This window comes from Mesorhizobium sp. B1-1-7, assembly GCF_006442705.1.
GTDB lineage: Bacteria > Pseudomonadota > Alphaproteobacteria > Rhizobiales > Rhizobiaceae > Mesorhizobium > Mesorhizobium opportunistum.
In genome coordinates this window covers 1-57,671 of the sequence record NZ_VFWQ01000028.1, presented here as the reverse complement: position 1 = coordinate 57,671, position 57,671 = coordinate 1, and the positions used below count along the sequence as shown (strand labels likewise).

Sequence of the window (57,671 nt, the reverse complement as noted above, 5' to 3'; positions counted from 1 at the left end):
CCGGTCGATACGCTGAAGGGCGCGATCCGCCTGAGCTTCGCAGCCTGGCGGCTGTCGCTGCCGCTTTCACAGCAGCCCGATAGCCACGGACATCATGACCGCAAGATCGCGTAAGACATGGGCGAGGGTTGGCATACTCTCGTCGATGGGCATAATGGGGTCGGTGGGCATCTCGTCCGGATCCCCGATCTTCGGGTACGCTCCGGCCGCGGAGAAGGAGCGCGACATGGGCCGCTTCGAAGCACTGCTCGACGCCCCCCGCACGCCGGCGTGGCCCATCGTCTCGATCGCCATGACCGGGCGACCAAACTTGCCCATGCCGGCACGCACTCTCCGCCGCTCCCGCGATCCGGAGCTTCAAGCTACAGCAACTCCAGCGAAAGATCGAGGCCATGCATCTCAAGCCTAGCCAGTCCGCTTTGTCGGCAAAGACCCGCCGGCTCGCGCCGTGGACGGCGGTGCTCGCCGCCACCCTTGTCCTGGCGGCCTGTTCGCAGGAGCAGAGCAAGACCCCCGCCGGCATGGGCGGCGTCGGCAAACCGGAAGTCGGCGTCGTCACGCTGCATCCGCAGTCGGTTGCCATCACCGCCGAATTGCCGGGGCGCACGGCCGCTTCGCTGATCGCCGAGGTGCGCCCGCAAGTGGACGGCATCATCCAGCAGCGTCTGTTCAAGGAAGGCGCCGAAGTGGTGGTCGGGCAGCCGCTCTACCTCATCGACCCGGCCAGCTACAAGGCAGCCTATGACAGCGCGGTGGCGTCGCAGCAGAAGGCGGAAGCGGCAGTGCCGACCGCGCAGGCCAAGTTCGACCGCTATGCCGGCCTTTTGAAGCAGAACGTTGTTTCCAAACAGGATTATGACGATGCTGCCGCCACGCTGGCGCAGGCCCAGGCCGATGTGGCGTCGGCAAAGGCCAGTGCGGAGACCGCGCGCATCAGCCTCGACCGCACCTCGATCACGGCGCCGATCGCCGGCCGGATCGACAAGTCGACGCTGACGCCGGGTGCCTTGGTCACCGCTAACCAGGAAACGGTGCTGACCACGATCCGTTCGCTCGATCCGATCAATGTCGACGTCACGCAGTCGAGCACCAACCTGCTCAATTTGCGCCAGGCGATCTCGGAAGGGCGGCTGAAGTTCAGCGGCCCCAATGTCAGCGTCAAGCTGAAGCTCGAGAACGGCACCATCTATCAGCAGACCGGCAAGCTGGAATTCGCCGGCGCCAATGTCGATCAGACCACCGGCACCTTCGCGCTTCGCGCCGAGTTCCCCAACCCGGACCGCCTGCTTTTGCCGGGCATGTATGTGCGCGCGCTGGTCGAGGAGGGCGTTGCCCAGAACAGTTTCCTGGTGCCGCAGCGCGGCGTCAGCCGCAACACCAAGAGCGAGGCGACGGCAATGGTGATCGACGCGGCGGGCAAGGTCGAGACACGTGTGCTCGCGGTGCGCAACAGCGTCGGCAACAACTGGCTGGTGGATTCCGGCGTCGGCGACGGCGACCGTGTCATCGTCGAGGGCATGCAACTGGTACGCCCCGGCGGCGATGCCACGGGCGTCGAGGTGACGATCGACGAGGCGACCGGCGAGATCAAGGACCGCGGGCAAACATCGGCCGTGCCCGCCGCATCCAAGACCGCCAGTAACCAGTCGACCGGGAACTGAGCGATGTCACTATTCTTCATCAACCGGCCGATCTTCGCATGGGTGATCGCCATCGTGATCATGCTGGGCGGCCTTCTGGCGCTCACCACGCTGCCGATCTCGCAATATCCGCAGATCGCGCCGACCACGGTCAACATCAGCGCCACCTATCCGGGCGCCGATGCGCAGACGGTGGAGAATTCGGTGACTAAGGTCATCGAGCAAGGCATGACCGGCATCGACAATCTCGACTACATGACGGCGACCTCGACCTCGACCGGCTCGGCCTCGATCACGCTGACCTTCACCAGCTCCGCCGATCCCGACACCGCACAGGTGCAGACGCAGAACAAGCTGCAGCTGGTGCAGTCGCAGCTGCCGCAAGTGGTGCAGAGCAACGGCATCACCGTCTCCAAATCCTCGACCGGCTTCCTGATGGTCATCGGCTTCGTCTCCAGCGACGGCAAGATGAACTCGACCGATCTCGCCGACTATGTCGACGCCACCGTCAACGACACGCTGAAGCGCGTCGAAGGCGTCGGCTCGACGCAGCTTTTCGGTTCCGGCTATGCCATGCGCATCTGGCTCGACCCCGACAAGCTCGCCAAATACGCCTTGATGCCGAACGACGTGGCAACCGCCATCGAGGCGCAGAACACGCAGGTGTCGGCCGGCCAGCTCGGCGGCCTGCCGGCGCGCAAGGGCCAGCAGCTCAACGCCACGGTGACGGCCAAAAGCCGGCTGCAGACCGCCGAACAGTTTCGCAACATCATCCTGAAGAGCCAGACCGACGGCTCGCTGGTGCGCCTCAACGACGTCGCCACCGTCGAGCTTGGCGCCGAAAGCTACACGACGCAGGCCAATTACAACGGCAAGCCGGCGGCGGGTGTCGCCGTCAACCTGGCGACGGGCGCCAACGCCATCAGCACGGCGGAAGCGGTGCGCACGACGATCAACCGGCTGAGCTCGACCTTCCCGCAAGGCGTCGAGGTCGTCTACCCCTACGACACCTCGCCCTTCGTGCGGCTGTCGATCGAGGAGGTGGTCAAGACGCTGGCCGAGGCGATCGTGCTGGTGTTCCTGGTGATGTTCATCTTCCTGCAGAATTTGCGCGCCACCATCATCCCGACCATCGCCGTGCCGGTGGTGCTGCTCGGCACGTTCGGGGTGTTGTCCCTATTCGGCTATTCGGTCAACACGCTGACCATGTTCGCGATGGTGCTGGCCATCGGCCTCCTGGTCGACGACGCCATCGTCGTGGTCGAGAATGTCGAGCGCGTCATGGCGGAGGAAGGACTGCCGCCCAAAGAAGCGACGCGAAAATCGATGCACGAGATCACCGGCGCGCTGATCGGCATCGCCACCGTGCTGTCGGCCGTGTTCGTGCCGATGGCCTTCTTCGGCGGCTCGACCGGCATCATCTACCGTCAGTTCTCGGTGACCATCGTCTCGGCCATGGTGCTCTCGGTGCTGGTGGCACTGGTGCTGACGCCGGCGCTTTGCGCCACGATCCTGCGGCCACCCAAGGACCACGCGACGCAGACCGGCCCGTTCGGCTGGTTCAACCGCACCTTCGACCGCGGCACGACGGCCTATCGCGACGGCTCGCACGGCATCATCAACCGGTCTTGGCGCTTTCTTGCCGTCTTCCTCGCCATCGTCGTCGCCATGGGCTGGATGTTCGCCCGGCTGCCGAGCTCGTTCCTGCCGGAAGAGGACCAGGGCATCCTGATCACCAGCGTGCAGCTGCCGGTCGGCGCCACGCAGGACCGCACCGAGCGCGTGCTGAAGCAAGTGACCGACCACTATCTCAATGACGAAAAGGACGCCGTCGAGGGCGTCTTCACCGCCTCCGGCTTCGGCTTCGGCGGCGCCGGGCAGAATGTCGGCATCGGTTTCGTGCGGCTGAAGGATTTCAGCCAGCGCAAAACGGCGGCCTCGGCGGCGCAGGCGATCGCCGGCCGCGCCATGGGCGCCTTCTCCAAGATCAGGGACGCGCAGGTCTTCGCGCTTGCCCCTCCCGCCATCCAGGGTTTTGGCAACACCAACGGCTTCGACTTCTACCTGCAGGACGTCAACGGCGCCGGCCATGACGCGTTGATCCAGACGCGCAACCAGCTCCTGGCCTTGGCCGGGCAAAGCAAGCTGCTCGCCAACACTCGGCCCAATGGCCAGGAGGACCAGCCGCAATTCTCGGTCGACATCGACCAGGAAAAGGCAAGTGCGCTGGGCGTCAGCCTCGCCGACATCAACAACACGCTGTCGAGCGCCTGGGGCAGCGACTACGTCAACGATTTCATCGATCGTGGGCGGGTGAAGCCGGTCTATATGCAGTCGGATGCGAACTTCCGCATGCAGCCGGAAGACCTCGACAAATGGCAGGTCCGCAATGCCAGCGGCGCCATGGTGCCGTTCTCGGCCTTCGCCTCCAGCCACTGGACATTCGGCTCGCCCCGGCTCGAGCGCTACAATGGCTCGGCGGCGGTCGAGATCCAGGGTGCGGCGGCCACGGGCATCAGCTCCGGCGCGGCGATGGACGAGATCGACAGGCTGATGGCGCAACTGCCCGCCGGATATTCCCACGAATGGACCGGGCTGTCGCACCAGGAGCGGCTTTCCGGCAACCAGGCGCTGTCGCTCTACGCGATCTCGGCGCTGGTCGTGTTCCTGTGCCTGGCCGCCCTTTATGAAAGCTGGTCGATCCCGTTCGCGGTCATGCTCTCGGTGCCGATCGGCATCTTCGGCGCGCTGGCGGCGGCCACGCTGTTCGGCCAGACCAACGACGTCTATTTCAAGGTCGGCCTGCTGACCACGATCGGCCTTGCCGCCAAGAACGCCATCCTGATCGTCGAGTTCGCCATCGAGCGACAGACAGCCGGCATGGGGCTGGTCGAGGCGACACTGGAGGCAGCGCGACAACGGTTGCGGCCGATCCTGATGACGTCGCTGGCTTTCATCCTCGGTGTCACCCCGCTCGCCATCGCCAGCGGCGCCGGCTCCGGGGCGCAGAACTCGGTCGGCATCGGCGTCATGGGCGGCATGATCGCGGCGACGGTGATCGGCGTCTTCCTGGTGCCGCTGCTGTTCGTCACGGTGCGGCGGATCTTCAAGGGCAGGGCGGCCAAACCAAGTACTGGACCAAGTACTGGGCCAGATACCGGACAAGGTACGGGCGAGGCGCCGGTGACGGCCAACCAGCAATAGGAAACTTTACATGACAGGTTTGGAACGTGGCCCGGTGGCCGCGGGGCGGCTCTTCGTGCCCATGATAACGGCAGTTTTGCTCGCAGGATGCGTCGTCGGCCCGGACTATCGGACGCCCATCCTGGCGATGCCGGCGAACTGGAGCGGTGAGAGGCCGACGAAATCCGTCCAGCCGGCGCAACTGTCGCGATGGTGGCAGCGGCTGCGCGATCCGCAGCTCGACACGCTTGTCGAGGAAGCGGTTGCCGGCAATCTCGACGTCGCCACCGCGAAGGCCAAGATCCGCGAGGCCCGCGCCAGCTATCGCCAGACCGCCGCCACATTGCTGCCATCCGTGGACGGATCCGGATCGGTCACCCGCAACAAGTCGGCCGATACAACGACGGGCAGCAATGCCACCTACACCGAGTATCAGGCCGGCTTCGAGGCGAGCTGGGAACTTGACCTGTTCGGCGCCAACCGCAGGGGCGTCGAGGCCGCGCGCTATGGTGTGGATGCGTCCGAGCAGGAATTGCGCTCGACGCTTTTGACCCTGGTTGGCGATGTCGCATCCACTTACACCCAGGCGCGCGGTTACCAGGCCCGGATCGCGCTCGCCCGGCGCTCGGCCGTGTCGCAGCGGCAGACCGCCGCACTCACCCGCACCATGGCGCTGGCAGGGTCGGCGACGGCCGCTGACGTCGCCAAGGCGATGGGGCAGGCGGCCAGCACCGAGGCCTCGGTGCCGACGCTGGAAGCAAGCTATGCCGAGGCCGTGCATCGTCTGTCGGTGCTGACCGGCCGGCCGCCGGCGGCACTCAGCGAGCGGCTGAAGCGCAGCAAGCCGATCCCGTCGCCGCGCCTGCCGATGCCGACCGGGATTCCCGCCGACATCCTGCTGTCGCGCCCCGACGTCCTCATGGCTGAGCGGCAATACGCGCAATACACCGCCAAGGTCGGCCAGGCAGAAGCGGCGCGTTATCCGTCGGTCAGCCTGACGGGAAACATCAGCACGGCGGCCCTCAATCTCGGCGATCTCGGCAAGAATTCGTCGATCGGCTGGTCCTTCGGGCCGACGCTCAGCGTGCCGCTGTTCAACGCCGGCCAGCTGCAAGCGGCGGCCGACGTCGCCCGGGCGCAGCGCGACCAGTATTTCATCGCCTACCGGGCTTCTGTGCTGACCGCGCTGGAAGATGTGGAGAATGCGCTGGTGCTGATGGCGCAGGAGCGCATCCGGATCGGCAAGCTTGCCTCGTCGGCGAAATCCTACGGCGAGGCGGCGAGTCTCGAAGGCACGCTCTACAAGGCCGGCGAGACCAGCCTTCTCGATGTGCTCGACGCGCAGCGCTCGCTCTATTCCGCCGAAGACTCGCTGCTGCAAAGCCGCGTCCTCCTGGCGACCAACTACATCGCCCTCAACAAGGCGCTCGGCGGCGGTTGGGACGGCACGGTCGACAGCGGCAGGCCCGAAATAGTCGACGTCAAGACCGGGCCACGGCTGGCGTCGAAGGCGGCGGCGCAGTGACCAAAGGGGGGCCATGCTGAACCGTGATTGTCGTCTGAACTTGGCATCAAGACGGGCGCGCTGATGAAAACGGGCGGCCCGCCAGGCTGGCTGTGCCCTTATCAACGCCTCCGCGCTGCCTCACGACAGGCGGGCCGGTTCACCCTATTGCCATGCTCCGGGAAGGTTTTCGCCGGGCGGCATGGGAGGATGAAGTCAATTGACATCGACGCCGGTTGCCAGTCGCGAAGCGGCGCCTTTGCCTGTCGCGGCGCTGATGGGCGCCATGGTGTCGATCCAGATCGGCGCCACCTTCGCCAAGACCTTGTTCCCGGTGATCGGCGCACAGGGCACGACGACGCTCAGGCTCGTCGTCGGCGCGCTGATGCTGATCGCGGTGCTGCGGCCCTGGCAGATGCGGCCTTCGCGCGCCACCTTGCCGTGGCTCATCGCCTATGGGGTGACGCTCGCAGCACTCAACCTCTTGTTCTACGCGGCACTTGCCAGGATTCCGCTCGGCGTAGCCGTGGCGCTGGAATTCTCCGGCCCGCTGCTGGTGGCGACGCTGACCTCGCGGCGCGCCAGCGATTTTGCCTGGATCGCGCTTGCGGTCGCCGGCATCGTGCTGTTGTCGCCGTTCATCCGTTCGCTGCAGCCGCTTGACCCGGTGGGGGTGGTGCTGGCACTGGCGGCCGGCGGCTTCTGGGCGCTGTACATCGTGCTTGCCCAGAAGGCCGGCGCGGAACTCGGCTCGCGCACGACCGCCTACGGCATGGCGATCGCCGCCGTTCTGGTGTTGCCCTTCGGCGTGGCCGAGGCCGGCGTGGGACTGCTTTCGCCATCGATCCTGGTCAGCGCATTGCTTGTCGGCCTGTTCTCCAGCGCGCTGCCGTTCTGGCTGGAGATGGTGGCGCTGACCCGCATGCCGGCCCGCATCTACGGCACGCTGACCTGCCTGGAGCCGGGGCTGGGCGCGCTCGCCGGCTTCCTGTTCCTGCACGAGAGCCTGACCGCACCGCAACTGGCCGGCATCGCCGCCGTCATCGTCGCTGCCGCCGGCACGGCGCTGACGTCGAAGCCGCCGGTGCCGTCGCCGGAGTAGGGGTAGCGGGCAGGCGAACGCGCGAAAAGTGGTTCAGCGTTCGCCCCCGCCGTCAGCGAGCATTGCCTCGATCCGGCCGAAATACGTTCGCTGTTTTTCTCGTCAGAATTTTACGCTGAGGTTTGCCTTGGCGCCATTGTCGACCGCTCCGCCGCCGAACTGGCCGGTGTAGGACAGGCCGAGCGTGGCGTTGGAGGCAAGCGGCAGATCGACCCCTGCCTCGACTAGCGCGCTGTCCTTGGCGATCGGCACGCCGGCGATGGTGAAGGCGTCGCCGCCGGCGAAGGCAAAACTGGAGGTCGGCGTGACATCGCCGAAGGCATGGCGCCAGCCAAGCGTGCCGCGCGCGGTGGCGCCGATGCCGCCAAGCATGAAGTCGGTCGAGCCTCGCAAGCCGAGCGTGGTGAAGGTGGCGTCGGCGGTGCGGCCCTGGCTGGTGAGTGCGGCTGGGCCGCCCGTCTCGGTGAAACCGTCGGTGTGGACGCTGACATAAGCAAAGTTGGCGAACGGCTCGAACTTGAAGCCGCCGCCAGTCTCGGCCTTGTAGGCGAGTTCGCCGAAGATTTGCGCGGTGCTGGCATCGTAGTCGGCCGACAGCCCATCCGTGAAGCCGTTAAAAACGACGGAGCGATGCGTCGAGAGGCTGCTCCAAGAGTAGGCGGCGCCGGTGCGGAAAGCGATGGCGCCCCAGTTGGTGCCGCCATAGAGACCGAGATGGTAGCTGTCGCTCTTGCCGGAGGATTGGCGCGCGTCGGCATCGAATGAGGAATGGCTGTAGCCGCCGAGAACGCCGACGCGCCAGCCGCCGACCAGCGTGTCGGCGCCGGCCAGCAGGCCGCCGGTCGATCGATCGAAGGCGGCGGCATTGCCGTCGCTGTCGGTCTTGCCCCAGGAGCCGAAGGCCTGGCCCCAGACGGCAAAGCGGTCGGTGTCGGCGGCGACCATTTCCGGCCCGCCTTCGCCATAGGCCATGACCGGGAGGGCAGCCGTGCCGGCATCGCCGAAGGCCGCACGGATTCGGGAAGTCGCGGCGTCGCGCACGAAGCGGCTGTCCTCGACCAGCATGCCCTTGGCCGAAGCGTGGATCTCGCCGGAAAGCTGGTCGAAAGCGTCCTGGGCAGCGGCTTCGCTCGGCAATGCAAAGATGGCATCGAACAGCGTATTGCCGCTGCCAAGACTTTCCGCGCCGCCGCCGGTGGCGATCTGGTTGGGCGTCAGGCCGACGGCGGCGAAGGTCTTTGCCTGCACCACATCGAGATAGACATGCTTCGGGTCGTAATTGGCGACAAGGCCGACGAAGGGGCCGGCTCCGGTCAGCGTATAGGTGCCGGTGACGCCCGTATCGGCTTGCAGCACGGTGTAGTGCGTGCCCAGCACATAAGGCGCTGCGTCCGTCTTGACCACGTCGAGGACAGCGCCGTCGGCGATCGTCGCCGTTCCCGTCGCCATGATGAGATCGGACTGGCCGGTCGAGGTCAGCTCGACCTGGTAGATCGAGCCCGCCGCCTGGTCGACATTTCCCGCGACATGGAGCGTGCCGATCGAATTGCCCGGCGCGATGATGCCGCCCGACTTTGCGACGATGCCGCCGACTGTGCCGTTGCCGCTCAATATGCCGCCGGAGACCGTCACCAGCGAGCTAGCCAGCGAACCGTTCACGGCCAGCCGTCCGCCGACCACGTAGGTGGCGCCGGTGAAGCCGCTCGAATCCGCCGTCAGGTTCGTCGTGCCGGCGATCTGGTTAATCGTGCCGGCGCCGCCGATCGCCAGGGCGAAGGCGTAGTTCGTGTCGGTATGATTGAAGTTGATTGTGCCGTCGCCCGATCCGAATTGCACGCTCGCGGCATTGAGCAAGCCCGGCGCCAGCGCAGCCGCACCGGTCGCGCCGCCGATGTTGAGCGTGCCCGAGGAGGCCGCCTGGCTGGCAATAGTGACGATACCCGCGGCTGAAACGATGCCGCCGTTCGAAATCGTCAATGTGCCCGCACCGTCGAGGCCAACCGTCAGGCCGGCGCTGCTGGTCCAGGTCGCGCCAGCTCCGTTGACCGTCGCCGTGCCGGTCGAGCCTGGATTGTAGCCGACATAGCCCCAGGCATTGGTGACCGTGCCGCCATTCAAGACATTCAGTGTGCCGGTTCCGAGGTTGCCGAGATAGAGGTCGCCGCTATTGGCCCAAATCGAATTCGCACCAGCCACGGTCACCAGACCCATTCCTGTAGCGACGCCGCCAACCGTTGCGGCAGCGCTCTTGACGCTTCCCCCATTTGAGATGGCCAGCGTGCCGGTACCCGCGGTGCCGACGGACAGGGCCGAGCTGTTGATCCAGCTCGAGCCCGCGCCGTCGACGATCACCGTACCGGTGGAGCCGACCGAGTTCCCCAGGTGGCCGACAGTGTTTTTCACCGTGCCGCCCTGGATCGTCAGCGTGCCGACACCGCCGCCGCTGACGCCGACATAGAGAGCCGAACTGCTGTTCCATGTAGAACCCGCCCCGGTGACCAAAGCGGTGCCGACGGAGTAGTTGCCGACATAGCCCAAGACGCTGTCGACAGCGCCCCCGTTCGAAATGGTCAATGTGCCAGTCCCGCTCTGGCCGACAACGAAAAGATTCCCGCTGCTGGTCCATTTAGAGCCCGTGCCGTCGACAATCGCGGTGCCGTTCGAGGCAGCACTGTAGCCAATATAGCTCGAACCGCTGTCGACCGTGCCGCCGCCCGAGATTGACAGCGTGCCGGCGCCGAGACCGCCGACGATCAGCGTGCCGCTGTTTGTCCAGGTCGACTTCTTTCCGTCGACGAACACCATGCCGGTCGAGCCCGCCTTCGCGCCAACAGTCCCCGAGGCGTTGCTTACCGCGCCGCCGTGGGTGATTGCCAGAGCGCCCGCGCCGAGATTGCCAACATAGAGATCGGAGGCATTGCTCCAGGTCGAGCCGGCCCCATCGACGAACACCGTGCCGGTCGAGCCCGCGAAGTCGCCAACATAGCCCAGGGCGTTGCTTACCGCGCCGCCGTTCGTGACCGTCAGCGCACCCTTGCCCTGATCGCCGATGAACAGATTGGAACTGTTTGTCCAGGTCGAGCCATCGACCGTCACCATGCCGCTGGAGCCTGCGGCATAGCCCGCATAACCCACCGAACTGGTGATCGCGCCGCCATTCGTGACCGTCAGCACGCCAAAGCCAGCGTTGCCGACCGCGAGGGCTCCGTTGGCCCAGGTCGAGCCGGCACCATCGACGGTCGCCGTGCCGGTCGAGCCCACCAGGTTGCCCACGATGCCGCTCAGGTTGCTGACCGCGCCGCCGTTCGTGACCATCAGCGCACCCTTGCCCTGGTCGCCGACGAACAGGTTGGAACTGTTTGTCCAGGTGGAGTCCGTACCATCGACCGTCACCGTACCGCTGGAGCCCGGATGCCAACCGATGGTGCCCACGGCATTGCTGACCACGCCGCCCTTGGTGATATCAAGCGTGCCGACACCGAATTCGGCGACATACAGGTCTCCACTGTTGGTCCAGGTCGAGCCGGCCCCATCGACGGTCACGGTGCCGGTGCCATAACCGAAGCCGACATGACCCACGGTGTCGCTCACAGCGCCGCCTTTTGAGATCGTCAAGGTGCCGGTGCTGTTGGTGCCCAAGGCAAGGAAGAGGTCCGAACTGTTGCTCCAGAGCGCATCCGCGCCAACGACGCTCACGCTGCCGTTCGCGTCAGAAGCGTAGCCGAGAAAGCCGGCGGTGTCGGCGAGCGTGCCGCCGCTCGTGATGGTCAGCGAGCCCGAGTAGCTCGCAATGGTGCCGACAAACAGGTAGTGCGCGGCCGCATTTGGCGCATTGATCACGGCCGGGTGGGGGAATGTCGGATCGAGAGAAACGTCGTCCGCCGCTGTCGGCACCGACCCAGGGTTCCAGTTTCCCGCGGTAAACCAGTCCGTCGAAGCAGCGCCGGTCCAGATCTCGGCAGCCGTGGCGGCGATCGGCTGGCCAACACCGATCAGCGCCGTCGATGCCAGCGCCAGACATTTTAACGCCTTCGCCTTGCGGCACCCCAAACCATTCTGCGGCATTCAGTCCCCTCACATTACGGTCGTTTCGCCCTGAGGCCGACATCGCATCGCGGATAGAAATTGTCTTGGGCTGGGCCGCACTGGAATTGGACTGGGGTGAACAGCAGTCCATTTTGTGCGCACTGTGGCAGTTCGGTGCAATCGCGCAGGTGGGCCTGCGGACTACAGCAGGAGCCCATCCCTATCTGGCGCTCGTCGGCGTATGGCCAAACCGGCGGCGAAAGCAGCGATTGAAATAGGACACATCGCTGAACCCGCTTATCATGGCGATGTCGCTGACCCGCATGTCGTCATTGTGTCTTTGCGAGAGCATCTTGTGGGCCCGCTGCAAGCGCAATTCGAGGACGCGCTCGGTGAAGCTGGTGCCGGTCTCCTGAAGGAGATCGTGGACGTAGCGCGCCGACAGGCCAAGTTCTTGTGCGAGGCCTTGGGCGGAGATGCCGGGGTCGGCGAAATTGTCGGCGATCTTGGCCATGATCGCCTGCAGGCGGGCGGCTCGCAGGCCCCGGAGGCCGGCCAGTTCGGCGCGCTGGCCTTTCGCGCCGGTCACCAGGCCGATCAAATCGACGATCGTTTCCGTCGCGTGTGCTATGAGATCTGGCGAGGCGAGGGGGCGGCCAGCTTCAAGCAGCTGGCAATAACGCTTGAGGAGATCGAGCGCTTCGTTTTCGGCGCCTATCTTTAATGCCAGCCTGTCGTCGATCTGCGGGAAGGCCTGTGTGAGGATGGCGCGCGGAACGACCACGTTCGTCCAGACATTCCAGTCGGCACCGCCCATTTTCAGCGCTTCCGCTGCCGTAACCAGGACCGCTTCGCCCCGACCGACGCCGTATTCGCGGCCGGCCTGGGCCCCGGACAACAGGGTGTCGGCCTTGTTGATCAGCAGCAGGTATCCGTCATTGTCGTCGTCGGCGATGTTGCTCGCCTTCCTCGTCGCATGCTTGATTGTTCCGGACATCTGGCCAAGAACCAGTTCTCCCACGGCCGTGGCTTCGATCGAGGCTTGGAAGGGCAGGTTTTCCGATGTGCCATATTCGACCGACCATATCTCCGCAACATGGATGTCCTGCCAGAGGGAAAACCGATCTCGTTCGCTGAGATGCGATGGCAACTGAGCGGATGAAAAGACCGTCTTTTGTGACAATGGTGCAACCCGATATGTATTCGCTAACTCTAATATATTGAGCGCGATGCTTCCCATTCCAAGAATAACCAGCGACAATAGCCGCCAGTATCAACTTGATCGAATTCAAATCCTTAATCGAGATCAACCGCGCGTGGCGTCACCTGAAAGTATGACGCTACAAATTCCTTCGAGGCGAGATCGGAGCAAAATGGGGGGCGTGTGGAGAGGCTGAGCAGCGAAGTTCTCTGTTCGATCATTGGCGATATCTATGATTGCGTCCTGGACCCCGACGGTTGGGCCGGGGTGATGATCCGGATCACCGGGGCTGTCGATGCGGCCTATACCACCATCGCGCTTGCCAGCACCGCCGGCAATCAAGGCCGCTTCGCGGCCCAATCGCCCTGGGATCCCGAGCAGATGCGCGTGCTCCAGGAGGACTATGATTTCGACACGATTCCCGGGCTGAAGGCTGCGGTCGTCGGCGACGTCGACAGTCCTGTCGCGACGCTGTCGCAGATGAGCGAAGCCGAGCTCCAGCAGACTCCGTTTTTTCAGAATTGGGCCAAACCGCAGGGACTGCGCGAAGGCTGCATCACCAAATTCGTCCATACGTCGGACCGGATCGGGCTGATGGGTTGCACCACGCGAGCCAGCAGGGAGGCCATATCAGCCGAGGATCAGCGTTTCCTGGCGTTGCTCTCGCCGCATCTGCGCCGTGCGTCGCTGATCGGAGATCTGCTCGATCAGAGCCGCGTCACCGCCAATCTCTACCGCCAGGCACTCGACCATCTGGCGGTGCCTGTTGTCCTGACTGGAGCCAGTGGAGCGATCCTCCACGCCAATGGCGCCGCCGAACGGATGTTTTCCGCGCAAGGCCCCATTCTTTCGAGGAACGGTGTGCTCCAGGTTCAAAATCCGGCGGTGGCCCGCGCCCTGCTGGAAGCGATCGCCAGCGCGGCGAGCGCGGATTTTCTGCTTGGCTCCCGCGGCATTGGCCTGCCCATTTCGGCCCCGGGCCAGCCGCCCGCCGTGGCCTATGTGCTGCCGTTGAGCGAGGGAACGGCTCGCGCCGCTTTCCAGCCCGCATGTGCCGCCGTCTTCGTGTCGACGACGACGTCCTCTTCCCCGCTCCCCGAGGCCGTTCTCACCACCTTGTTCGACCTTACGCCGGCGGAGGCGCGGGTCCTGTTGCGCATCGGCAGCGGATTGTCCGCCTCGAAGAGCGCGTCGTCTCTCGGCATCGGCGAAAACACGCTGAAAACGCATCTCAACCGTATCTTCGCCAAAACCGGTACGAGACGCCAAGCCGATCTCGTCAAACTCGTCTCGGACATAGGTACGCCGCTGGCGGTTCAGGCCTCAATAGGCTAAAGCCGCTCGCCGCCGAACACAGGCCACCGATCGACTGAGGCCGAATGGCCACACCGACCGAGAAAGCATTGCAGTGCTCTCCAGGACAATTCAGGTGCGGCCCAGCCCAAGACGGGACCGGCGGACAATGCAACACCGGGGACGCGACAACAGCTGGATCTCCGCGACGCATTTCGCGCGGGACCATAACCCTTGGGGCGGCAGACAAACAAATGAAAACCCTTCTTCTCGCGACAGTCTTCATTCTCGGGCCTGTCGGCATGGCCTGCGCGGCCGACATCAATGAGGTTTCGCCTGTTGCCGGCTACGACTGGTCCGGCCTCTATGCCGGCGTCGATGCCGGCTACGCGGCCGGAAAATCCAATCTCTTCATCGCCGGCGGCGGCTTCGGCGGCGGATCCGACCTCAACGTGCCGCTTGATCCGGACGGTTTTGTCGGCGGCATCCATATCGGCGCCAACTACCAGATGGCGAACAACTTCGTGATCGGCGCCGAGGCTGATATCGCCTACAGCAATGCCGATGGACTGACACCTGTCGACACCGGCGGCGGTGGCGTCACCACATTGCTCAAGAGCGAACTCAAATGGCAGGGATCGGCGCGGCTGCGGGCGGGCTATGCGTTCGACCGGACCTTGCCCTACATTACCGCCGGCGTGGCCGCGGCCAAATATGAAGTGACCGCGATCAGCGCCGGCCCCGGCGGTGAAATACCGTTCCACGACGAGAGCCATGTCGGCTGGACGGTTGGCGCCGGAATCGAGCATGCCTTCACCGACAGATGGATCGCGCGGGCCGAATACCGCTACTCCGATTTCGGCAGCCAGGACCTCTCGTTGGCAGCCGGTCTTCCGACGGTGACGAGCGTCGATCTCCAGACGCACGATGTCCGGGTCGGCCTCAGCTACAAGTTCTGATCCACAAGGCCGAACAATACCCCGCGCCGGCTTTTTCGGCGCGGGCAACGCAATATTTCGGGGCAACATACAAACGATGAAAACCATTCTTCTTGCCATGGCGGTCATCACGCCTGTCGGTATGGCGTCGGCAGCGGACACCAACGTGGTTCTGCCGGGTGACACCACCTACAACTGGTCCGGAGCCTATATCGGCGCACAGGCCGGATATGCATGGGCAAATGCAAGGGTGGGCCAGACCTTTGCCCCGGGCAGCTTCGACGACTACGGCTGGGGATACAATCCGTCGGGTGGGTTCGGCGGCCTGTATGCCGGCGTCAATCATCAGTTCGATAGCGGGCTTGTTCTTGGCATCGAGGGTGACTACAGCTTTGCCGGCGTGAAGGACACGACGCATTATCGAGCGCTTGGTGTCGATGACCCGGCCTTTGGCGGTGAACTCAAACTGGATACGGTCGGCTCGCTACGCCTGAGAGCCGGCTATGCGGTGGATCGGTGGCTTCCCTTTGTCACCGGTGGCCTGGCGGTGGCAAGCTACAAGCACACCACCGTGAACCTTCCCGGCAGCACACCTTACGCCGACGTCAAGGGCACAGTCGCAGGCTATACACTTGGCGCCGGCGCCGAATACGCGGTTACCGACAATTGGCTGGTTCGCGGCGAATACCGGTTCGCCGATTTCGGCCGCCACACTTCTGTGCGCCACTCCTTGGTTAATGGTGCTCCTCTAAACCCGGATGCGGTCGACCTGACGACGCATGATCTGCGGATCGGCGTGGCCTATAAATTCTGACCGCCGAAGCCGCCAATCTCCCCCTAGAGCGGGGAAATTGCGCTCAGCCGCGTTCGCCAATCATTGCCACCATTCCCCTCATGGACTTCGCTGAAATGGAACCCATATTGAGTCCATGGAGCGTTGAGCGTGTCCTTCGCGCGGGTGGCCCTTCTTGCCGTGACCCTTGTCGTCGCGGCTGTCGTTTCTCCCTTCCCTTCGGCCGAGGGCGAGAGGCTTGCGTTGAGCGTCGCCATCGACGGCGCCATCGGGCCGGCAAGCACCAGGCAACTCGAGGAAGTGCTTGACGTCGCCGCCCGGCGGGACGCCGCGGTCCTCATCCTGAAGCTCGACACGCCCGGCGGGCTGGTTACTTCGATGCGCGAGATGATCGCCGACATCCTGGCCTCGCCGGTGCCGGTCATCGGCTATGTCGCGCCGGCCGGCGGCCACGCGGCGAGCGCCGGCACCTATATACTCTACGCCACCCATGTCGCGGCGATGGCGCCCGGCACCAATCTCGGGGCTGCATCACCGGTCGAGATGGGCGGGCTGCCGTCGCTTCCCGGCGGCGAGAAGGACAACGGCCCGGCCAAGGACCAGAAGGATGCCAACGGCCGGCCGGCCGGCGATGCGATGATGGCCAAGGTGACCAACGACGCCGTCGCCCTGATCCGCTCGCTCGCCGAATTGCGCGGGCGCAATGGCGATTGGGGCGAGAAGGCGGTGCGCGAGGCGGCGAGCCTTTCGGCCAATGCGGCGCTGAAGGAGCATGTCATCGACTTCGTCGCCCGCGACACCACCGAGCTGTTGCAGCAGGCCGATGGCCGCACGGTCGATGTGGCCGGCAAGAAAGTGGTTCTGGCCACCAAAGGGCTACCGGTAGAGACGCTGGAGCCCGGCTGGTTCATCCGGCTGCTCGCCGTCATCACCGACCCCAACACCGCCATCATCCTGATGCTGGTCGGCGTCTACGGCATCGTCTTCGAGTTCACCAGCCCAGGCGCCGTGGCGCCCGGCGTCGTCGGCACCATCTGCCTCGTGCTCGGGCTTTATGCGCTCGATCTCTTGCCGATCAACTATACCGGCCTTGCCCTGATGCTGCTGGGCATCACTTTCCTGGTCATCGAGGCGTTCAATCCCACCGTCGTGCTTGGGCTCAGCGGCGTGGCCGCCTTCGTGTTCGGTGCCGCCATGCTGATGAGGGTCGAGGGGCCAGGCTTTGCCATGTCATGGGCCGTCATCGGTCCCGCCGCCGCACTGACGCTTGGGCTGGCGCTGCTGACCGGCACCTATGTCTGGGCGGTGCGCCGGAACCCGCCGCGCGACGGTGGCGAGGCCATGCGCGGCGTGCCGGCCGAGATCCTCGACTGGCAGGGCGGCGAGGGCCATGTGCTTGCCTTGGGCGAGCGCTGGCGGGCGAAGGCGGATGAGCCGATCGAGGCGGGCGACAGCGTCGAGGTCACCGACATCAGCGACCTGGTGCTGACCGTGCGGCGGCGCGATGCGGGACAGAATGGAGCAAGACAATGATGATTGGTTATGTGGCCTATCTGGTCGTCGCGCTGATAGTGATCATGTTCCTGTCCGCGGCCATCCGCATCCTCAGGGAATATCAGCGCGGCGTGGTCTTCACGCTCGGCCGCTTCACCGGGGTCAAGGGTCCCGGCCTCATCATTCTCGTCCCCTTCGTCCAGCAGATGGTGAAGGTCGATCTGCGGGTGGTGGTGCAGGACGTGCCGCCGCAGGACGTGATTTCGCGCGACAACGTCTCGGTGAAGGTCAACGCGGTGCTCTATTTCCGCATCGTCGACGCCGAGCGGGCGGTCATCCAGGTCGAGGATTTCATGGCGGCCACGAACCAGCTGGCGCAGACCACGCTGCGCTCGGTGCTCGGCAAGCACGAACTCGACGAAATGCTGGCCGAGCGCGACAAGCTCAACAGCGACATCCAGGAGATCCTCGACCAGCGCACGGATGCCTGGGGCATCAAGGTGTCCAATGTCGAGATCAAGCATGTCGACCTCAACGAGAACATGATCCGCGCCATCGCCAAGCAGGCGGAAGCCGAGCGGCTGCGGCGCGCCAAGGTGATCAACGCCGAGGGCGAGCAGCAGGCGGCGGCGAAGCTGGTCGAAGCGGGGCGGATGCTGGCGGCCGAGCCGCAAGCCATGCAACTGCGCTATTTCGAGGCGCTGCACGACATTGCCGGGGAGCGTTCGTCCACGGTGGTGTTCCCGCTGCCGGTCGATCTGCTCGGGCAGTTTTTGAAGGGGCAGGGGAAGTGAGGGCGTTGCGGCACCCTTCATCCCCGCCACGGCGGCTCCGGCGAAAAGCGCTTGGCGATCCAGTCGGCGAAGGCGCGGGTCTTGGCGGCTTGTCCCTTGGCCGAGGGCATGACGACATAGACCGCCCCTTCGTCGGCCAGCGTCCAGTCCTCCAGCACTGGCACCAGCCGTCCGTCAGCGAGCTCGCGGCCGACCAGCCAATCAGTGCTCATCATCAGGCCGACGCCTTGCACGGCGGCCTCGACCAGCACCTCGGCATCGTCGGTGACCAGCGGCCCGGAAACCTCGACGCGCGCGCGCCGGCCTTCGCGGTCCATCATCTCCCAGGCCGGGAAGGTCTGGAAGCCGGAGAAGCCCAGGCAGGAATGTTCTAGCAACGCCTGCGGTGTCCCCGGCGTGCCGCTTCGGGCGAGATAAGAGGGAGCGGCGCAGAGCAGCCGGCGCCGCGTCGCCACTTTGCGCACCACCAGACGTGAATCCTCCAGCGCGCCGAGCCGCACGGCGACGTCGAAATTCTCGGCGACCAGATCGGCGAAGCGGTTGGAGAATTCGGCCTCGATGCGGACATCGGGAAAATCGGCCAGGAATTGCGGCAGCAGCGGGCCGATCCACATGCGCCCGAAGGTGCCGGGCAGCGCCAGCCTGAGCAGGCCGCGCGGGCCGCCGCCGGCATGGGCGGAAGCCGCTGCCTCGGCCTCGTCGACCGACGCGAGGATGGCGCGCACGCGCACCAGGAATTCGGCGCCCGCTTCGGTCAGCGACACGCTGCGCGTCGTGCGATGGAGCAGCCTTACCCCCAGCCGCTCCTCCAGCGATTGCAGGCGCCGCGACAGGATGGTCGCGTCGCGGCCAACACGTGCCGCCGCCCTGGTGAAGGAGCGCGCCTCGGCGATGGCCGCGAAGGCGGCCATTTCGGCAAGGGCCGCCGGCTCGTGTGATTGATGCATTATTCGCAATACTCAAATGTAAATGGCGAGAATTATCTAGTGATAGCGCAGCAGATAGGTTCACTCAACCCATCAATCGTCACACAGGAGTGAAACCATGAAAGCCATCGAACTCAGCCAGGCCAGGCTGGACGCCTTCCGCGCCACGATCGTCGCCACCCCCGAACCGCAGCGCGGCGAGGTGTTGATCCGCCAGCGTGCGGCGAGCCTCAATTTCGTCGATGTCGCGGTGGCGAGCGGCAATTATCCCGGACCGACCTTTCCGCTCATCCCGGTCGCCGACGGCGCCGGCGAGATCGTCGCGCTGGGCGATGGCGTCACGACGTTCAGCACGGGCGATCGCGTGATCGCGCATGCCAAGCCGAACTGGATCGGCGGTCCGCCGCGGCCTTACGAAATGAGGCAGATGCGCGGCATCTCGCTGCCGGGGTCGCTGTCCGAATATGTCGCGCTGCCGGCCAATGCGCTCGTGCCGGTCCCGGCGCACCTCTCCTTCGAAGCGGCATCGACGCTGCCGATCGCCGGCACCACCGCCTGGAACGCGATCCGCGCCGCCAATGTCGGGCCCGGCTCGGTCGTCGTGCTGCTTGGTACCGGCGGCGTCTCGATCTTCACGTTGCAACTGGCGAAAGCCTTCGGCGCCACCGTCATCATCACCTCCTCGTCGGATGAGAAACTGGAGCGGGCGAAGGCACTCGGCGCCGATCATTTGATCAACTACCGAGCGACGTCAGACTGGGACGACAAGGTGCTGGAGCTGACCGGCGGCCTCGGCGCGGGCCTCGTCGTCGAGACCGGCGGCGCCGCCACCTTTGCCCGTGCGGTCAACGCCACCGCGCCCGGCGGCACGCTGTTCACCATCGGTTTTCTCACGGGCGCCGAGGTCACGGTCAATCTGCTGCCGATCATCATCAAGGCGCTGAAGGTGGTCGGCAACAACACCGGATCGGTGTCCGACCTCCGTGACGCCGCCCGTGCCATCGGTGCAGCCGGGATCGAGCCGGTCGTCGACAAGGTGTTTTCACCTGATGAAGCAACCGAAGCCTACACCCACATGGCCGCCGGCGGCCTGCATTTCGGGAAATTGGTGTTCGGGTTGGAGTGGTAGGCTGACACTGGAGGTTGGCGAGGCGGTCGAACTGGTCGATCTCCCCCGCAAGGGGGGAGATTACCCGCTTCCACCTCAGATCAGCTTCTCCAGCGTGATCGGCAAATCCCTGATCCGTTTCCCCGTCGCATGGAACACCGCATTGGCTATCGCCGGCGCGACGCCGACGATGGCCACTTCGCCGACGCCCTTGCCGCCAAGGGCCGAGGAATGCAGATCGGGGATGCCGACCGAGATCACCTCGATATCGGGAATGTCGGCGTTAGTCGGCACGAGGTAATCGGCGAGGTTGTCGTTGACGATGCGGCCGTGGCGGCGGTCGACGATGCCTTCCTCCAGCAGCGCCTGGCCAATCCCCATGATGATGCCGCCCTTCCACTGGCTTTCGGCCAGTTTCGGATTGTAGAGCCGGCCCGAATCCAGCGCCGACACCACACGCGAGACGCGCACCGTGCCGAAATCCTCGTCAACGCGCACCTCGATGAAATGTGCGCACCAGGAGTAGCGGGAATAGTCGCCTTCGGTGTGCGGCAGCGCCGTGGCGATGGTGGTGTAGTTCTTGTAGCGATCCTCGGCCGTCGAATTGGCCGGCATGGTGTCGCCGGTCGCCTCGATATGGTCGCGACCAACGCTCTTGAGCAATTCGGCGATCGAGACATCGGGGCCATCGCCGCGCGCCGAGCCGATGCGGCCGTTGCTCACCACCAGCGTGTTGGCCTGCAGCGCATGGAAGGGCGATCGCGGGTCGCTGATCGCCAGACCCACCAATTGATCGAGTGCCGAGGTCGCAGCCTTGTAGACCGCACCCGTCATGACGCCGGCCAGCCGCGAGCCGCCGGTGACGCCGGCGCGGGGGAAGCGGGAATCGCCGAGCTTCACCACCACGTCGTCGGCCGGCACGCCAACCGTCTCTGCGGCGGTCTGCGCCAGGATTGTGTAGGTGCCCTGACCCATATCGATCGAGGAGCTTTCGACCTCGACCGAACCGTTGGCCAGAATGCGCACGAGCGCCTCGCCGTAGGCGCGCCGTACCGGATAGGTGCCGGCGGCCACGCCCCAGCCGATCAGCTGGTTGCCGTCGCGCATCGAGCGCGGCTGCGGCGTGCGCCTTGCCCAGCCGAAGCGCTCCGCGCCTGCGGCAAAAGCCTCGCGCAACTGCCTTGTCGACCAGGCTTTTTTGACGTGTGGATCCTGTTCGGCGTAGTTGCGCAGCCGGATCTCCAGCGGGTCGATGCCGACCTCGTAGGCGAGTTCATCGATGGCGCTTTCTATGCCGAAGGCGCCGGGGTTCTCGCCTGGCGCGCGCATGGCGCCCGGCACCACGCTGTTGACCCGCACGACATTCTGCTTCGAAGAGAAATTCGGCGTCGCGTACATGATCGAGGTGACCGAACCCAGCGGCTCGACCCACATGCCGTCGATCGATGTTTCGTTGACGCCGCGATGCACGATGGACTGGATGACGCCGTCATGGCCGGCGCCTATCGTCACCGTCTGTCGCGTCGCGGCGCGGCCGCCATAGCCGGTGAAGGTCTGCGGCCGGGTCATCACCAGCCGCACCGGCCGGCCGAGCATCTTGGCGGCACTCGCGGCAATCGCGCCGTGGCCGAGCGCCAGCGCCTTCGAACCGAAGCCGCCGCCAACATAGGGCGAGACCAGCCGCACATTCTGGAACGGCACGCCGAACCATTCGGCATAGGTGCGGGCCATGCCGTCCAGCCACTGGCTCGGCTCCCAGACGGTCAGCTTGTCACCTTCCCAGCGCGCGATCAGGCCGTGCGGTTCCATCGGCGCCTGATATTCGCGCGGCGTGTTGTAGGCGGCGCAGATCCGCACCGGCGCCGAGGCGAAGGCGGCAGGCGCATCGCCCCATTCCTTGGTCATGGCATCGATCGGAATGCCGTCCCCGGCCTTGCCGTCGCTGAGGTCGACAATGGAAGGCGTCTCGTCATAGCTGACCTTGACCAGGGCCGCTGCCGCAACCGCCTGCTCGAAGGTTTCAGCCACCACGGCGGCGACATGCTGGCCCGAAAAGGTGATGTCGCGCGCCAGCGGGCAATAGGGCTTGTCGGGCGGCGGCGTGCCGAACCAGTCGGACGCGGTCCTGAGGCTGATAATGGTGTCCGGCGTCAGCACCTTGAGCACGCCCGGCGCTGCCTCGGCCTCCGCTGTCTCGATCGAACGCACCTTGCCGGAAGCAATCGTGCTTTCGACCAGCGCGGCATATGCGAGGCCTTCGAGCTGCTGCTCGACGGCGTATTTGGCCGCACCGGTGATCTTGGCCGGGCCGTCGACACGCGACAGCCGGCCGCCAACGGCTTGCGCCAGCGTTCCGTCCGAGGCGTCACCATGTCGGATGTTGTGAACCGTCATGCCGTCTCTCCCAATTTGAAGATGGCCCGGGCGACGACACGCGGCGCGAGCTCGATCTTATAGTGGTTGGCGCCATGGTCGACGGCGCCGTCAACGGCGAGCCGGCTGGCGGCGCGGACGGCGTCCGGCTCCAGCGCCTTGCCTTTCAATACGTCTTCGACGGCCCGCGCCCGCCATGGTTTGGCCGCGACACCGCCGAGCGCGACGCGCAGGTCACGGATGGTACGGCCATCCGCCTCGAACTCGATGCCGACAGCGGCGCTCGCGGCGGCGAATTCATAGGATTGCCGGTCGCGGATCTTCAGGTAGGTCGAGCGGCGGGCGGCGGCGGAACCGGGGATCTCGATGGCGGTGATCATTTCGCCCGGTTCGATCGCGTGCTCCCTGTCCGGCGTGCTGCCAGGCAGCAGGAAAAAGTCGTCGACCGGGATGCGCCGATCGCCGAGATGGACCGTCGCGTCGAACGCGACCAGCGCTGTGGCGAGATCGCCGGGGTACATGGCGATGCAGGCGTCGCTTGTGCCGAGCACGGCATGTCCCCTGGTGACGCCGCCGATCGCCGAACAGCCGCTGCCGGGTTGCCGCTTGTTGCAGGCCGGAAAATTGGCGGGATCGCGGAAATAGGGGCAGCGCGTGCGCTGCATCAGATTGCCGCCAATGGTCGCCATGTTGCGGATCTGCGCCGAGGCTGCCTGCCACAGCGCTTCGGAGATGGCCGGGAAGCGGCTTTTGATCCCGGCATGGTCGGCGACATGGCCCATGCGGGCCAGCGCCCCGATGGTGGCGCCGCGCTCGTCGACTTCGATCCGGTCCAGTCCCTTGAGATGGGTGATGTCGACCAGCATGTCCGGCTCGGCAACGCCGCATTTGGCGAGGTCGATCAGCGTGGTGCCGCCAGCCAGCAGCATAGCGCCGGGCAGGGCGGCCGCCTGGCGTGCGGCGTCAGCCGAAGCGGCGCGGAGATAGGAAAAATTCCTCATGATGCGGCCTCCAGGGCTGCCTGGCGCACGGCGGCGACGATGTGCGGGTAGGCGCCGCAACGGCAGAGATTGCCGGCCATGTATTCGCGGATCTCTTCATCCGAGCCGGCATGGCCTTCGCGGATGCAGGCCACCGCCGACATGATCTGGCCAGGCGTGCAATAACCGCACTGGAAGGCATCCTGTTCGAGGAAGGCAGCTTGCACGGGATGCAGTTCGCCCTCCCGTGCAAGCCCCTCTATGGTGGTGACGGTGCGGCCCTCGGCCTGGGCTGCCAATGTGAGGCAGGCCAGCACGCGCTCTCCGTCGATGTGCACGGTGCAGGCGCCGCACTGGCCGTGGTCGCAGCCTTTCTTGGTGCCGGTCAGGCCAAGGCGGTCGCGCAAGGCGTCGAGCAGCGTCACGCGCGGTTCGAGCTGCAACTCGTGGCGATGGCCGTTGATATCGAGATGGACGGGGACTTTCGTCATGGGCGTCTGGCTCCAGTTGCTTGACGCGGATGGGATTGGGATAGGGCAGGTGAGGGCCGGACGGCTTCCGGCCCTGTCGCTGCGCTGTCGTTTCTGGTGCGCGTCGTTCGGAAGGGGATCGGCTTCCGAACGACGCGCACGCTGGTCACCTCAGAGCAGGTCCTCCAGCCGGATCGGAAAGCGCCGGGCCCGCACGCCGGTTGCATGCCAGACCGCATTGGCGACGGCACCGGCCGTGCCGGTGATGCCGATTTCGCCGACGCCTTTGATGCCGAGCGCATTGACGTGGGGATCGTGTTCGTGGACCAGCAGCGCCTCGACCGACGGTACGTCGGCATTCACCGGCACATGGTATTCGGCGAGGTTGGCATTCTGGATCCGGCCCGAGCGCCTGTCGGTAACGGCTTCCTCATGCAGCGCGAAGGAAACGCCCCAGATCATACCGCCGTAATACTGGCTGCGCACCAGCCGCGGGTTGATGACCCGTCCGGCGGCGAATGCACCGACCAGCCGGGTGACGCGGATCTGGCCGAAATCGGGGTCGATTTTGACCTCGGCGAACACCGCGCCATGTGCGTGCTTGGCATAGGCCTCCTGCGAAGCCGGATCCGGAGCACCCTTGCCATGGCCTTCGACCTCGGAGAGGCCCGCGCGGGTAAGGATCTCGGCATAGGTCTCGCTGCGGCTTTCGTCCTCGCGCCGATAAAGCCGTCCGCCGCGCGCCAGCAAACCTTCATTACCGGCGCCGAACAGCGGCGAGCGCTCGTCACCGGTGGCAAGATCGGCAAGCCTTGCGATGACGGCGGCGCCCGCATTGTGGATCGCCATCCCGGCTGTCGCCGTGTGGCCGGAGCCGCCGGCAATGCCGGCATTGGGAAGATCGGAGCTGCCGGCCTTGAACTCGACCCGGTCGATGTCGAGCCCCAATCCGTCGGCGGCGATCTGGGCAAAGGCGGTCCATGCGCCTTGCCCCATGTCCTGGGCGCCGGTCTCCATCAGGCCGCTGCCGTCGCTTCTCAGCACGGCGCGGGCCTCGGCCTGGAACATGATGGCGGGAAACGTGGCCGTGCCCATACCCCAGCCGACGAGGAAACCGTCCGCGTCGCGCATCCGGCGCGGTTGAAGCGGGCGGCTTGCCCAGCCGAACGCCTCGGCCGCCTGTTGGTAGCATTCGCGCAGCGCTTTGGAGGAGAACGGCTTGCCCGTCATCGGCTCGATTTCGGCATAGTTCTTGAGCCGGAATTCCAGCGGGTCCATGCCGCAGGCATGCGCGGCCTCGTCGATGGCGCTCTCCAGCGCGATCGAACCGGTGGCTTCGCCGGGAGCCCGCATGAACAGCGGCGTGCCGGTGTCGAGCCGCACGGCATCGTGCGAGGTGGCGATGGCCGGACTGGCATAGAGTGTATGCGAAGCGTCGGCGGCCGGTTCGAAGAAATCGTCAAACGTGCTCGATGTGGTCCTGGCGTGATGGGAGATCGCGGTCAGTTGGCCGTCGCCGTCCATGCCCATACGCAAGGTTTGGCGGGTCGGGGCGCGATGGCCGACGGGGCCGTACATCTGCTCGCGCCGCAGCACCAGCTTGACCGGACGGCCGACGAGGCGTGCCGCCAGGATGCCGAGCACCTGCGGCCCGGAAATCATGCCTTTGGAGCCGAAGCCGCCACCAAGGAAAGGGCTGCGGATATGGATATTTTGCGGTGCGATGCCGAACAGGCCGGCGATGCGGCCCTGCGCCATGGCAAGGCCCTGGCTCGGCGTGTCTATCGACAGGCGGTCGCCATCCCAGGCGGCCACGATCGCGTGCGGCTCCATGGCGTTGTGGTATTGAGCCGGTGTTTCGTAGGTCGCCTCGATCCGCGTCGTTGCCGATTTCAGGCCGGCATCGACATCGCCCTTCTGCTGCACCGCAGGGCCGCCGACGCCGACACCGCGGGGTACGAAGCTTTCAGCTCCGTCGAGACCGACGCGCGCGGGCAGCGCTTCATAGCGCGGCGACAGTAGCGCGGCTCCTTCGGTCGCTGCTTCAAGGGTTTCGGCGATCACCACGGCAATGCTCTGGTTGGGATAGCGGACCTGGTCGTTCTGCAGCAGGTCGAGCCGGAACATGAAGGGATTGTCCTTGGCATCCGGATCGATGGCGAGGGCCGGGCGGTTGCGTGGCGTCATCACCTCGACCACGCCCGAATGCGCCTTGGCCGCCTCGATATCCAGCGCGACGACGCGGCCGCGCGCGATGCTGCTGACGGCCAGCACTGCATAGAGCATGCCGGGCGGATGGTTGTCGGCGGCATAGCGCGCGGTGCCGGTGACTTTCAGAAATCCGTCGAGGCGGGTCAGCGGCTGGCCGATGCTGGAGCCGTGCCGGGTATGGGCGGGTTGCTGGTTGAGGTTGAGTTCAAGCGTCATGGCGCGCTCCGGGGATGGAGGAAAAAGGGGAGGCAGGCAGGGCCGGCAGCCGTTCGGGCGTTCCTGCCCGTGCCGACGTCAGCGCCCTGACGACAATGCGCCGGGCAAGTTCGATCTTGAACGCATTGTCGCCGGACGGGCTGGCGTCGGCCAACGCGGCATCGGCGGCGCGAACGAAGCTCGCCTCGTCGGCATCGGTGCCGAGCAGGGCGGCTTCCGCCGAACGCGCCCGCCACGGCTTGGCGGCCACACCCCCCAGCGCCAGCCTTGCACCGCGGATCTTGCCACCATCGATGACGAGCGCCGCGGCGGCCGAGACGACGGCGAAGGCATAGGAGGTGCGTTCACGCACTTTCAGGTAGCGCGCATTGGCGCGGAAGGAGGCGGCCTCCGCCGGCAGCCGCACCGCCACGACCAGATCGCCGGGCTCCAGCGGATTCTCCAACTGCGGCGTCTCGCCGGGAAGCCGGTGGAATTCCTCCAGCGTGACGTGGCGCCGGCCCGCCTTGCCCTCGATCTCGACCACGGCGTCGAGTGCCACCAGCGGCACGCAGAAGTCCGACGGGTGCGTGGCGATGCAGGCATCGCTCCAGCCAAGCACGGCGTGCAGGCGGTTCTCACCGCCCAACGCATCGCAGCCGGCGCCCGGCTCGCGCTTGTTGCAGGCACTGGCAGTGTCATAAAAATAGCTGCAGCGCGTCCGTTGCAGCAGATTGCCGCCGACGGTGGCGGCATTGCGAAGCTGCGCCGAGGCCCCCGAAAGCAACGCTTCGGCCACTGCGGGATAGGCGCTGGCGAACGCCGCGTCATGGGCCAGGTCGGCATTGCGGATGAGCGCGCCGATGCGCAGGCCGCCGTCGTCCAGCCGTTCGATGCGATTGAGCTCCGGCAGTCGAGTGATGTCGACGATGCGCTCGGGGCTGGTGATGCCGCCCTTCATCAGGTCGAGTAGATTGGTGCCGCCGGCGAGATAGGACGAACCTGGCTCGGCCGCCGCCGCGATGGCGTCGGAAATGGTGGTGGGCCTGATATAGTCGAAGTCTCTCATGCCGCGGTCCTCCGGTTGGTTCTGGCAAGTTGCTCCTGGGCTTCCAGGATGGCCTCCACGATGCCGCCATACGCCGCGCAGCGGCAGATGTTGCCGCTCAGCCCCTCGCGAATGCGCTCGGGATCGTCGCCTGCCTGTCCTTCGGCGATCAGGCCGAGCGTGCTCATGATCTGGCCGGGCGTGCAGAACCCACACTGGAAGCCATCATGGGCGATGAAGGCGGCCTGCACCGGATGCAGTTCTTCACCGTTCGCGACGCCTTCGATCGTCAAGACGTCGGCGCCGTCATGGCTGACCGCCAGCGCCAGGCAGGAGTTTATGCGCTTGCCGTCGACCAGCACCGTGCAGGCGCCGCACTGGCCGCGGTCGCAACCCTTCTTGGTGCCGGTGAGGTCAAGCCGCTCCCGCAACAGGTCGAGCAGCGTTACGCGTGGATCGACCTCCAGTTCGTGTCGGTGTCCGTTGATGGTGAGCGTGATGGGAAGGCTGGTCATTGACCTCTGGCTCCAGTGCTTAGGTCGGGAATTGAACTGGCGCCTTGCCGGGAAGGGCAAGGTACCTCGTGGTCAGATGCTGGTGATGAAAGCAGAGACGAAGACGGTTCTCTCGCACGCAGGGGAGATGTCGGCTTGCAGGCTGGAAAGACGTGACATACCCATTCCCCTGATTATATGATAAAGGTACTCCACTAAAACGGAGGTGCCTCCGTTTATTACGTGGGGGCTGGCCCGGCCGGGTTCAAGCCCCCATATTTGATCCGTGGAGAAAAAATTGGCCGTCGAGCCGTCAGCACTCGCCGAAACGAAGACCGCCGCGGAGGCCAAGCCGCTGCGCGCGGATGCCCAGCGAAACCGCGACCGGCTGGTCGAGACGGCGGCGGCGCTGTTTGCCGAGCGCGGCATCGATGCCTCGCTGGAGGAGATCGCACGCCGCGCCGGGGTCGGCATCGGCACGCTCTACCGGCATTTCCCAACGCGCGAACACCTGGTCGAGGTGGTCTACCGTCGTGAAGCGGAGGCGCTTTGTGCCGCTGCCGGGGAGCTTGCGGCAAGATATCCGTCCGATGTCGCGCTGGAAGAATGGATGCGGCGCTTCGTCGACTACATCGCGACCAAGCGCGGCCTGGCGACCAGCCTGCGCATTCTCTTCACCACCAATTCAACATTGTTTTCCGACACGTCGGGGCGGATATCGCAGGCCTTGCGGCAACTGGTCGAGGCGGCGGTGGCCGACGGCACTATCCGCGGCGACGTCGATGCCTCCGACGTCCTGCACGCGCTGGGTGGCATCTATTCCGCACCCGATACACCGGAGTGGCGCGACCGCTCGTGGCGGCTGGTCAAACTGCTGATGGACGGCTTGCGGTTCGGGGCGGGGAAATCCGCCAAAGCCTGATGGTCGAACGATTGGCCCGGCGACCGGTAAAGCCAAGCCGGGCATGCCCGTCAGCCATTGCAGGACCAAGTCGCGCACCGCGCTTGCATCTGAGTGCGAGCGGTTGTTAAAATCCTCACATTTCAGGCGACCAACAGGCCCAACGCATGACTGCTCGCAAAGCGCAAAGGACGGCCCGGCTGATCCACCTTTTGTCGGAACGGCGGGTTATCCATCTGAGCGAAGCGGCAACGCTCCTCGGCGTCTCCGAAATGACAGTGCGGCGCGACATCGCCAACAACCAGGGGCAGATCGCCTATCTCGGCGGGCACATATTGGCCGCGGCCGAGATCGAGGCCGATATTCCCTACGAACTGGCGACCGCGGCCGACAGCCATGCGGCGGCGAAGCGCGAAGCCTGCCTGCACGCGGTGCGCAAGATACGGCCCGACGAGACGATCTTCATCGACTGCGGCACGACGCTGATCCACCTGATCGACCTCATTCCCGACAATTATCAAATAACGGCAATATGTTACGCGATGAATATCGCGGAGCGCCTGAGCCGCAAGCCCAATGTGACGATCATCATGCTGGGCGGTGTTTATCACCCCGCGTCGGCATCTTTCTCGGGCACGCATGATTTCGACATTTTGAAGAGCGTCGGTATCAACGCAGCCTTCCTGTCGGCCGCCGGCGTCGATGCCAAGCGCGGCGCCACTTGCGAGCATTTCCACGAGGCGGTGGTGAAGCAGAAGGTGATGAGCCTTGCGCGCGAGAACTATCTCGTCATCGACTCGAGCAAGATCGGCAAGCTCAAGCGCGCCTTCTTCTCAGCCATGGACGGCTTCGACGCCATAGTCACCGAGCATGGCGAAGTCGGACCGGATTCATTTCAGCCACAGCCTGACTCCATTTGACATTTCCCCAGCCTGATGGAAAAGTCACAAAAAAAGTAAGATAAGTCTCAAAAGAGATATCGTCGGGTAGGGGACGCTTCAAAGGGAGGAAGTGCGGGCGTCATGATCGAACCGGGTTCGACTGCGATGATGTCCGAAATCCCCTTGCTGCGCGTCGAGGGCGTCAGGAAGCGGTTCGGCGGCGTCAATGCGCTGCGCGGCGTCAGTCTGGAAATCCGGTCCGGTGAAGTGCACGCCCTGCTCGGCGAAAACGGGGCCGGCAAATCGACGCTGATCAAGATCCTGAGCGGTGTGCACGTGCATGATGGCGGTTCGATCGAAATCGACGGCAAGCCTGTCTCGTTCGCTTCGCCCGCCCAGTCGCGCGATGCCGGCGTGGCGGTCGTCTACCAGGATCTGAGCCTGGTCGAGTCGCTGTCGGTTGCCGACAATCTGCTCTTGGGACGAGAGCCGAAGACGCGGCTTGGCTTCCTGAAGAAGCGGCAGCTGGTGGCGCAGGCCGAAGCCTTCCTCAAATCGCAGAACATCCCGCTCGACGCCCGCGCCATGGTCGGCTCGCTGCCCTTTGCCTATCGCCAGATGACCGAGATCGCCAAGGCGCTGATGGGCGATGTCCGCCTGCTCATTCTGGACGAGCCGACCTCGGCGCTGACCGACGATGAAGAGAAGATCCTTTTCGAGGCGATCCGGGCGGTAGCGGCGCGCGGCGTCGGGGTGATCTATGTCACGCATCGCCTCAACGAAGTGTTCCGGATTTCGAGCCGGGTGACGGTCTTCCGTGACGGACAGAACGCCGGAACCTTCGTCACGGCGCAAACCACTATGCGGCAATTGGTCGGTGCGATTGTCGGGCCCGATCACGCCGTCCTGAAGGCTGAGGGCACGGCATCAGCGCAAAGCGTGCCGTCATCGGCCGGTCCATCTCAAAAGCCAGTGCTCGAATTGACCGACGTCAGCAACGACCGGCTGGACCGCGTCGATCTCGAGCTGCGCGGTGGCGAGATTCACGGCCTCGCCGGCCTGATCGGCAGCGGACGCACCGAAATCCTGCAGACCATCTTCGGCCTGCGGTCCATTCAGTCCGGCGAAGCCAGGCTGGAGGGTGTTTCGCTTGCTGGAACCGATCCGGCGGCGGCAATAAGGCGAGGCATCGCGCTGGTGCCGGAGGACCGGCATGTCCAGGGCCTTTTGCTCGGACATTCGATCGAGCGCAACCTCGTGCTGCCAAGGCTGCGGGAGTTCTCCCGCCTCGGTTGGCTGCAGCGCCGGTCCTCCAGTGAGCGCGCCAATGCCGCGATGCGCCGGCTGGCCGTCAAGGCCCCCAACGCATCGACCACGGTGAAGAACCTGTCCGGCGGCAACCAGCAGAAGGTCGTGTTCGGCAAATGGAACGAGCCGCGGCCGCGGGTGCTGTTGCTCGACGAGCCGACGGTCGGTGTCGATGTCGGCGCGCGCGAGGAGATTTATGGCGTCATTCGTGCCGCGGCCGCCGCGGGCAGTGGCGTTCTTTTGGTGTCTTCGGATCTCTCCGAACTGCTGCAGCTTTGCGACCGCATCTCGATCGTCGTCGATGGCCACATCGCCAGGACGATTGGGCGGCAGGAATTCGGCAGCGCCGAGGATCTCCATCACCTCATTCAACTTTCGCAGCCATCGGAAGAGCACGCGGCATGACCGATACCCAAAGCCCGGCAAAGGCACCAATGGCAAGGGGCGCCTACAACCAAGCGGGCGGTCGCTCGGCGCTGCAGCATCTGCTTCAGGGCGAGCGTCCCTACATGCTCTACGTCGCCTTCGCCGTCCTGCTGATCGTCTTCAGCCTGGCATCGCCCTGGTTCCTGTCGATCGACAATTTTCTCAACATCGGCCGGCAGACGACGCTGGTCTCGATCATCGCGGTGGGCATGACATTCGTCATCATCTCCCGGCAGATCGACCTGTCGGTCGCCTCGACGCTGGCGCTTTCGGGCATGAGCGCGTCGCTGGCCATGGCTTTCCTGGCCAACAATTGGGTCGTCGGCGCCGTCGCGGGGCTGGGCACCGGCGCGCTGATCGGGCTGATCAACGGTGTCTTGACCACCCGCCTCGAAATCCCGTCCTTCCTGGTGACATTGGGCACGTTGAGCGCTGCGCGCGGCCTGGCGCTGATGGTCACCAACACCAAGCCGGTCATCATCACCAACGAATACTATTTCGCGATCTTCGGTGAAGGCTCGGTGCTTGGTATCCCAGCGCCGATCCTGTGGACGCTTGGCGTCACCGTGGCCGGCATCCTGCTCTTGCACTACAGCGTCTACGGACGGCGCGTCTACGCGGCGGGCGGCAATCCGACGGCCGCACTCTATTCCGGGGTCCACATCAAGCAAGTCACCACGCTGGCCTTCGTGCTGACCGGAACGCTCGCCGGACTGGCATCGCTGATCCTGTCGGCGCGCTCGCACGCGGCGCGGCCAGATGTCGTGCAAGGCATGGAGCTCGATGTCATCGCTTCGGTCATCCTTGGCGGCTGCAGCCTGTTCGGCGGCCGCGGCTTCGTGCTCGGTACGCTGCTCGGCAGTCTGATCATCGGCACACTCAACAATGGGCTGGTGCTGCTCGGCGTCAGTTCGTCGCTGCAACTCGTCATCAAGGGAGCAATCATCGTCGCCGCGGTCGCGTTCACGAGGAGGTAAGGCGCGTCCCGCTCACCAGCAGAAAATCGCCGGCTCCAAACGGCGACAGGAACGTCAACGATCAACGGAGGAAAGTCATGAAACAACAGGCACGAATCCACTCGCTTTTCTGTACATTGAGCCTCGCCGCCAGCGCCTTCGCGCTGTCGACGTCGCTTGGACTGGCGCAGACGCCGGAGACTTGCGTCACCGGTGTCGACATGGCCACGCTCGGCCCCAAGGGTATTGTGGGGCAGGGCCCGCACGGCGAAAAGGCAGCCTCGCCCGACGAGCTGAAATTGACCGACGACGAAGCCGCCAAGGTCAAGGCCGGCAAGTTCAAGGTCGGCATTTCCATGCAGACGGTGAACCTCGACTGGTCGCAGTTGCAGGTGCAAGGCATCAGTGAAACGCTTGCCAAATATGGCGTCACTGTCACCGGCGTGGCATCGGCCGAATATCAGGTCGACAAGCAGATCGCCGATATCGAAAACACCATCCAGCAGCATCCAGACGGCATCATTTCCATCCCCGTCGATTTCACCGCGACGGCGCCGACCTACAAGAAGGTGGGCGAGGCCGGTATCAAGCTGGTGTTCATGGACAGCATTCCGGTCGGCCTCGAATCTCCGAAGGATTTTGCCTCGATGATCTCGGCCGACAGCCAGGGCAATGGCCAAATCGCGGCAACGATCCTGGCGTCCTGCATGCCCAAGGGCGGCACGATCGGACTGGTGAATTTCGGCGTCGACTATTTTAGCACCAACGAGCGCACAAAGGGCGTCAGCGAGTGGATGAAGAAGAACCGTCCCGACATCGTCATGAAGCAGGTCGACTTCACCGATCCCTCGAAAGTATCGCAGATCGCCGGCGACTTCCTCACCGGCAATCCCGATGTGAAGGGCCTGTACGCGGTGTGGGACCAGCCGGCGCTCGACACGCTGTCCTCGATGCGTGCGCAAGGCATCGACATTCCGATCACCACGGTCGATCTCGGCCTGCAGTCGGCGATCGAGATCGCCAAGGGCGGGCCGCTCAAGGCGACCGGCTCGCAGCGCCCTTATGACCAGGGCGTCGCCGAGGCGCTGGCCATGATGAAGGCGCTGATCGGGCAGCCCACACCCGCCTGGGTCGGTGTGCAGTCGCTGCCGGTGGTGCAGTCCAACGTTCTGGAATCCTTCAAAACCGTCTTCCACAAGGATCCGCCGGCCGAACTGGTCGACGCCTGCAACAGCGCCAAGCCGAAATGCAACTGAGGTAGCGCCATGGGCGCGGGAGAAATCCCGCGCCCATGGGCCAGAACGGCCATTCATCGCGGGCACGCGGTATGCTAGGCGTCACAACAGCTTGATTTGTCTGTTATCCACGCTTTCGAGGGCATGCGATGTATGTAGGCCGTTCCTACAAACTGATCGATTTCGCGCTGTGGTCGCGGCGTAGCGTCATCTACATGGTGGTGGTGAGCGGCCTGGCCGTCGCGGCCTACCGCCTTCCCGGTATCGCTGGCTTCTCGGTGCCATGGTCGGTGGTGCTCGTGCTCGGCACCACGGTGTCGCTCGTCGCCGGCTTCAAGAATTCGCAGGTCTTCACCCGCAGCGGCGAGGCGCTGCAGGCGTTCACGCAAATCACCGCCAGCAGCCGGGTGTGGTCCAATTTCTGCCGCGACTTCCTCGATGCACCGACGGCGAAGCAACTCATCTACCGCCACATCGCCTGGATGACGGCGCTGCGCTTTTCCCTGCGGCGGCCGATGCCGTGGGAATCCATGGGGAAGGCGGCCAACATCGAGTACATGCGGCGCTACCGCATCCGGGAGGACAAGGGCTCCATCGCCGACGAGTTGCGCCCGTTGCTGGCCGAGCAGGCCGACAAGGTGCTGAAATCGTCGCAGCCGGCGTTGGCCCTGCTCGAGATGCAATCGGTCCAGGTCAACGCGCTGTTCAAGGACGCCAAGCTTCCCCCGCAGATTTACGTCGAACTGACGAAGCTGATCCGCGACCTCCACGACCAGCAGGCGCGCTGCGACCGCATCAAGAACAACCCCTATCCGCGCCAATACGCCATCGTCAGTTCCATGTTCGTCATGATCTTCTGCACGCTGCTGCCGTTCGGCGTCGTTCCGGTCTTTGCGGAGATGGGCAAGCTTGGCGGCGTGCTGAGCACGGTCGGCATCTGGCTGACGATCCCGTTCAGCACGCTGCTGGGCTGGGCCTATATGTCTCTCGACCAGGTCGGCGAGAGCAGCGCCAACCCGTTCGAGGGCAATGCCAACGACGTTCCGATCTCGCAGATCTGCCGCGACATCGAGATCGAACTGCGCGCGGGACTTGGCGAGGTTGAGCTGCCCAAGCCATTGTTGCCGGTGAATGATATCGCGACTTGAAGTGCTGGCCACCTCTCCGGCGCCGTCGGAGAGCGGAACGTCAGCCATCGGCATCTTGCCGCACACCGCGAAATCGTCGCGCAGGTTGAGCGCGCAGGCGCGGATCCTGACCAGCGCGTCATCCGGCCCTGGCCGGGGCGGATCTTCCTCGACCAGGTCGAGCCTGTCCGAGCCACCGGGCGCTCTTAGCCTGACCAGCCGCATAGTCTTTCTCCGACGTGTGGGATATTTTGATATGCGGCGAGCCGGATCTAGCGGGCCTGCCGGCCGGAAATCACGCGCAACCAGGGCGCCAGATGGAAGGCGCTCATCAACAGATACATGGCCGGCATCCCGGTTAAAGACGCGCTGGTTAAAGACGGGCCGGTCAGCGGCGAGCTGCCCATGCACAGCATGGCCGCTTCGCCGCCCTGAACGCAGGAGAGCAGGGCCATCACGGCGAAGGTGGGTGCTGCCGCGAGGCACAGCCAGTCGGCGATGCCAGGGGCGGCGATGTGTTCGGAAGTCGCGCTGCCGATGCCAGAATGGATGTCGTTCATGGTCTTTTCCTTAGTGTCCTGGCCTGCAGGGTTTGGTTTCCTCTCCCCATTTCGTGCGGGAGAGGAAACTTTCGGCCTTTCCGGCCAGACGCTACTGATCGCTCTTTTCGCGGAAGGCGGCTTCGCCGGCCGCCGACACCTCGGCCCACTTCTTGTCGACCCCGGCTTCGTAATTGTCGTGCCAGTTCCACCAGCTGTAGAGCGGGGTCTGGGGATAGCCTTCGGGCGAATCTTCCCAGATCTCCTGGCGGCCGAGAGGGGTGGCGTCGAGATAGCTCCACACCGTGCCCAAGGCCTCGTCGCCGCGGGTGTTGATGAAATAGGTTCGGAAGACGCGGTCGCCATCATGGATGAACACGTTGTGGCCGTGCCATTCGTCGACGCCGAAATCCTTGTCGAAGCTATCGGTGATCGTATACCAGGGCATCTTCCACTCCATCCGCTGCTTCAGCCTGACGATGTCGGGCTGCGGCGCGCGCGAGATGTAGGCAAGCGTGGTGTCGCGGGCGTTGAGATGGGCGAGGTGGCCGACCTGATCGGCGCCGAGCGAGCAGCCGCGGCAGGCGTGGTCGGGCCAGCCATAGACGCCAGGCTCGAAGAAGGCGCGGTAGACGATCAACTGGCGGCGGCCTTCGAACAGGTCGAGCAGGCTGGCCTTGCCATTCGGGCCCTCGAACACATAGGCCTTGTCGACTTCCAGCCAAGGCATGCGGCGACGCTCGGCGGACAGCGCGTCCTTGGCACGCATGGTGGCCTTTTCCTTGACCAGCATCTTTTCGTACGCGGCATCCCATTCCTGTCTTGAAACGATCGGTGGGGTCTTCATCGTCATGTGCTTGGTCATTGGTCTTCTCCTTTGCCAGTGGCGCCATCGCGGCGTGTTGTCGTCTGGGGATCCGGAACCAGCGTAGAACGGTGAAGCGGAGCGCTGGGAGTTACAAAAGTGGCGGGATCTGAATCGTCCGGCCCGGCGCAGCAGGGGTGGCGGGGCCGCGCGGTGTGCTCGAGGTCGTCGGTTGCAGGCATTTTCAATTTCCCTATTAAGATGCTTATTGTTCGTACCTGAGATGCTCAGGTTGGCGACGCCGGTATTGACATCAACGGTGGCCGTGATGCCCTCAGCCATGTGGCCAGGTTTGGTCGATGCGGCTTGCTGACCGGCGGTGGTGATTTAAGTTAGGGCGGCGTGGCGTGGGGGTGGGAGTTACAAGTGTGACGGGATTTGAATGGACTCGCTGATCACGGCGGCAGGACTGGCCCTGGCCGCCGGCAATCCCCTGGGCGCGCTGGACCGCGTCGCCTTGCGCGAGGACGCGCCGGCATTGGCGCTGCGCGGCATCGCCATGGCGCAGCTCGGCGACTTCGAGCGCGCCAAGCTGCTGCTGCGGCGGGCCGCGCGCGCCTTCGGCCCGAGAGAGGCCGTGGCGAGCGCCAGATGCGTCGTCGCCGAGGCCGAGATCGCGCTGGTCTCGCGCGACCTCGGCTGGCCGGCCAAGGCGCTCGACGCTGCGCGCACGACGCTGGAGAAGCAAGGCGACCGGCTGAACGCGGCGCATGCCGGCCACCTCAAGGTGCGGCGGCTGCTCTTGATCGGCCGGCTCGACGAGGCCGAGCATGTGCTGGCCGGGCTCGACCCGACGCCGCTCCCGCCGGCGGCAAGAGCCGCGCATGAGCTTGCCGTTGCCGGCATTGCCATGCGTCGCCTGCGGACCAGGCCGGCGCGCGCGGCGCTGGAATGGGCACGCCACGCTGCCCAGCGGGCTGGCATTCCAGGCCTTATGGCTGAGGTCGACAGCGCGTCTCTGGCGCTGGAAACACCCGCCGCGCGGCTGATCGCGCAGGGCACGGAGCGGCCGCTGCTGCTCGAAGAGGTCGAGGCGCTGCAGGGATCGCCGGCGCTGGTCGTCGATGCCTTTCGTTATGCCGTGCGTGCCGGGGACGCCACGGTCACGCTGGCGAGCCGGCCGGTGCTGTTCGCGCTGGCGCGTGCGCTCGCCGAGGCCTGGCCCGGAGACGTGTCGCGCGAGGAGCTGGTGGCGCGGACCTTTGGTGGCAAGCATGCGGACGAATCGCACCGGGCGCGCCTGCGCGTCGAGGTGGGGCGGCTGCGCGCCGAGTTGCGCGGGCTGGCGGAGATCAGCGCCACCAAGCGCGGCTTCACACTGGCGCCGCGCCAGGCGCGTGCGGTGATGGTTCTGGCGCGGCCGATCGAGGAGCGGCACGCGGCCGTGCTGGCCTTGCTCGCCGACGGCGAGGCCTGGTCGAGCTCGGCCCTGGCGCTGGCGCTCGGAACCGGCCAGCGCAGCGTGCAGCGGGCGCTGGAGCCGCTCGCCGAGACCGGCAAGGTGCAGTCTTTCGGCCACGGCAGGGCGCGCCGCTGGATGACGCCGCCGGTGGCGGGTTTCACGACCACCTTGTTACTCCCGGCACCGCTCCCGCAAGGGTAGGAAGGGATGACGACCACCATCGAGGACAAAGACATGAAACGTTCAGCGGCCGAAATCCTGCGCGAATACGGACCCTTTCCGGGGGTGAACAGCGTGCATGGCGTGAGTTTTGACGGCAACAATATCTGGTTTGCCTCGGGCGACAGGCTGAATGCCTTCGATCCGCAGAGCGGGGAGGCGTTGCGTTCGATCGATGTCGCGGCGCATGCCGGCACTGCCTATGACGGCAAGCACTTCTTCCAGCTCGCCAATGATCGCATCCATAAGATCGACCCGGATACCGGGGCGATTCTGGCCACCATTCCCGCACCCGGCGGCGGGCGCGACTCCGGGCTGACCTGGGCCGAAGGCACGCTCTGGGTGGGGCAGTACCGCGAGCGCAAGATCCACCAGATCGACCCGGAGACCGGGACGATCCTGCGCACCATCGAATCCAATCGCTTCGTCACCGGGGTGACCTGGGTGGACGGCGAACTGTGGCACGCCACCTGGGAAGGTGACGAGAGCGACCTGCGCCGTGTCGACCCGCAAACCGGCAAGGTTCTGGAGACGCTCGACATGCCAGCCGGCATGGGTGTCTCAGGGCTGGAATCCGATGGCGGCGACCGCCTGTTCTGCGGCAGCACATCCGCCGGGGTGGTGCGGGCGGTGCGCCGGCCGAGATGAGCCGGGTGCTCTGACGGAGACAATCGGCACCGCCAGGTCAGTGCCGGCAATTTTGTCCGCCGACGACTGGCCGTTGTCCAGGGAGGTCCCTAGATAGGCTGCGTTGGGCGACCGCCCGGATATTTCTTCGCAAAGGACCTGACCATGCCCGAACAGATCACATTGAACGACGGCGCCGCCATTCCACAGCTTGGCCTTGGCGTCTGGCAGGTCGACGCCGACATCACCGCGCAAGTGGTCGGTTGGGCAATCAAGGCGGGTTACCGGCTGATCGACACCGCCGAGGGCTACCAGAACGAGGAAGGGGTCGGCGAGGCGATCCGCGCTTCCGATGTGGCGAGAAGCGAGCTGTTCATCACCTCGAAGCTGCGCAACGGCGCCCACCAGCGCGACGCGGCTCTCACGGCCTTCGACGACACGATGAAGAAGCTCGGCATCGAGCAGCTCGACCTGTTCCTGATCCACTGGCCGGTTCCCAGCCAGGACAAATATGTCGAGGCGTGGAAGACCCTCATCGAACTCAAAAAGGCCGGCCGCATCAAGTCGATCGGCGTTTCGAATTTCAACCAGGACCATCTGGAGCGCATCATCGGCGAAACGGGCGTGACGCCCGTCGTCAACCAGATCGAATTGCATCCGCGTTTCCAGCAGCGCGCGCTCAGGGATTTCCATGCCGGGCACAACATCCACACCGAAAGTTGGAGCCCGCTGGGCAGCGGCCGTCTGCTCAGCGACCCGACCATCGCGGGCATCGCCAAAAAGCACGGCAAATCCGCGGCGCAGACGATGATCCGCTGGCACCTTCAGGAAGGGCTGATCGTGATCCCGAAGTCTATCCACCAGGACCGCGTCGCGGCGAATTTCGATGTCTTCGATTTCGAGCTGGACGCGCAGGACCTGGAGACGATCCGGGGCATGGATTCGGCTGACGGCCGCAACGGACCGAACCCCGCCACGGCGGCGTTTTTGTTTTAAAAGTTTGACCTGAAGGAGCCGGCGGCGAAGCGGCCAATCTCCCCCCAAGTGGGGGAGATGCCCGGCAGGGCAGAGGGCGCTGTCCCGCCGGCATATCAGTTGTGCCGCCCAAACCAGCAGCGATGACAATATGTTGGCAGACATTGTCGATGTCGCGAATCACATCGTCGTTGCAGAACCGCGGCACGCTCCAGCCGTCCTGTTCCAGACGCATGGACCTTGAGTTTGCGCCCTACGGCGCCCCCTCTGTCCTGCCGGACATCTCCCCCACGAGGGGGGAGATTGGCAGCTTCGCCCTTTGTGCTAAATCCCGGACCCATCCAGCTGTTGCGCGTCCTCGCCTTCCCAGGGGGCCGGCATCGAGCCGCCACGGCTGAGATTGGCGGAGGGCAGGGGCATCCAGCATTTCAGCTCCGGCTCGGCGTATTCGACGACGCGGCCCGGCGAGGAATCCGATGCGCGCCAGCCTTCGCCGGCGAACTGGTCGCCGCGTGCCCAGTAGGCGAGGTCGACTTCAGCCGGCCCCTGTTCGGACGGGCGGACCGTGACCAGGATCCGGCTGCCGTCCTTTGGCGCCGTCGACATGTGGCGCCACCGTTCGGGCTCGTCCATCGCATTTCCTCCTGCCTTGGTACGAGATGAAGTGTCGCCTCGCCATCGGAGGCGGTCAACCCAAACTTTGTAGGATTATACCGGCCACAGCCGTCCTGGGTCTGGCGATACTCGCCAGGGTAAGGAGAGCATATGAGTGACGAGATCGAGCCGATGCCGGCCGGAGGCGAAATGAAACTCTACTTCAGCCGCAATCCCAATCCGCGCCTGGCGGTCGCGGTTGCGCGTTACCTCAAGGCTGATGTGACCTTCGAATTCGCCTCACCCTTCGCGCCGGGGCAAGCGGAGCGATTTCGGCCGCTCAATCCCAATCTTTCCCTGCCGATACTGGCGTGGCCGGGCGGCAGCCTGTGGGAAGCGGACGCCATCGCTTGCCGGCTGTCGCGCGACGTCGGATCGGATTTCTGGCGCACCGGCAATGACGAGCCCGAGATGATCCGCTGGCTAAGCTGGGGCAAGGAGAACTTCGCCAGGGCCTGCGACATGGTGCATTTCGAGCGTGGCACCAAGCAGCGCTATCATTTGGGCCCGATCGATCGCCAACTGGTCGAGGAGGGGCTGAAGCTGTTTCACACGATGGCGGCGATCCTGCAGGCGGGGCTAGCCGGGCGGCAATGGCTGGTCGGGGACCGGGTCTCCTATGCAGATTTCCGCATGGCGACGTTCCTGCCGTTCAACGATGTCGGCGGCCTGCCGCTCGGTGATTATCCCGTGCTTGCCGGCTGGTATCGCCGGCTCGAAGCGATCGAGGCCTGGCGTGACCCGTTCAATGGGCTGGATGCACCGCCCTTGCCGCCGGTGCCGCGGCAGGGCGATGGGGGGAGCTGACGACCGGCGTATACACAAAGGAAACTTGAAAACGCCGGTCGCCGGGCGGGGGTTGGGACGCACCACGTTGGGGCGCGATGCAAAGTCAGGCTACGCGGATGTCCGGCATCTTCAATTCGAACGCCGGCCCATGGTGAACAACCGGTTACTATCCACAGGCTCCATCCGGCAAACGGCATCTCTCGTGGCTGTGCGCAACGTCGGCCTGCCGGCCATCGGTGCTCGACGGGCCATGCTCCGGTTGATAAGCCCGTCTGCGAAGGAGCTGATGAGTCTGGCATGACCGTTGCGATCGAGATGGGAAACACGACGGCGGGCGCCCCGGCGACGCTCGATCTCGAGGAGCTGCTGGCGACCCGGCTTCTGGTGCAGGGCAATTCGGGCTCCGGCAAGTCGCATCTGCTGCGCCGGCTGCTGGAGCAGAGCGCGCCCTGGGTGCAGCAGACCATCGTCGACCCGGAAGGCGACTTCGTGTCGCTGGGCGACCGCTACGGCCATCTGGTGATCGATGCCGAGGAGCATACCGAGCGCGGCTTGCAGGCCGCCGGGGAGCGGGCGCGCATCCACCGCGTCTCGACCGTGCTCAATCTCGAAGGGCTCGATGCCGAGAACCAGATGCGGCGAGCCGCCGCCTTCCTCGGCGGGCTGTTCGAGGTTGCCCGCGACCACTGGTATCCGATGCTGGTGGTGGTGGACGAGGCGCAGCTGTTCGCGCCGGCCGTGGCCGGCGAGGTTTCGGACGAAGCGCGCAAACTGTCGCTCGGCGCCATGACCAACCTGATGTGCCGTGGCCGCAAGCGCGGGCTGGCCGGCATCATCGCCACGCAGCGGCTGGCCAAGCTCGCCAAGAACGTCGCGGCGGAAGCCTCCAATTTCCTCATGGGCCGCACCTTCCTCGACATCGACATGGCGCGCGCCGCCGACCTTCTGGGCATGGAGCGGCGGCAGGCCGAGGCTTTCCGCGACCTGGAACGCGGGCAGTTCATGGCGTTGGGTCCGGCACTGTCGCGCCGGCCGCTCGGCCTGCGCATCGGCCCGACCGATACCAGCCCCCGCAACGGCACGCCACGGTTGATGCCGCTGCCGGAATCCGCGCTCGAGGATGCCCGCGCCGTCATCCTGGCCGCCCCGCCGCCCGAAACGGCGCGCGCGCCGCGCCGGACGGCGTCGCCGGACCTGCTCGACCAACTGATGGCGGCGAAGTCGGCGGCGCTGGAAATCCGCCCCGAACCAGCCGAGCCGCTGATCAGCGCCGAGGATCTGGCGGAGCGGCGCGAGCGTGTCGACCGCGTGCTGCGCGCCGTGCTGGCCGAGCCCGATGCGGGGTTCCGCGTCATCGGCGTGCTCTATCAGGAGTTCGTGGTTCGCTGCCGCATCGAGGGCCTCGCCTCGGTCGTGCCGGACCTGCCCGCGTTCCGCCGCATGCTGACGCGAGCTCGCGCCGGCCTCGGCTCCGAGACGACGCAGGATGATGCATGGAGGGACGTTTCCGTCCGCGCCTCGCTGCTGCCCGACGACATGCAGGGCGTGTTCATGATGATCGCTCGCGCGGCGAAGGAGGGCTGGCCGTGCCCGAGCGACGCCGCGATCGCGCGCGCCTATGGCTCGCACTCGCTGCGCCGCGCCCGGCGCCTCCTGACCTATATCGAGGAGCAGGGGCTCATCGTTTGCCAGCTCGACGGCACGGGAAAGCGCACCGTGACGCTGGTCGAACTCGCCTGGGCAACGGCGCCCGGCGACCCCAACGCCGAGGAGGCGGAGCAAGGGAGCCTGGCGCTGTGAGGGGGCCATGACGCGTTCAACACCCGACGGATCGCATAGGCAGGCTGAGGGCAAGGTCGCCCGGGTGCGTATCATGGGGACGCCGAGGTCCGGCACGAATCTCGCGAAGCACCTGGTGGAAACTCATCTCGGGGTGTCTGTCGTCTTCGACCAGGGCTTTTGGAAGCATGGGATCTTTCCGGCCCTGATGAACGGACGCGACCTTGGATATGGAGACTTGCCCATCATCGTGATGAGCAAGGATCCCATCACCCAGCTCCTGTCATGGTTCCGCTTCAGCCGAAACGACAGCATTTTCCGGCCGGCCAAACATCTCGGTCCATTCCTGAACAGGCCATTCGAACTCAAGCAGGATTTTACGCACCCAAAGATGGCCTACAGGTTCCGCACACCTGCCGATTATTGGAACCAGTTTTACTTTGCCATGGAAGCCCTGCGCCGCACCGGCGCACCCGTGCATTTCGTGGCCTATGAGCAGCTCGTTTCCGAACCTGCGCTTTGCCTCGGTGCGATTTCCCGGTTCCTCGATCTTTCTCCGCCTTTCGACGCCGGCACCACCGTGACCATCCCTCGGCACGCGATCGGTGCGAGCAATGACATCGACCGGCCTGCGGACCCGGCCGCCAACCAGGGCCCGTTCGATCCGGCGCGCGCGGATCTGGCATCGGCGCTCGCCAGGATCGGATGGCGCAATGCACGCCTTATCCTAGCCGACATCGATGGCGACGTGCTTGCTGCAACGGGCCGAGCCGGGTTTCGCAGGACCTGCCGGGAAGCGATCGGCCCCACGGCGATATTGAGGTCGTTGATCGGCTTCTGGTGAGCTGGTGCCGCGCGTCGCCTCCAAATGTCTACTTCGACTTCCGACCCAGCCCCATGGATTTGGCGAGTTTGGAGCGGATTTCTCGCGCTACTGGATAGCGATGATGCCGTCGATGGCCCGCCATTCCGAAGGCTGGATCAGCCGGTGGTGGGCGACGCGAACCGAGTGCAGCGGGCCTTCGAGTTCGCGCTCCCAATAGGATAGGAACCCGTGAAGTTCGGGGAACTCGGGCGCAAGGTCATAATCCTGCCAGACATAGAGCTGGAGCAGGCTCGGATGATCGGGCAGGTGATAGTGAATCTCCGCCGTGGTCAGGCCGTAGCCTTCCATCTGGAGACGGAATTCCTTGCTGACGCTTGCGATCATTCGTTTCTCCTTCCTGTCGGGTATTAGGCATCCAGCCTGTCAAAAGGGTGATGGAATCGCCGCTCGGCTGGCGTAGTGCCGAGACGCCGCCGTCGCTGGTAGCCTGGAGCAGGCGGTCAAGCGCGCGGTTGGAGCTTTCGGCGGCAGGGGTGGATTTGAGCGGCGAACAAATCTGTTGGTCCATCGATGTGCTCCGTCTGCAAACAACTCCTTGAGCGGATCGCGGTTCCGGCGCCCGGGATGCGCCGGCCGCCTATAATCTGTTGAACAAGGATCGAAGATTCAAGCCGGCATCCGACCTGGATAAGGTCGCGATAACAGGCTCTTGGCACTCGCGGCGCATGAGTGCCAAATTTTTTTGGCGGGGCTCTTGAAACCGAAAAACGGCAAAACTAGCTCGATATGCGCGCGCGATGCCTGAGCAAGGGTCGCTGCGTTCCGCGCCGGCCGATTTTGCCGGTCCGGTTGCGGAGGAACCGCGAAAAACATGTTTGTCCAGAAGGAGAACGAAATGGCGTTCCGTCCATTGCATGACCGTATCCTGGTCCGCCGCATCGACGCCGAGGAAAAGACCGCGGGCGGCATCATCATTCCCGACACCGCCAAGGAGAAGCCGCAGGAAGGCGAGGTACTCGCTGTCGGTCCCGGCGCGCGCGACGACGGCGGCAAGCTGGTCGAGCTCGACGTCCAGGTCGGCGACCGCATCCTGTTCGGCAAGTGGTCCGGCACCGAAATCCGGCTCGACGGCCAGGATCTGCTCGTCATGAAGGAAAGTGACGTGATGGGCGTGATCGAAGAGGCCGCGCAAATCAAGAAGGCCGCCTGACGGCTTCTTGGAAATTCAACCAGTCAACGAATGCTGCCTAGATGAAGGAGTGATCCAATGGCTGCCAAAGAGGTTAAATTCCATACCGAAGCGCGCGAGAAGATGCTGCGCGGCGTCGATATTCTCGCCAATGCGGTGAAGGTGACGCTCGGCCCCAAGGGCCGCAACGTGGTGATCGACAAATCGTTCGGCGCCCCGCGCATCACCAAGGACGGCGTCACCGTTGCCAAGGAGATCGAGCTTGAGGACAAGTTCGAGAACATGGGCGCGCAGATGGTGCGCGAAGTGGCGTCCAAGACCAACGACATCGCCGGCGACGGCACTACGACCGCGACCGTTCTTGCCCAGGCCATCGTCAAGGAAGGCGCCAAGGCGGTTGCCTCGGGCATGAATCCGATGGACCTGAAGCGCGGCATCGACAAGGCCGTGGAGGCGGTGGTGGCAGAGCTGAAGGCCAATGCCCGCGACGTGACCAGGAATGACGAGATCGCGCAGGTCGGCACCATCTCGGCCAACGGCGATGCCGAGATCGGCCGCTTCCTCGCCGAGGCGATGGAGAAGGTCGGCAATGAAGGGGTGATCACCGTCGAGGAGGCCAAGACCGCCGAGACCGAGCTCGAAGTCGTTGAGGGCATGCAGTTCGACCGCGGCTATCTCAGCCCTTATTTCATTACCAATCAGGACAAGATGCGCGTCGAACTCGACGAGCCCTATGTGTTGATCCACGAGAAGAAGCTCTCCAACCTGCAGGCGCTGCTTCCGGCGCTGGAGGCGGTGGTGCAGTCGGGCAAGCCGCTGCTGATCATCGCCGAGGATGTCGAGGGCGAGGCGCTGGCCACGCTGGTGGTCAACAAGCTGCGCGGCGGCCTCAAGGTTGCTGCCGTCAAGGCGCCCGGCTTCGGCGACCGCCGCAAGGCCATGCTGGAGGACATCGCCATCCTCACCGGCGGCACGGCGATCTCGGAAGATCTCGGTATCAAGCTCGAGAATGTGACGCTGGAGATGCTGGGCCGCGCCAAGAAGGTAGTGGTCGAGAAGGAGAACACCACCATCGTCGACGGTGTCGGCCGCAAGGAAGAGATCCAGGGCCGCGTCGCGCAGATCAAGGCGCAGATCGAAGAGACCACCTCGGACTATGACCGCGAGAAGCTGCAGGAGCGGCTGGCCAAGCTTGCCGGCGGCGTCGCGGTGATCCGCGTCGGCGGCTCGACCGAGGTCGAGGTCAAGGAGCGCAAGGACCGCGTCGACGATGCGCTCCATGCCACGCGCGCGGCCGTCGAGGAAGGCGTGCTGCCCGGCGGCGGTGTCGCGCTGCTTCGAGCCGCCAGGGCGCTCGATGCCGTCCAGACCGACAATCCCGACCAGAAGACCGGTGTCGAGATCGTGCGCCGCGCGATCGAAACGCCGGTGCGCCAGATCGCCGAGAATGCCGGCGCCGAAGGCTCGATCATCGTCGGCAAGCTGCGCGAGAAGAGCGAGTTCGGCTGGGGCTGGAATGCCCAGACCAACGAGTTCGGCGATCTCTATGGCCAGGGCGTGATCGACCCGGCCAAGGTGGTGCGCACGGCGCTGCAGGACGCAGCCTCCGTCGCCGGCCTGCTGGTGACCACCGAGGCGATGGTGGCCGAGAAACCGAAGAAGGAAGCCGCCACCCCGGCGATGCCCGCCGGTGCCGGCATGGATTTCTGAGCCCATGCATGACCGCCCGCTCCCCGGCTGGGGAGCGGGCATCAGGATGAAATCGAGCGGAGGTAAACATGGATGCGATGGCTGGCCTTGGACCCCTGCCGGCGCCGACACATGAGGCAAAGGAGTTCCTGGCCTACGAAAAAGAATGCCGCAGCGTGCTGCAGCCGCGACTGGCAGGGCTGCTCGACATGGCCGAAGCCGCCGGCTGGAGCCGGCGCACCGCCGCCTCGGCGCTGATGTTCCTGGCGGCGCAGCAGGTGTCGGCGGCGGCTGCCGGCGGTTGAACCGGCGAGCGATGTTCGTCGCACAGAAGATGAAGGGCGTTGTTGTTTGGAGGTGGAGACGTGATCGCGGGCCGGTTGCGTGAATGCCTGAGAATACTGAGATGGGAGGCGGCCGACCTCGCCGCCGAACTCGGCCGTCCGCAAGGAGAGATTGCGGCCTGGCTTGACGGCCGCAGCCGATCTCCATTTGCCGTCGCCGCCTGGCTCGAGGCGCTGGTGAAGGCACACAGGATGTTGCCGGCGCCAGGCAGGGGCATGCCGGCGCTGGACTCAGCCAACATCGGGCCGGCCAACATCGGGCCGGCCAGGATCGAACTGCCCAGGTCGAGCCGGGCGCGATCGGCGGTGCCCAACCGGCGGCTCAATCTTCCATACAAGACATCCATGCACCCTGTCGGCGGCGGGCCGCGCTCTCCTGTGTCAGGTCCGCCGCAGGTGCCGCATAATCGAGAGGAGGCAAAAGCCATGAATCGCGGGCAGTTTGAAGAACCGGTCACCGTTCTGGTCGGAATGGGCTTTCCGGTTGGGATCGAGAATGTGATGGAAGCCTACGCGCTGTTGCAGGATTGGCCGGCCGCCGGCCGCAACGGCGCGCACGCCATTGCGCTCAACGCCTGCAAGGCCGGCATTGCCGGCGAGATCGACCCCGAAACCGTGCGGGCGACGCTGGTCACCTTCGCAAGGCGCAACGACATACTGGTGCAGGACATGGTTGCGCCGGCCGCAGCGCTGGGCGATGCGCCGCGCGCGGGCGAACTCGCGGGTTGACCATAGGGCCCGCCGCTCGGCTTTCGCGCCAGGCGGCGGGCGCAGCCTTGATGGAACCAAGCGACGGGCACACAGGTTTAGAGCAATTCCAGGAAAAGTGCGACACGGTTTTCCGTCCGGAATTGCTTAAAAACAAAGAGATAGAGCGGTTCGCCGTTTCCGTGAAACGGTGAAATGCTCTAGCCGGCGTCGGTTCCCTGATGCGAGGCCATGTCATGAGCATCCTGCAAAGCATGAAGAAAGCAGCCGAACAGGTTACCGGCGTTGCAAGACCAGGCAGGCGACAGGCCGCCGATCTTGTAAGGCCGCGAAAACCGAATGAATTCAGGTTCAGGGACGATGGCCTGGTGCCCAACCACCCGTCCTGGCCGCTTGTCGTCTATCGCGGCGCCGTGCGGTTGCCGCAGGACTTCGATCCCGCGGCGGTCATGGAGCAGCTTTTCGGCGCCAATGGCTGGGGCGACAGCTGGCGCGACGGCATCTACGACTACGTTCATTACCATTCGCGCATCCACGAAGTGCTCGGCGTCGCGCGCGGCACGGCCAAGGTCCAGTTTGGCGGCGAGAAGGGACGAACGCTGGCGCTGAAGACCGGCGATGTCGCGGTTCTCCCGGCCGGCACCGGACACCAGCGGATTTCGGCGTCCGAGGACTTCCTCGTGGTTGGCGCCTATCCCGCATCCGGCACCTACGACGAATGCACGACCGCCGCCGACCACGCCAAGGCGATCGTAACGATCCCCAGGGTAGGCCGTCCGCGAAAGGACCCTGTCTATGGAAGCGAGGGGCCGTTGCTGACGGCCTGGAAGAAAGACTGAGGCGGTTCCAGCGAAGGCCAGGCGGTCGGGAACTACCGCTCCTCCACTATCCGCAAATAAGCCGCCGTCACGAACAGCACGATCAGCCCGAACAAGATCCGTCTCGCCCCCTCCGGCATCTGCAGGATGGTCAAGAGCGTCGTCAACACGGTCAGGATGAGCGCGCCGATGATGGTGCCGGTATAGCCGCCGCGGCCGCCGAAGATGGAGGTGCCGCCGATGACGGCGGCGGCGACCGAGGGCAGCACCAGGGGTTCGGCGAGGGAGAGCGACGGAGCCTTGATAAGGCCGATGTAGAGCAGGCCGGTGATGCCGGCGAGCACGCTGGAGGTGATGTAGAGCGCGGTGATGACCTGCCAGTATTGCACGCCCGACAGCCGCGTTGCGCGCTCATTGTCGCCGACGGCGTAGAGCAGGCGGCCGAAGCCGGTGCGGGCGAGCGTGAAGACGATCAGCGCGGCGAGCGGCACGAACAACAGCAGGGCGTTGGGAAAGCCCGAGGTGACGCCGGTGCCGAGCCAGGCGAGGAAGTCGGGGATCTTGGCGCCGGACGCGATCACCGTACGCTGGTAGACCTGCAGGCAACCGGTGCCGATCAGGCTGGTGCCGAGCGTCATGATCAGCGGGTGGACGCGGAAGACGCCGACGCCGATGCCGTTGACCAGGCCGATCAGCACCGCCGGCATCATCGCCAGCAGAAAGGCCACCGCCGGATCCTGGTTGACGACCTGCGTCGCCATGATGAAGGCGCTCATCGTCGCCACCGTGCCGACCGACAGGTCGATGCCGCCGGTCAGCATGGTCATGGTCTGGCAGCCGGCGAGGATCGCCAGCGGAATGGCGAATTTGATGGTGTTGGCGATCCAGCGCTCGTTGACGATGCCGGGGCGCAGGATCTGCAGGATCACCACCAGGATGACGAGCAAGATGATCAGCGGGATCAGCGGCCGGTCGGCCATGAAGCGCTTTAGGCGGCGGCCGAAGGGGACGGGGGTGATCGCGGTGGTGCTCATGGGGTGGCTCGCGATAGAGTTGGCGCGACGCATCTTTCCCTTCTCCCCTTGTGGGAGAAGGTGGATCGGCGCGATAGCGCCGAGACGGATGAGGGGTGCTCCAGCGGAGTGAGACGTTGGCGTTCCCTGGAACACCCCTCATCCGTCTTGCCGCTGCGCGGCAATCCACCTTCCTCCACAAGGGGGGAAGGAAGAAGCGCATGCCGATGCACCCTCATCATTGCCGCCCCCGCATGGTAATAAACGCGCCGAACATAACCACGGCGACCATGATGGCGCCTTCGATGATGGCGGTGACGTTGGGGTCGATGGCGAGCAGGGTGAGATCCGTGCGCACCAGGCGCAGCACGAAGACGGCGACGATGGGGCCGAGCAGGCCGCCTTTGCCGCCGCCGAGCGCCACGCCACCCAGCACCACGGCGGCGACGCTGGCCAAGAGATAGGGGCCGGGAATGGGCGCGCCGATGCCGGTGCTCATGGTCAGCGCCAGCCCGCCCATGGCTGCGAACAGGCCCGACAGCGCATAGGCGACAATGCGGGTACGGGCGACCGGCACGCCTGAGCGGAACGCCGCCAGTTCGCTCGAGCCGATGGCGTAGATGGAGAGGCCGAGGCGCGAGCGCCTGAGCGGTATCCAGACGATGCAGAGGCAGACGATGAGCACCAGCAGCGCTTTGGGCAGCCAGGCGTCGATGGCGTCGGGCAGGCCCGGTACCGGCACGGTGCCCGAGATCAGCGCCTTCAGCCATTCGGCGGCGCTTCCGCCCGGCGCGCCGAGCACCAGAAGGGCGGCCCCCTGCAGCACGAACAGCATGGCCAGCGTCACGACGATGTCGGGCACGCGGGTGACGACGATCAGCAGTCCGTTCAGCGCGCCGAGCACGAGGCCCATGGCAAGCACGAAGGGCACCACGAACAGCGCGTATTCCTCGCTCGCGCCAGCCATCATCGAGGCGGCGGTGACGCTGGTCAACGCCATCATGGCGGCGACCGACAGGTCGATGCCGCCGGCGATGACGACCACCGTCTGCGCGGCGACAGCGAAGGCATAGGGCAGAACGGCCCGCGCCAGCGAGCCGAAGTCGCCGCTGCCATAGCCCGGCTGGATCAGCTTGGTGACGATGAACAGCACGATGAGGAGAGCGAACAGGCCGGTGACCCAGCCTTGGCGGCGCAGGAAATGGCTCATGGCGCCGCCTCCGGCGCATCGGAAGTGTTCGCGGTGGGGTCGGCCAAAATGCCGACATCAGCCTTGACGCCGCGCGGCAGGCCGTAGGCGGCGCGCATCAGCGCCGGTTCGTCGGCTTCCTCGACCGGGAAGATGTCGACCAAGCGGCCGCCGAAGATGACGATGACGCGGTCGCAGACGCGTTGCACCTCTTCGAGTTCCGAGGTGTAGAACAGCACCGACTTGCCGTTCCCGGCAAGCTCACGCAGCAATTTGTAGATCTCCTGCTTGGTGCCGACATCGATGCCGCGCGTCGGGTCGAAGCACAGGATGGTGCGGGCGTCGGCAGCGATCCAGCGGGCGATGGTCACCTTCTGCTGGTTGCCGCCGGACAGGCGCTGCACCTCGCCCTGCGCGCGGGTGTCGATCTGCAGCCGCTCGATGGCGCTGGCCACCTTCGCGCGCTCCCGGCGCATGTTGATCGGCCCCCAGTTGCGGAACGCAGCACTGAAGGGTAGCGCGATGTTCTCCCGCACCGAGCGCTGCATGGCGAGCGCCTCGGCGCGGTCGCCCGGCACATAGGCGATGCCGGCACGGATGGCGTCGATCGGGTGCGAGAACTTTGCCGGCTGGCCTTCGACCTCGATGGTGCCGCCGGATGGGCGGATCGAGCCGGCAAGGGCTGAAAACAGTTCGTCCTGGCCCTGGCCTTCGAGCGCGACGACGCCGGCGACTTCGCCATCTCCAAGATCGAAGGAGACATCGCTGAGCTTGGTGCCGACGCGCAGGTTGCGCACACTTATGCGCGGCCGGGAGGCGATGGGCGCCGCCTTTTCGGCAGCGCTGCGGGCGGCGACGTGGGTCTTGACGATGCGCGTGCCGAGCATCAGCTCGACGATCTTTTCCTCGACACCGGGCACGATGTCGACGACGCCGACGGTCTCGCCGTCACGCAGCACGGTGGCGCGGTCGCACAATGCGGAGATTTCGACGAAGCGGTGCGAAATGAAGATCACGGCGCGGCCGCTGTCGCCCTGGCGGCGCACCACTTCCAGCACCTTCTCGGCGAGGTTGGCGGGCAGCGCCGCCGTCATCTCGTCGAGCAGCAACACGTCGGGCTCGACGGCCAGTGCCCGCGCCAAGTCGAGCACGCGCAGCACGGCCAGCGGGATGTCGCGCGCAGTGTCGCGCAGGTCGAGGTCGGGAATGCCGAGTTCGCGCACCCAGGCGCGGAACGGCTCGACCGGCGTGCCGGTCAGCCGCAGGTTGGAAAGCACGTCGAGATCGGGGATCAGCGACGGTTCCTGGTAGACCGGCAACAGGCCGGCGCGGCGTCCGGCGGCCGGCGAACGGATGTCGCGCGCTTCGCCCCGGATCAGGATGCGGCCGGCATTGGCTTGGATCGCTCCCGTCAGGATCTTCACCAGCGTCGACTTGCCCGCGCCATTGGCGCCCATCAACGCATGCACCTCGCCCGGCAGCACGGAGAGGGACGCGTTGCGAAGGGCGGCAACCGCGCCGTAATTCTTGGCGACGCCGGTGGCGTCGAGGAGAGGGCTGGTGGTCAAATTGTTGGGTCTCGGGTCAAGCTGTTCAGGTATTTCTGGAACCGACTGGCCGCAACGGTGACCTTCCCTTCTCCCCTTGTGGGAGAAGGTGGCCTCGCGAAGCGAGGTCGGATGAGGGGTGTTCCAGGGAACGCCAACGTCTCACTTCGCTGGAACACCCCTCATCCGTCTCGGCGCTGCGCGCCGATCCACCTTCTCCCGCAAGGGGAGAAGGCAGAAGCGCGGGTGCCTACTCTCCCGGGCCCTTGCAGGCCACGATCTGCTCCTTCGTGTACGTCGTCCAGTCCGGGATCGAGATCGAGACTGGCCATTCGGGGCTGAGCGACGGGTCGGCGGCGACCTTGAGCTTGGCCTTGCCTTCGTCGGTCGCGTTGTCCCACAGTTGTGGGTCGACCAGCACGGTCTGCTGTGCCGGCTTCTTGCCGTCGAGGATCTGCAGCGCCAGCGTGACACCAGCACCGCCGATCGAGCCGGGGTTGGTGACGGCAGCGCCGACGAGGCCCTTGACCGAGCTCAACTGACCGACGAAGCCGGCATTGTCGGCGCCGACCACCGGCACCAGCGGGGCCTGCGATTCAACCAGCGCATCGACGATGACGTTGTCGATGCCGGAGGTCCACACGCCGTTGAACGGCGTGCCGGTGGCCAGGAACGACAGCATCTGCTGCTTGGCCTGGTCCTGCTGCCAGCCGGTGAAGACCTCCTGTGCGACCTTCACGTCGGGGAATTCGGCCAGCGCCTTCTTGAAGCCCTTGTCGCGGTCGGAGTCGGCCGAAGCGCCGGCGGCGCCGCGCATGTAGAACACCTCGCCCTTGCCGCCCATCTGGCCGAACAGCCACTTGGCGCCGAGATAGGCGTATTGTTCCTGGTTGTTGGAGATGATGTAGGCCGACGGTTCGGTGACCGCCTGGTCGACGGCGACGACGACGATGCCGGCCTTGGTGGCTTCCTCGAGGCCCGCCTTGATGCCGGCCGGATCGGCGGGGTTGACGACGATGGCGTCGACCTTGGCGCTGATCAGGTTGCGGATGTCTTCCAACTGGCCGGCGGCATCGGTGTTGCGGTGGGCGATGTTGAGCTTGGCGACCTCGCCGGATGCCAGCGCCTGCGCCTTCATGGCGCAGACCATCTCCTCGCGCCAGCCATTGCCCTGCACGGTGTTGGAGATGCCGATCGTGTATTTGCCGGCGGCGGCAGAGACGCCTACCGAGGCCAGCAAGGCGGCACCCGCAAGGAGCGGGACCATGGTCAGGATTTTTTTCATTTCAGACTTCCTCCACATTATTTTTCAGTTCCAGTTCAACCCGTTGAAGCACGCCGCTGACAAAGTGAGTCAGACGGTGTGCTCCAATTTACTTGACGAAAGGACGCAGCACGTCGCGGGCGAGCAGAAAGCCCCGCTTCACCTGATCGTCGCTGCCTTCAAATCGCCTGTCCTCATGTTCGATGATGACGGATCCGTCATAGCCGGCGCGGTAGAGGCCGGAGAAGAAGCCATTCCAGTCGACATCGCCCAGCCCCGGCATGCGCGGCACCTGCCAGCCTATGCCAGCGGAGAGAATTCCGCGCTCGTACAAACCATCACGATCAATCATCAGGTCCTTGGTGTGGACATGCAGCATGTAGGGGCCGAATTCCCTGATGAAGCGGGCCTGGTCGATCATCTGCCAGACCAGATGCGAGGGGTCGAAATTCATGCCGACCTCGCCGCCCCAAGCTTCCAGGATGCGGCGCCAGACCTGCGGCGAATAGGCGATGTTGTGCCCGCCCGGCCATTCGTCATAGCTAAAGATCATCGGGCAGTTCTCGAAGGCAAGCTTGACGCCGTGGCCGCGTGCAAAAGCGACGATTTCGGGCCAGACTTTCAGCGCGTCCTGCCAGTTGACGTCGACGGTCTTCGAGGCATCGCCGCCGCAGAAGGTGTTGACCACGGGAACGCCCATATTGGCGGCCAGCACGATCACCTTCTTGAGATGGCCAATGACCGCCTCGCGATGCGCGGCATCCGGATGCAGCGGGTTCGGATAGTAGCCGAGGCCGGAGACGATGAGGTTCTTTTCCGCCAGCGAGGCGACGATCTCCTTGGCCTGCGCGGGCGAGGTGGAAGCCGCGTCGATATGGCTGGTGCCGGCATAGCGGCGGGTCGCGCCGGACGTTTTCGGCCAGCAGGCGATTTCCAGCGCCTCGAAGCCGGCCTGATTTGCCCAGCCGGCGACCTCGCCGAGCGGCGTCTCCGCGAACGGTGCGGTGAGCAGTCCAAGTTTCATAGTGCCTCCCAACCCTATAATGCCGATTGTTTGGATCGCTTCAACCTCGCGACCTCATCTTGTTCAAGACTGTGTCTGACAGCGGCCATCGGATCGTCCGAAAGCAGATCATCAAGCACTGACGTGACGGCCGCGCGAAACATCTCGTTCGCGGCAAGGCCGGGGTCGAATATCGTGTCGATGGCGAGAATCCCTGAAGCCAGCGCTGGTGCATCTCGGCCGACCGTGTCGGCGATCCCAGCGACCTTGCCGGCATAGGGGTCCGACACCGGCCAGCGTTTGCCGAACCGGGTTGAGGCCTGGATTAGATAAGCCATCCAGCCGGCGACCGATACCGACAGCAGGCCGATGCTGGCACCCTGGCGCAAGCGGTCGCGGATCGGGTTGAGCAGGCGCTGGACGATCTTCTGCGAGCCATCGGTGGCGATCTGGTGGTTGCGGTGGCGGATCGCCGTGTTCTGCAGCCGGCCGAGACTTTGCTCGACATAAGCGAGGGGCAGGACCCCGGGCACCGGCGTCAACGTCGGCAGCGTTTCTTGTATCAGCATGCGTCGCACAAAGGCCAACAGCAGCGGGTCGGCGACGGCATCGAAAGTGTGTTCCAGCCCGGCCAGCACGCCCAGCGTGGCAAGGGTTGTCTGAGCGCCGTTCAGCACCCGCATCTTGAGATGCTCGAAAGGCGTGACATCGTCGACGAAGGTGGCGCCGACCAGATCCCAGCGCGGCACGCGGCCGGCGAATTTCTGTTCGATCACCCATTGCCGAAATGGCTCGCCGACGGCGACCGCGTCGTCGCGGTAGCCGAACCATTGCTCGACGCTGTCGAGGTCATCGCGCGTCACCGCCGGCGCGATGCGGTCGACCATGGCGCACGGGAAGGCGGCGTTGGCCGCTATCCAGTCGGCCAGCCCTTTGTCGCGCCGCTCGGCGAAAGTCCGCACGACCTTTTCGAGGATGACGCCGTTGGTCGGGATGTTGTCGCAGGAGAGCAGCGTCATCGGTTGGCCATGCGTGGCCCTGCGCTGCTCCAGCGCTTGCGCGAGGATGCCCGGCACACTGCGCGGTGCCTGGGAATTGGTGAGGTCATGGACGATGTCGGGATGGCCGAGATCGAGTTCGCCGCTCGACGGAATGTGGCAATAGCCTTTTTCGGTCACCGTCATCGTTACCAGATCGATGTCGGGCGAGGCGAGCACGTCGAGCGCCGGTTTGGCGCTTTCCTGGCTGTCGACCACCTTGACGATGCTGCCGATGACGCGCGCCTCGACATGGCTATTCTCGCGGATCAGCCTTGTGTAGAGGCCGCTCTGCCGGCCGAGCGTGCCGGCAAGGCTGGGCGGACGGATGTTGATGCCGACCACGCCCCAGCGGTCGAACTGCAGTGACAGCAGGTCATCGGTGTATTCGGCCTGGTGGCAGCGGTGGAACGCACCGACACCGAGATGCGCCATGCCCGGGGCGAGGGCCGCGCGGTCATAGGCCGGTGTCTGGACCGACACAGGCAAGCGATCGAGCAGCGCCGGCCCCAATGTTTCGGGTGAAGCGTTCACCGGTTCGCCCCGATCACGGACTGTTCCTGGTCGATCACGGCGCCGGTCATCGGTCCGGCCGCGTCGGACAGCAGGAAGACGGCGAGGTTGGCGATGTCGTTCGGCGTCAACAGCCTGCCGAAAGGCTGCGCGGCGTTTGCGGTGTCGAGCCAGCCCGGGCCGTTGCCCAAAATTTCGGATTGCATGACGCGTTCGGCCGGCGTGTCGGTCCAGCCGACATTGATGCCGTTGACGCGGATGCGGTCGAAACGGTGGGCGTTGGCGGCGTTCTTGGTCAGCGTCGCCAGCGCACCCTTGGTGGCGGAATAGACCGCGAGTTCGGGCGAGCCGCAATGGGCGTTGATCGACAGAATGTTGACGATCGAGCCACCCTGGCCGCGCTTCTTCATGTCGGCGATGGCAGCCTGCATCAGGAAGAATGGTGCCCGCGCGTTGACGGCGAACAGCGAGGCCCAGTCGTCAAGGCTGGCATCGAGGAAGGAGGCACGGTCGGTCAGGCCGGCGGCATTGACCAGGCCATCGATGCGGCCGAAGCGCTCGATACAGGCTTGCGCCAGAAAAGCGGGGGTTGCCGGGTCTCCGAGGTCTGCGGCGACGAAAATGGTCGGCGTGCCGATGGCCGACAGTTCCGCCGCCACGGCGTCGCCGCGTTTGCCATCGCGCCCGGTGATCAGCAGTCCGCCGGCGCCGGCGCGCGCCAGCGTCTCGGCAATGGCACGGCCGATGCCTTGCGTCGCGCCGGTGACCAGCACGACCTTACCTTGAAGATGAAGCTCCATTCCTCCTCCCGGAACAAAGTTTCTATTTTCTGAAATATGGAACGACAATTCCCGATAGTCAATTGTGCCAGCGGGGCCTCACGGGTCGCGGCGCGCGGCGACCCCTTGGACCAGTGCCATGCCGACCGCCAAGGAGGCCGCCAGCGAGCGAAAGCCGGCGAAGTCGGATTCCACCACTTCCAGCCAGCTGTCCGACAGCCGGATCAACGGGCTGAAGGTGCTGTCGGTGATGGTGACGATGCGGGCCTTGCGCTCATGCGCCACCGCGACCAGGTCCGGGGTGATCGAATTGTAGGGGCTGAAGGAGACGGCCAGCACCGCGTCGCGCGCGCCGATGCAGCCGACCTGGTCGAGTGCCGAGGAGCCGACATTGTCGACCAGCACATTGCGCACGCCCTGTTGCGACAAGGTCAGCGACAGATAGGTGGTGACAGGGAAGGCGCGCTTGGAGCCGATGACGTAGATGAGGTCGGCGCCAGCCAGCAGCGCCACCATCTTCTCGAAACTCTCGACGTCGAAGCCGGCCTCGATGCGGCCAAGCGAGGCCTGCGAGGCGCCAACCATGCCATGCAGGAAATGCAGATTGGCATTGGCCTCTGTCTTTTCCTGGCCACGCCCTTCCGGCCATGATCCCTTGACGTGGTCCTTGAACAGGCCCTGGAAATCGGAAAAACCGGAGTAACCGAAGATCTGGGCAAAGCGCACCAGCGTCGAGGGCTGCACGCCTGCCTGGGCGGCCACCTGCGCGATGGTGCCGAGCGCGACGTCGCTCGGATGCTGCCACAGGAAGATCGCCACCTGGCGCAGCCGTTTGGGAAAATGCACCGTGCCCGACGACAGCACCGCGCGCAGTTCCTCATAGGTCCGCGGCTGGATGTAGCCCAGTGCTGCCAGCGAGCGCCCGCGCTTGCGCGTCGCCGCCTCGTCGGTACTGGATCTTCCGGATTGTTTGCGTGCCCCGCTCATGTTTTCAGGCTAGCGCGATACGATCGTTTTACAATATGGAAATTGGAAATGGCGTTCGACGGTGAGTCTGGAGAGTGATGCTAGCGGTCGAAGGTGGCGCTCTACGGCGCCCCCCTCTGTCCTGCCGGACATCTCCCCCTCAAGTGGGGAGATTGGAGGTCATCTCTGCTTTCGCCAATCGCCAGCTTTGCAAGAAAGGCGCCGCAGTCGACGCTGCCAATCTCCCCCTGGAGGGGAGATGTCCGGCAGGACAGAGGGGGGCGCCATAGAACTCGACGGTGGGTGCTGGCTCGATATCGGGCCTCAGCC

Annotated in this window: 49 protein-coding genes and 1 pseudogene (1 of these 50 running past the window's edge); 28 read left to right on the top strand and 22 right to left on the bottom strand. The window is 65.2% G+C overall.

Annotated features, from left to right (window positions below; translation table 11 throughout):
- From FJ978_RS31020 to FJ978_RS31000, 5 genes are all read left to right on the top strand, one after another.
- Positions 1-114, top strand: the 3' portion of a protein-coding gene (locus FJ978_RS31020; protein WP_013894387.1) for a hypothetical protein. Its footprint begins 96 nt before the window's first position; 114 of the gene's 210 nt are visible here — the last part of the coding sequence; its start codon lies off the left edge, out of view; the stop codon is at positions 112-114.
- A 278-nt stretch (positions 115-392) separates the two neighbouring features.
- Entirely contained in the window at positions 393-1,661 is a 1,269-nt protein-coding gene (locus tag FJ978_RS31015) for an efflux RND transporter periplasmic adaptor subunit (RefSeq protein WP_140576581.1), read from the top strand.
- A 3-nt stretch (positions 1,662-1,664) separates the two neighbouring features.
- Entirely contained in the window at positions 1,665-4,844 is a 3,180-nt protein-coding gene (locus tag FJ978_RS31010; protein ID WP_140576579.1) for an efflux RND transporter permease subunit, read from the top strand.
- Between the two features lie 10 nt (positions 4,845-4,854).
- A complete protein-coding gene (locus FJ978_RS31005) occupies positions 4,855-6,348 on the top strand; it encodes an efflux transporter outer membrane subunit (protein WP_140576578.1) in 1,494 nt (497 codons plus the stop codon).
- A 199-nt stretch (positions 6,349-6,547) separates the two neighbouring features.
- Entirely contained in the window at positions 6,548-7,429 is an 882-nt protein-coding gene (locus tag FJ978_RS31000; protein ID WP_140576576.1) for a DMT family transporter, read from the top strand.
- A gap of 102 nt (positions 7,430-7,531) precedes the next feature.
- Here FJ978_RS31000 and FJ978_RS30995 read toward each other — a convergent pair whose 3' ends face one another.
- Positions 7,532-11,494 (bottom strand): autotransporter domain-containing protein, encoded by a 3,963-nt coding sequence (locus FJ978_RS30995; protein WP_140576575.1) that lies wholly within the window; start codon positions 11,492-11,494, stop codon positions 7,532-7,534.
- A gap of 181 nt (positions 11,495-11,675) precedes the next feature.
- Complete coding sequence (locus FJ978_RS30990; RefSeq protein ID WP_140576573.1) at positions 11,676-12,695, bottom strand: AraC family transcriptional regulator; 1,020 nt, start codon at positions 12,693-12,695, stop codon at positions 11,676-11,678.
- Positions 12,696-12,926: 231 nt separating this feature from the next.
- Here FJ978_RS30990 and FJ978_RS30985 point away from each other — a divergent pair, with 231 nt between their 5' ends.
- From FJ978_RS30985 to FJ978_RS30965, 5 genes are all read left to right on the top strand, one after another.
- A complete protein-coding gene (locus FJ978_RS30985) occupies positions 12,927-13,991 on the top strand; it encodes a LuxR C-terminal-related transcriptional regulator (RefSeq protein ID WP_246678235.1) in 1,065 nt (354 codons plus the stop codon).
- Between the two features lie 212 nt (positions 13,992-14,203).
- Positions 14,204-14,908 (top strand): outer membrane protein, encoded by a 705-nt coding sequence (locus tag FJ978_RS30980; protein WP_140576570.1) that lies wholly within the window; start codon positions 14,204-14,206, stop codon positions 14,906-14,908.
- Between the two features lie 76 nt (positions 14,909-14,984).
- The gene (locus FJ978_RS30975; protein WP_246678234.1) at positions 14,985-15,701 is read left to right on the top strand and encodes an outer membrane protein; all 717 of its coding nucleotides are present in this window, start codon (positions 14,985-14,987) and stop codon (positions 15,699-15,701) included.
- A gap of 129 nt (positions 15,702-15,830) precedes the next feature.
- Positions 15,831-17,213 carry a nodulation protein NfeD gene (locus tag FJ978_RS30970; RefSeq protein ID WP_140576569.1) on the top strand — a complete coding sequence of 461 codons (1,383 nt, stop codon included), beginning with the start codon at positions 15,831-15,833 and terminating at the stop codon, positions 17,211-17,213.
- Positions 17,210-17,968, top strand: coding sequence for a slipin family protein (locus tag FJ978_RS30965; RefSeq protein ID WP_140576567.1), 759 nt, complete (start codon positions 17,210-17,212; stop codon positions 17,966-17,968). The genes FJ978_RS30970 and FJ978_RS30965 overlap by 4 nt, the downstream gene beginning before the upstream one ends.
- A gap of 17 nt (positions 17,969-17,985) precedes the next feature.
- Here FJ978_RS30965 and FJ978_RS30960 read toward each other — a convergent pair whose 3' ends face one another.
- Positions 17,986-18,915 (bottom strand): LysR family transcriptional regulator, encoded by a 930-nt coding sequence (locus FJ978_RS30960; protein ID WP_140576566.1) that lies wholly within the window; start codon positions 18,913-18,915, stop codon positions 17,986-17,988.
- A 97-nt stretch (positions 18,916-19,012) separates the two neighbouring features.
- Between FJ978_RS30960 and FJ978_RS30955 the strand changes: the two genes are divergently transcribed.
- Positions 19,013-20,023, top strand: a complete 1,011-nt coding sequence (locus FJ978_RS30955) for an NAD(P)-dependent alcohol dehydrogenase (protein WP_140576564.1) — start codon at positions 19,013-19,015, stop codon at positions 20,021-20,023.
- A gap of 75 nt (positions 20,024-20,098) precedes the next feature.
- On the opposite strand, the gene FJ978_RS30950 is transcribed toward FJ978_RS30955, so the two are convergent.
- From FJ978_RS30950 to FJ978_RS30925, 6 genes are all read right to left on the bottom strand, one after another.
- Complete coding sequence (locus FJ978_RS30950) at positions 20,099-22,396, bottom strand: xanthine dehydrogenase family protein molybdopterin-binding subunit (protein ID WP_140576563.1); 2,298 nt, start codon at positions 22,394-22,396, stop codon at positions 20,099-20,101.
- Positions 22,393-23,376 carry a xanthine dehydrogenase family protein subunit M gene (locus tag FJ978_RS30945; RefSeq protein ID WP_140576561.1) on the bottom strand — a complete coding sequence of 328 codons (984 nt, stop codon included), beginning with the start codon at positions 23,374-23,376 and terminating at the stop codon, positions 22,393-22,395. The genes FJ978_RS30950 and FJ978_RS30945 overlap by 4 nt, the downstream gene beginning before the upstream one ends.
- Complete coding sequence (locus tag FJ978_RS30940) at positions 23,373-23,846, bottom strand: (2Fe-2S)-binding protein (RefSeq protein WP_140576560.1); 474 nt, start codon at positions 23,844-23,846, stop codon at positions 23,373-23,375. The genes FJ978_RS30945 and FJ978_RS30940 overlap by 4 nt, the downstream gene beginning before the upstream one ends.
- Positions 23,847-23,996: 150 nt before the next feature.
- Positions 23,997-26,252 carry a xanthine dehydrogenase family protein molybdopterin-binding subunit gene (locus FJ978_RS30935; RefSeq protein ID WP_140576558.1) on the bottom strand — a complete coding sequence of 752 codons (2,256 nt, stop codon included), beginning with the start codon at positions 26,250-26,252 and terminating at the stop codon, positions 23,997-23,999.
- Positions 26,242-27,300 carry a xanthine dehydrogenase family protein subunit M gene (locus FJ978_RS30930; protein ID WP_140576557.1) on the bottom strand — a complete coding sequence of 353 codons (1,059 nt, stop codon included), beginning with the start codon at positions 27,298-27,300 and terminating at the stop codon, positions 26,242-26,244. The genes FJ978_RS30935 and FJ978_RS30930 overlap by 11 nt, the downstream gene beginning before the upstream one ends.
- Positions 27,297-27,794: a (2Fe-2S)-binding protein gene (locus FJ978_RS30925; RefSeq protein WP_140576555.1), complete on the bottom strand. Its 498-nt coding sequence runs from the start codon at positions 27,792-27,794 to the stop codon at positions 27,297-27,299. Before FJ978_RS30925 ends, FJ978_RS30930 begins: the two co-directional genes overlap by 4 nt.
- Before the next feature lie 277 nt (positions 27,795-28,071).
- Between FJ978_RS30925 and FJ978_RS30920 the strand changes: the two genes are divergently transcribed.
- The 6 genes from FJ978_RS30920 to FJ978_RS30895 all read left to right on the top strand — a co-directional run bounded on the left by FJ978_RS30920 (position 28,072) and on the right by FJ978_RS30895 (position 34,628).
- The gene (locus tag FJ978_RS30920) at positions 28,072-28,695 is read left to right on the top strand and encodes a TetR family transcriptional regulator (protein WP_013894407.1); all 624 of its coding nucleotides are present in this window, start codon (positions 28,072-28,074) and stop codon (positions 28,693-28,695) included.
- A gap of 146 nt (positions 28,696-28,841) precedes the next feature.
- Complete coding sequence (locus tag FJ978_RS30915; protein ID WP_013894408.1) at positions 28,842-29,594, top strand: DeoR/GlpR family DNA-binding transcription regulator; 753 nt, start codon at positions 28,842-28,844, stop codon at positions 29,592-29,594.
- A 102-nt stretch (positions 29,595-29,696) separates the two neighbouring features.
- Positions 29,697-31,268, top strand: coding sequence for a sugar ABC transporter ATP-binding protein (locus FJ978_RS30910; RefSeq protein ID WP_140576554.1), 1,572 nt, complete (start codon positions 29,697-29,699; stop codon positions 31,266-31,268).
- Positions 31,265-32,266: an ABC transporter permease gene (locus tag FJ978_RS30905; protein ID WP_140576552.1), complete on the top strand. Its 1,002-nt coding sequence runs from the start codon at positions 31,265-31,267 to the stop codon at positions 32,264-32,266. Before FJ978_RS30910 ends, FJ978_RS30905 begins: the two co-directional genes overlap by 4 nt.
- Before the next feature lie 77 nt (positions 32,267-32,343).
- Positions 32,344-33,501, top strand: coding sequence for a substrate-binding domain-containing protein (locus tag FJ978_RS30900; RefSeq protein WP_013894411.1), 1,158 nt, complete (start codon positions 32,344-32,346; stop codon positions 33,499-33,501).
- Between the two features lie 128 nt (positions 33,502-33,629).
- Positions 33,630-34,628 carry a bestrophin family ion channel gene (locus FJ978_RS30895; protein WP_140576551.1) on the top strand — a complete coding sequence of 333 codons (999 nt, stop codon included), beginning with the start codon at positions 33,630-33,632 and terminating at the stop codon, positions 34,626-34,628.
- Between the two features lie 251 nt (positions 34,629-34,879).
- Here the strand turns inward: FJ978_RS30895 and FJ978_RS30885 are convergent, their stop codons facing one another.
- Both FJ978_RS30885 and FJ978_RS30880 read right to left on the bottom strand, forming a co-directional pair.
- Positions 34,880-35,167 carry a hypothetical protein gene (locus FJ978_RS30885; protein ID WP_013894414.1) on the bottom strand — a complete coding sequence of 96 codons (288 nt, stop codon included), beginning with the start codon at positions 35,165-35,167 and terminating at the stop codon, positions 34,880-34,882.
- Between the two features lie 91 nt (positions 35,168-35,258).
- Positions 35,259-36,011: a thioredoxin family protein gene (locus tag FJ978_RS30880; RefSeq protein ID WP_013894415.1), complete on the bottom strand. Its 753-nt coding sequence runs from the start codon at positions 36,009-36,011 to the stop codon at positions 35,259-35,261.
- Between the two features lie 382 nt (positions 36,012-36,393).
- Between FJ978_RS30880 and FJ978_RS30875 the strand changes: the two genes are divergently transcribed.
- From FJ978_RS30875 to FJ978_RS30865, 3 genes are all read left to right on the top strand, one after another.
- Positions 36,394-37,614, top strand: coding sequence for a helix-turn-helix domain-containing protein (locus FJ978_RS30875; protein ID WP_140576549.1), 1,221 nt, complete (start codon positions 36,394-36,396; stop codon positions 37,612-37,614).
- A gap of 33 nt (positions 37,615-37,647) precedes the next feature.
- Complete coding sequence (locus FJ978_RS30870) at positions 37,648-38,280, top strand: PQQ-binding-like beta-propeller repeat protein (protein WP_140576548.1); 633 nt, start codon at positions 37,648-37,650, stop codon at positions 38,278-38,280.
- Positions 38,281-38,424: 144 nt separating this feature from the next.
- Entirely contained in the window at positions 38,425-39,255 is an 831-nt protein-coding gene (locus tag FJ978_RS30865) for an aldo/keto reductase (RefSeq protein WP_140576546.1), read from the top strand.
- A gap of 106 nt (positions 39,256-39,361) precedes the next feature.
- Here the strand turns inward: FJ978_RS30865 and FJ978_RS33320 are convergent.
- Both FJ978_RS33320 and FJ978_RS30855 read right to left on the bottom strand, forming a co-directional pair.
- Positions 39,362-39,478 (bottom strand): annotated as a pseudogene (locus tag FJ978_RS33320) (DUF559 domain-containing protein); the annotation flags it as partial.
- An 80-nt stretch (positions 39,479-39,558) separates the two neighbouring features.
- Entirely contained in the window at positions 39,559-39,867 is a 309-nt protein-coding gene (locus FJ978_RS30855) for a hypothetical protein (RefSeq protein ID WP_013894419.1), read from the bottom strand.
- A gap of 171 nt (positions 39,868-40,038) precedes the next feature.
- Between FJ978_RS30855 and FJ978_RS30850 the strand changes: the two genes are divergently transcribed.
- From FJ978_RS30850 to FJ978_RS30840, 3 genes are all read left to right on the top strand, one after another.
- The gene (locus FJ978_RS30850) at positions 40,039-40,695 is read left to right on the top strand and encodes a glutathione S-transferase family protein (RefSeq protein ID WP_140576587.1); all 657 of its coding nucleotides are present in this window, start codon (positions 40,039-40,041) and stop codon (positions 40,693-40,695) included.
- A 279-nt stretch (positions 40,696-40,974) separates the two neighbouring features.
- Positions 40,975-42,477: an ATP-binding protein gene (locus FJ978_RS30845; RefSeq protein ID WP_013894421.1), complete on the top strand. Its 1,503-nt coding sequence runs from the start codon at positions 40,975-40,977 to the stop codon at positions 42,475-42,477.
- Between the two features lie 217 nt (positions 42,478-42,694).
- Positions 42,695-43,300, top strand: coding sequence for a sulfotransferase domain-containing protein (locus FJ978_RS30840; RefSeq protein ID WP_140576545.1), 606 nt, complete (start codon positions 42,695-42,697; stop codon positions 43,298-43,300).
- An 87-nt stretch (positions 43,301-43,387) separates the two neighbouring features.
- Here the strand turns inward: FJ978_RS30840 and FJ978_RS30835 are convergent, their stop codons facing one another.
- A complete protein-coding gene (locus FJ978_RS30835; RefSeq protein ID WP_013894422.1) occupies positions 43,388-43,666 on the bottom strand; it encodes an usg protein in 279 nt (92 codons plus the stop codon).
- Between the two features lie 511 nt (positions 43,667-44,177).
- Here FJ978_RS30835 and FJ978_RS30830 point away from each other — a divergent pair.
- From FJ978_RS30830 to FJ978_RS30810, 5 genes are all read left to right on the top strand, one after another.
- Complete coding sequence (locus FJ978_RS30830; protein WP_140576543.1) at positions 44,178-44,492, top strand: co-chaperone GroES; 315 nt, start codon at positions 44,178-44,180, stop codon at positions 44,490-44,492.
- Positions 44,493-44,549: 57 nt separating this feature from the next.
- The gene (groL, locus tag FJ978_RS30825; protein ID WP_023768248.1) at positions 44,550-46,181 is read left to right on the top strand and encodes a chaperonin GroEL; all 1,632 of its coding nucleotides are present in this window, start codon (positions 44,550-44,552) and stop codon (positions 46,179-46,181) included.
- 68 nt (positions 46,182-46,249) lie between these two features.
- Positions 46,250-46,465 carry a hypothetical protein gene (locus FJ978_RS30820; protein WP_013894426.1) on the top strand — a complete coding sequence of 72 codons (216 nt, stop codon included), beginning with the start codon at positions 46,250-46,252 and terminating at the stop codon, positions 46,463-46,465.
- Positions 46,466-46,525: 60 nt separating this feature from the next.
- A complete protein-coding gene (locus FJ978_RS33535; protein ID WP_348640333.1) occupies positions 46,526-47,233 on the top strand; it encodes a DUF982 domain-containing protein in 708 nt (235 codons plus the stop codon).
- A 215-nt stretch (positions 47,234-47,448) separates the two neighbouring features.
- A complete protein-coding gene (locus tag FJ978_RS30810; protein ID WP_140576542.1) occupies positions 47,449-48,051 on the top strand; it encodes a cupin domain-containing protein in 603 nt (200 codons plus the stop codon).
- A gap of 32 nt (positions 48,052-48,083) precedes the next feature.
- On the opposite strand, the gene FJ978_RS30805 is transcribed toward FJ978_RS30810, so the two are convergent.
- The 8 genes from FJ978_RS30805 to FJ978_RS30765 form a co-directional block, all read right to left on the bottom strand.
- Complete coding sequence (locus FJ978_RS30805; RefSeq protein WP_140576540.1) at positions 48,084-49,064, bottom strand: ABC transporter permease; 981 nt, start codon at positions 49,062-49,064, stop codon at positions 48,084-48,086.
- A 217-nt stretch (positions 49,065-49,281) separates the two neighbouring features.
- Entirely contained in the window at positions 49,282-50,253 is a 972-nt protein-coding gene (locus FJ978_RS30800) for an ABC transporter permease (protein WP_140576539.1), read from the bottom strand.
- Positions 50,250-51,800, bottom strand: a complete 1,551-nt coding sequence (locus FJ978_RS30795) for a sugar ABC transporter ATP-binding protein (protein WP_140576537.1) — start codon at positions 51,798-51,800, stop codon at positions 50,250-50,252. Before FJ978_RS30795 ends, FJ978_RS30800 begins: the two co-directional genes overlap by 4 nt.
- 229 nt (positions 51,801-52,029) lie before the next feature.
- Complete coding sequence (locus tag FJ978_RS30785) at positions 52,030-53,064, bottom strand: ABC transporter substrate-binding protein (RefSeq protein ID WP_140576534.1); 1,035 nt, start codon at positions 53,062-53,064, stop codon at positions 52,030-52,032.
- Between the two features lie 88 nt (positions 53,065-53,152).
- A complete protein-coding gene (locus tag FJ978_RS30780; RefSeq protein WP_140576532.1) occupies positions 53,153-54,067 on the bottom strand; it encodes a sugar phosphate isomerase/epimerase in 915 nt (304 codons plus the stop codon).
- A gap of 14 nt (positions 54,068-54,081) precedes the next feature.
- The gene (locus tag FJ978_RS30775; RefSeq protein ID WP_140576531.1) at positions 54,082-55,617 is read right to left on the bottom strand and encodes a mannitol dehydrogenase family protein; all 1,536 of its coding nucleotides are present in this window, start codon (positions 55,615-55,617) and stop codon (positions 54,082-54,084) included.
- The gene (locus FJ978_RS30770) at positions 55,614-56,396 is read right to left on the bottom strand and encodes an SDR family oxidoreductase (protein ID WP_140576529.1); all 783 of its coding nucleotides are present in this window, start codon (positions 56,394-56,396) and stop codon (positions 55,614-55,616) included. The genes FJ978_RS30775 and FJ978_RS30770 overlap by 4 nt, the downstream gene beginning before the upstream one ends.
- A gap of 78 nt (positions 56,397-56,474) precedes the next feature.
- A complete protein-coding gene (locus FJ978_RS30765) occupies positions 56,475-57,362 on the bottom strand; it encodes a MurR/RpiR family transcriptional regulator (RefSeq protein ID WP_140576528.1) in 888 nt (295 codons plus the stop codon).
- Between the last annotated feature and the right edge of the window lie 309 nt (positions 57,363-57,671).

Coding starts and splice junctions, on each gene's coding strand:
- FJ978_RS31015 (WP_140576581.1), top strand. CDS start 393: ATGCATCTCAAGCCTAGCCAGTCCGCTTTGTCGGCAAAGACCCGCCGG.
- FJ978_RS31010 (WP_140576579.1), top strand. CDS start 1,665: ATGTCACTATTCTTCATCAACCGGCCGATCTTCGCATGGGTGATCGCC.
- FJ978_RS31005 (WP_140576578.1), top strand. CDS start 4,855: ATGACAGGTTTGGAACGTGGCCCGGTGGCCGCGGGGCGGCTCTTCGTG.
- FJ978_RS30995 (WP_140576575.1), bottom strand. CDS start 11,494: ATGCCGCAGAATGGTTTGGGGTGCCGCAAGGCGAAGGCGTTAAAATGT.
- FJ978_RS30990 (WP_140576573.1), bottom strand. CDS start 12,695: ATGGGAAGCATCGCGCTCAATATATTAGAGTTAGCGAATACATATCGG.
- FJ978_RS30985 (WP_246678235.1), top strand. CDS start 12,927: ATGATCCGGATCACCGGGGCTGTCGATGCGGCCTATACCACCATCGCG.
- FJ978_RS30980 (WP_140576570.1), top strand. CDS start 14,204: ATGAAAACCCTTCTTCTCGCGACAGTCTTCATTCTCGGGCCTGTCGGC.
- FJ978_RS30975 (WP_246678234.1), top strand. CDS start 14,985: ATGAAAACCATTCTTCTTGCCATGGCGGTCATCACGCCTGTCGGTATG.
- FJ978_RS30965 (WP_140576567.1), top strand. CDS start 17,210: ATGATGATTGGTTATGTGGCCTATCTGGTCGTCGCGCTGATAGTGATC.
- FJ978_RS30960 (WP_140576566.1), bottom strand. CDS start 18,915: ATGCATCAATCACACGAGCCGGCGGCCCTTGCCGAAATGGCCGCCTTC.
- FJ978_RS30955 (WP_140576564.1), top strand. CDS start 19,013: ATGAAAGCCATCGAACTCAGCCAGGCCAGGCTGGACGCCTTCCGCGCC.
- FJ978_RS30950 (WP_140576563.1), bottom strand. CDS start 22,396: ATGACGGTTCACAACATCCGACATGGTGACGCCTCGGACGGAACGCTG.
- FJ978_RS30945 (WP_140576561.1), bottom strand. CDS start 23,376: ATGAGGAATTTTTCCTATCTCCGCGCCGCTTCGGCTGACGCCGCACGC.
- FJ978_RS30940 (WP_140576560.1), bottom strand. CDS start 23,846: ATGACGAAAGTCCCCGTCCATCTCGATATCAACGGCCATCGCCACGAG.
- FJ978_RS30935 (WP_140576558.1), bottom strand. CDS start 26,252: ATGACGCTTGAACTCAACCTCAACCAGCAACCCGCCCATACCCGGCAC.
- FJ978_RS30930 (WP_140576557.1), bottom strand. CDS start 27,300: ATGAGAGACTTCGACTATATCAGGCCCACCACCATTTCCGACGCCATC.
- FJ978_RS30925 (WP_140576555.1), bottom strand. CDS start 27,794: ATGACCAGCCTTCCCATCACGCTCACCATCAACGGACACCGACACGAA.
- FJ978_RS30915 (WP_013894408.1), top strand. CDS start 28,842: ATGACTGCTCGCAAAGCGCAAAGGACGGCCCGGCTGATCCACCTTTTG.
- FJ978_RS30910 (WP_140576554.1), top strand. CDS start 29,697: ATGATCGAACCGGGTTCGACTGCGATGATGTCCGAAATCCCCTTGCTG.
- FJ978_RS30905 (WP_140576552.1), top strand. CDS start 31,265: ATGACCGATACCCAAAGCCCGGCAAAGGCACCAATGGCAAGGGGCGCC.
- FJ978_RS30900 (WP_013894411.1), top strand. CDS start 32,344: ATGAAACAACAGGCACGAATCCACTCGCTTTTCTGTACATTGAGCCTC.
- FJ978_RS30895 (WP_140576551.1), top strand. CDS start 33,630: ATGTATGTAGGCCGTTCCTACAAACTGATCGATTTCGCGCTGTGGTCG.
- FJ978_RS30885 (WP_013894414.1), bottom strand. CDS start 35,167: ATGAACGACATCCATTCTGGCATCGGCAGCGCGACTTCCGAACACATC.
- FJ978_RS30880 (WP_013894415.1), bottom strand. CDS start 36,011: ATGACCAAGCACATGACGATGAAGACCCCACCGATCGTTTCAAGACAG.
- FJ978_RS30875 (WP_140576549.1), top strand. CDS start 36,394: ATGGACTCGCTGATCACGGCGGCAGGACTGGCCCTGGCCGCCGGCAAT.
- FJ978_RS30870 (WP_140576548.1), top strand. CDS start 37,648: ATGAAACGTTCAGCGGCCGAAATCCTGCGCGAATACGGACCCTTTCCG.
- FJ978_RS30865 (WP_140576546.1), top strand. CDS start 38,425: ATGCCCGAACAGATCACATTGAACGACGGCGCCGCCATTCCACAGCTT.
- FJ978_RS30855 (WP_013894419.1), bottom strand. CDS start 39,867: ATGGACGAGCCCGAACGGTGGCGCCACATGTCGACGGCGCCAAAGGAC.
- FJ978_RS30850 (WP_140576587.1), top strand. CDS start 40,039: ATGAAACTCTACTTCAGCCGCAATCCCAATCCGCGCCTGGCGGTCGCG.
- FJ978_RS30845 (WP_013894421.1), top strand. CDS start 40,975: ATGACCGTTGCGATCGAGATGGGAAACACGACGGCGGGCGCCCCGGCG.
- FJ978_RS30835 (WP_013894422.1), bottom strand. CDS start 43,666: ATGATCGCAAGCGTCAGCAAGGAATTCCGTCTCCAGATGGAAGGCTAC.
- FJ978_RS30830 (WP_140576543.1), top strand. CDS start 44,178: ATGGCGTTCCGTCCATTGCATGACCGTATCCTGGTCCGCCGCATCGAC.
- groL (WP_023768248.1), top strand. CDS start 44,550: ATGGCTGCCAAAGAGGTTAAATTCCATACCGAAGCGCGCGAGAAGATG.
- FJ978_RS30820 (WP_013894426.1), top strand. CDS start 46,250: ATGGATGCGATGGCTGGCCTTGGACCCCTGCCGGCGCCGACACATGAG.
- FJ978_RS30810 (WP_140576542.1), top strand. CDS start 47,449: ATGAGCATCCTGCAAAGCATGAAGAAAGCAGCCGAACAGGTTACCGGC.
- FJ978_RS30805 (WP_140576540.1), bottom strand. CDS start 49,064: ATGAGCACCACCGCGATCACCCCCGTCCCCTTCGGCCGCCGCCTAAAG.
- FJ978_RS30800 (WP_140576539.1), bottom strand. CDS start 50,253: ATGAGCCATTTCCTGCGCCGCCAAGGCTGGGTCACCGGCCTGTTCGCT.
- FJ978_RS30785 (WP_140576534.1), bottom strand. CDS start 53,064: ATGAAAAAAATCCTGACCATGGTCCCGCTCCTTGCGGGTGCCGCCTTG.
- FJ978_RS30780 (WP_140576532.1), bottom strand. CDS start 54,067: ATGAAACTTGGACTGCTCACCGCACCGTTCGCGGAGACGCCGCTCGGC.
- FJ978_RS30770 (WP_140576529.1), bottom strand. CDS start 56,396: ATGGAGCTTCATCTTCAAGGTAAGGTCGTGCTGGTCACCGGCGCGACG.
- FJ978_RS30765 (WP_140576528.1), bottom strand. CDS start 57,362: ATGAGCGGGGCACGCAAACAATCCGGAAGATCCAGTACCGACGAGGCG.